Source organism: Polynucleobacter sp. AM-25C3 (assembly GCF_018882335.1).
Classification (GTDB): domain Bacteria; phylum Pseudomonadota; class Gammaproteobacteria; order Burkholderiales; family Burkholderiaceae; genus Polynucleobacter.
Genome location: NZ_JACVOS010000005.1, coordinates 57,672 through 115,342, shown reverse-complemented (window position 1 = coordinate 115,342; position 57,671 = coordinate 57,672). Strand labels below are relative to the sequence as shown.

Genomic DNA, 57,671 nt, shown 5'->3' with positions numbered 1-57,671 from the left:
GATAGGTGCGCTCATTTAATTCGCAAGCCCAATCGATTTGCTCTGGGAGATGCACATTCAGACCCACTTTAGCGCGAGCATAAATATAGCGATCCCGCTCTCGATTAAATTGAAAGTGCTGTACCTGCTTCCAGCCAGGCCCGTCAAGAAATCCAGAGTACTGACGTGCGATATTTTTTAAATAAGCAATATGCTCTCGCTTGCGCGAAGCCATCAAGACGTAGTTCAAATCGCGCTCAAATCCCGCAACTGGAAAATAGTGCAATGTATTGGCACCAAATGGAATAAAAATAATCTGAAATCCCGCATCGAAAAAGGGTTGGTACTCTTTCCGATTCTTGACGTAATCTTCGTCTCTGTAGCTATAGTAAAAATCTATTTGGTGTTGTTTAGCCCAGGTGAGGCGTGGCAATAATGGTGTGCTCTCATACTCCTCTAGAGCAGCGCTTAGCCCCACCCGCAAGCGTTCGCTTGCCTTGTATCGAGCAATAAGGTCCCAATCAATACGACGGAGATATTCATGGTTGTCACTGGAAAGCAAAACAGTAGGCTTAAATTCATCTAGCGCCTTTTGTGTATCCTCTTCCCAACCCAGCGCTCTTGCAGGAATGCCAATGTAATTTAAGCTCTCCATTAAATTGGAGAAAAGCGAATACCCTGCTGGCGAAAATCGTGCATCTGGTATTTGTATCAAAATACGTTCTTCACTAACGCCTACCATGCAGTCCTTAAAGGATGCATCTAACTTGAGTTTTAATCTCGTACCCTGCTGCACCAAGAGATCAGGGGAATTTAAGCAAGCCTCAATATTTTCATGGGTAGCTCGATTGGCTAACGCCTGCTCCGCCTCGGCCAAAATCGCATCATGCTGATGTACCGTAGCAGCATTAAAGAGCCAATTAAATTGATGTTTCTCAAATGAGCGTTGTAGTTTGACTTTGCGTTTCTTAGCAAGCTGCAATAAATGGTTAAGAGTCATATTCAGCTTGAAATACAAAGAATGTAGTTTTAGGCGACAAGACTCCCCGCTGAGCTCATCTGATGGTCTAATTATAGAATTATGAACATCATCGCACAGCTCCAAGGCGGCCTAGGCAATCAACTATTTCAGTACGCTACTGCCAGAGCCCTAGCGCATCAGCACCAAACTGCCCTACTGCTTGATCAAAGCTGGTTTGCCAAGGCCTATGATGATGTTACCCCAAGAGAATTGCTACTCTCCTCATTAAATACTAAAGGGGCTTTAATCACGCTAGATTTGCCACCGAAGAGACCTAAGCGCATTCGCCGCATCCTTCAGAGACTATGGCCTATTAACCCCTGCGTTTATTCAGAGCAAACTCCTTATCGTTTCGATCCCCACCTATTAAAAACTCCCACCTTCAAAACTCAAAACCTGTATCTCATGGGATATTGGCAGTCTTATCGTTATTTTGAGTCGATCAAAAAAATACTGCAGTCCGAAGTCAGTCCAAAAGCTCCATTAGACGCGCATTACCAAAACTACCTAAACCAAATTCAAGCAGGCAACTCTGCCATGGTCCATGTGCGTCGTGGTGACTACGTACATCTAGCGAGTGCGGCAAAGGTACATGGTTTTCTTGGGCTTGATTACTACCAGCAAGGAATGGCAATGCTTCTGGACAGGAATCCAGAGATCCATTTTTTTGTGTTTTCAGATGACTTAGATTGGGTGAAAGCAAATCTACCTCATCAAGACAAGATCACTTTTGTTCAATCTCTTACGGATAGTGATGCAGTCATTCAAGAGTTAGAGCTAATGACACATTGCCAACATCACTTGATCGCAAATAGTTCTTTGAGTTGGTGGGCGGCCTGGCTAGCAAAGGATCTCAATAACACGGTGATTTGCCCGAGCCGCTGGACCAATGATCTTGCCATGAACTGGGATGATTTATTACCAGCACATTGGCAGCGCATCTAAAAACTAAGACCACCCCTAATAGATGCAAGCATCGATACCAAGAGTCGCTCCAACCGGGTGAACGGGGTAAATATACCGTTGCCACGAAATTGGAAACGCGCATAAATTTCATAGTTAGCCGCCACAGAAATACCCCGAATCCTCTGATTCAACTGCAACATAAATGGGATTGCCGTCTGCAATCTTTTCACTAGTGAGATTGAGCTGGGAAAAAACTCACCAGCCATTCCAAGACCCGCTAAGTAAGCACCTCTACTGTCATTAAAAATTCGATTTGTCTCCGAATTCTGAACCTGGCTGGTTTGCTTAGCGTGTATACGGTAGGTAATTAACTTTTCATGCAAATTTGCAAAGCGGTATCCAGCTAAAGCCAGCTCCGCCCAAAGCGAGTAATCTTCGGCATAGTCTTTTCCGGGTCGGTAAGGATGCTTCTTGAACGCATCCGCTCTACCCATGACAGCAGGGTTACATAAGGGGCTGCAAACCGTAATCAGGGCACGGATATCCGGATCTGAATACCGCTGTTTTGATGACTTAATCCTTCCGCTACTCTCGTAGAGCGAATCATGAGCACCGCCGCAAATATCTGCTTTACGAGATTCTAAAAAAGAAATTTGCAACTGCAGACGGCAGGGAAAGGCAATATCATCGGCGTCTAAAAAGGCAATGTAGTCACCCTTAGCTGCAGCCACCAATTGATTGCGAGCGTTTACTAGACCTTGATTCTGGGTTAGATGCACTTTTACAATCCGCTCATCATCAAATTGATCCAAGATCTGCTGAGTCCGATCTGTGGAGCCATCATTGAGAATGAGTAATTCAAAATGGGGGTAGGTTTGCTGCAAAATACTTTCAATCGCTTGTGCAATATGTTGCTCAGCATTAAATGCAGGCATGAGGACGCTAACTAATGGAGTGGTAGACATGACTATTATTAGATGTAACTCTGCAGATAGCGCCCAAATCGCTTAAGGCGACGCAAAAGACGTGATGGCAATGACTTATTCGAAAGGCCAATCTGATTATCGCTGTCCCAAGCAGATTGATAGATGACGCCCAAATAATGTCGCGCCATTTTTTCTTCCGTCTCACCGAGACGTTTCATTAGAAAATATTGCCAGTCATAGTGATACGCTCTGAATAAAGGCTCAATTGCAATCACCGGAATTGCACGATACTTCAATAAAGCTTCACAGTAGATTAACGACTCCGGAAATTCTGGGGTAATTAAGTTCCAGATAGTCATACCTTGTGGCTGCAAATACTCCTGATCCAAGGATTTCCAGACTCTCGCTGACCAATTAAAAGGTGATGGTGCGCCATAAAAATTCGGGCCTGACCGCCCAAACAAGGCCTTTACTCGCTCTGCCTCCACTCGTAAATCTCGCTCAACTTTTATATGGCCACGGTTATCGGCCATTTGAAATAACTCCTTATTCTGATGCAAAACGGTATAAGGCACCTTGTCATTAGTCACAAAATCAGATTGCCTGAAGTCGCGAATAAATTTGCTGTCAGAATCCAAGCAAAGATAGTTCTCAGCTAAACCGAGACGCCAAAACTCAGCTTTGACGATTTGCTGAGAAAGTCCTCCGGGCATTGCTAAATACTGATCTAAGCTGGCCTTGGGATTGGCGGCGATAATATCTTCATCGGCGATCCAGACGTAATTCTGCTTACCCAAAACCTCCTCGAGAAACCCTCTCTCAGAGCTTGGAGTCGAAATGTAAAACGGGATTTGATCAATGTTATGCCGCTTGATGGACTCTAAGAGATTTTTGAGACGCAGAAAATCCCCCGAGTAGGATTTGCAATAAAGGACGAAGTCTTTCAAATGAATTTCCGTTCTTTATTTTGATCTATTTTGGACTTGGGTCAGAATGGTATTGACTGCCTGGTCTACACCAATCGGCCTCCAAGTCGGTTGAATTAACTGCTGACTGTTCCAGTCTAACCAAATTTTTTCCAAGGCAACTGCGATCTCTGTTGCATCGTTCTGCGGACTCAGATAAGCGCCTCTATCTAAGAGCATTTGATCTAGCTGTGGATTGCGGTGTGTAATCCCCCAGATCGGGCGCCCCGTCCATAGATAATCATAAAACTTGGATGGGATGTATTCTGCGCACCACTCATCATTTCCATGCAACAAGATCAACACATCAGCGGCTTGCATTTTTTCGGCCACCTGTTGACGACCTGATTTGCCAGTAGCTGAATCCCTCTCCAAGCGGCCGTGCGCTAGCAAAACATCCTCAAAACCCAATTGCTTGATAGCGTCTATCGAGAGTGAATCTAGAGGCGCGCCATAAGCATGCACTCGAATCCGATCTCGAGCCTCTGGATATTTTTTTAGTAGAGGAACAAGCGCCTTCAGAATTGTTGAGAGTGAACGATCATTTGCAAGGGAACCAAAATGACATAAGTTGAGACGGTCTGTGTATTGATGCGATTGATTCGCATCTAGACTTCCAGGAGGCTCGGCGCCTGGGGTCACTACAAACCCATGCGCATTATTGGTGGTATTGAGATTGGGATTGCGCACCTTAGCGTAATGTAAAGCACCATCGGTAAACCACCACACTTTGTCAGAAAACCGAGTAAGTTGATTTTCTAAATAGTGGCGAAAACGAGCGTCACGATTTTTGGATTTTTCAAAGCCCTGATCATCTGGGCTCTTACGAATGACTAAAGGATCATGTACCTCTGAAATTAGCTCAATGCCAGTTGCCTTTTTTAGCCAAACCCCAGTTAAGTGTGCAGACCATGCGCTGCCCACTGAAAAGACAACATCGACTTTGCCCGCACGAATCAAACGCCACCCATGAAAAAACGCAGGCAATGTCCAAGACCACTGACTTGAGTAACCCAGCAATAACTTCTCAATTGCAATCAATGGTGAAAGCAATAATGAAACTGTTCTTGTCGTTAATTTATAAATAAATCCCCGACCATACTTATTCGCCACCCAGTGTCGCAAATCAAATCGAAATCCTGAAGGACCCCAAGCGATGAACTGGTAATGGGGAAAGCGCTGATCTTTGATCCCAGTAATTGCGCTAAATACGATGGGTTCTACACCAGCCTCCAGCAGATAGGGAATCTTATCGGTAACGGTCAAACTCGCAGCACGACCATCCATATTGAATGCATGACTCAAAATGAGCCAACGCTTCTTGTCAGTAACGGAGGGTAACTGAATGGTTCCTTGAGTGCTCACTGAGCTATATCCGATCTAACTAGTTGCCAGCAATAATCGACATGACCGCCATGCGCACCGCAATACCAAAAGTAACCTGATTCAGAATGACTGACTGGGGGCCATCGGCCACGGCCGAATCGATTTCCACGCCGCGATTCATGGGGCCTGGATGCATGACGATTGCATCAGGTTTTGCCAAAGCCAAACGTGTCGGAGTTAAACCATACTGCTTAAAGAAGGCATCACCCTCTGGTACTTGCCCCGCCTCCATGCGCTCCTTCTGAATACGCAAGGTCATGACGACATCAACGCCCTTCAAGCCCTCCTCCATGCTGTGAAAGACCTTGACACCCAACATATCCAAATCATTTGGCAAGAGGCTCTCTGACCCAATCGCCCGAATATCAGTACAACCTAAAGTTCGCAAAGCGCAAATATTGGATTTAGCAACGCGGCTATGAACAATATCGCCAACGATAGCTACTTTCAAGCCACTAAAGTCTTTCTTAAAATGACGCATCGTATACATGTCCAACAAACCCTGGGTTGGATGCTGATGGCTGCCATCACCTGCGTTGACTACGTGTACATGCGCAGGGACATGTTGCGCAATTTCAATAGGCGCCCTTGAAACACCATGTCGCACAACAAAGATATCGGCCTGCATTGCGACCAAGTTATCAATCGTATCTAAAAGACTTTCGCCTTTAGCGGTTGAAGAGGTAGAGATATCCAAGTTAATAACGTCTGCCGACAAGCGCTTAGCCGCAATCTCAAATGTAGTGCGTGTACGCGTGGAGTTTTCAAAGAAGAGGTTAAATACGCTCTTGCCGCGAAGCAATGGAACTTTCTTTACTTCTCTTGTGGGATCCGTCACGCTGACAAACTGTTGCGCAGTATCTAGGATGTGGATGATTTGCTCTTTTGGCAAACCCTCTAAGGTCAATAAATGGGTTAACTCACCGGCGGCATTAAATTGATTTACTGGGTTATTAATCCCGCTCATTCTGCACGCCCCTCCAATTGAAAGCTGAACTTACCAGCGCCATCTTTTTCTAACACTAAAATTTGATTGTCCGGAATACTCACCTGCTCTCCCACAAAGTCAGCTGAGATCGGCAACTCACGATTCTCACGATCTGCTAAGACCATGAACTCTACTTGCGCAGGTCTACCAAAATCAAATAACTCATTGAGGGCTGCACGGACAGTTCGCCCTGTGAGCAATACATCGTCAATCAAAATGATGTTTGTGCCGTTCACTTCGAAAGGAAGATGGGTGGGCATGGTGCTGGCGGTACGAAGCGCTGTTATCCCCTTCTCGGCATAGTCATCTCGATGAAACGCCACATTAATGACGCCGTACTGAGCCAATTGCAAGTCCGATGCTAAGCGTTCAGCAATCCAAGCGCCACCCATTGCAAGACCAGCCAATTCAAATGCATCTCCAGCATCTTTACGCTTGCGTAATACCTCTAGCAATTTTAGATAGGACTTTTCTGCATTCATCTCAATTAATCCAATTCTTCTCTAAAAAATACTGCTCCAAAATTAAGGCCGCAGACTCGGCATCCAAATTGTCTCGCATGTCTGGATTTCCCTCTAAAACCGCTGAGGTGTAGCGCTCATCCACCCATTCGACTGGCAAATGAAAGCGGCCATGCAGTTGATTACCAAAGCGATGGGCCTTTGCACTCATTTCATGCTCAGTGCCATCAGGATGGCAGGGCAATCCAACTACCAGGCGGTTTGGTTGCCACTCCTTCAGCAAGTCCTCAATCGCCTTAAAAGAAGCATCGCTAGATGACTCAGCAATGGATTTCAGGGGCTGCCCTAGCTTTGTTACCGTATTTCCGACTGCAACACCAATACGCCGTGTTCCATAGTCAAAAGCCATGATGGTGAAGTCCTTATCCACCTTGGTGCCCTTAGGCATGCCCTGCCTCGCCCGATAAATGCGAAGGATCAAATCCGAGGTGGCCCATGGTCCGCTCATAGCGCTGACTAGAGGGGGTATCAAAAATGATGTCAATCATTTGTTCTTGCGACAAAGGAACGTTAATCCAACCATTGAGGGTGATTTCTTCTTCAAGCTGACCCGCACTCCACCCCGCATAACCCAAGGTCATCAGGAATTTACTGGGCCCATTGCCTGCCGCCACTGCCTCTAGGACATCTTTAGAGGTGGTCATGGTTAAGCCCCCAGGAACAGCCAAGGAGGAGCTATATAGCACTTCCGCAGTAGGTTCATGCAATACAAAGCCTCGCTCTATTTGGACCGGGCCACCAAAATACACTGGTTGATCCGATACTGGCTCAGCCTCCAGTTTGATCTCAATCTTTTCAAATAAAGCCCCCATATCGAGCTCGGTAGGTCGGTTAACCACCAAACCCATAGCGCCTCGTTCGGTATGCTCAAAAAGATAAATAACAGAACCTGCAAAATTGGGATCCACCATACCAGGCATAGCAATGAGGAATTGATTGGCAAGATGGTCCGCAGAAAATGAAATGGACTGCCCCATCTCAGAGGTCTGAGTGGGTGCTGGAGGTTGACCCACAGGGGCTTTTTTAGCCATGTTCATGTGGGTTTATTTTACCGAATTATTATCAGATCTTGCCGGTAATCCAGTAAGCCAGAAGCCCAATGAGCTCGTGCATCGACTTATTCCAGTTTTGGACCCCATCCTCCAGATCAAATCGTCCCCAACGCAAGCGGTGCCCAGTTTGGTAATCCACGGGAATCGGAATGACCTCAATTCCTTGTTTTTGGAAAATCTTCAATGAGCGATACATATGCGATGCTGAAGTTATCAGCAGCCACGGTTTTGGGGATTGATCGGCTTGAGCAACACCTTGAGCCCCTAGCTCCAAAATCATCGGCTTCATGTACAGCACATTCTCATAAGTATTGCGGGATTGATTTTCATAATGGGCGTTTGTCTCTGGCAAACCCTGCTCTAAAACTAGTTGCTTGAAGGCATCGGCCTCTGACATTCCGATGGGAGATAGGCGCCCAGAGAAGCCACTAAAGATAAAGGGTAAATCGGGATATTTTCGAATGAGTTCAAACGCCTTGGTGACACGCTCAGCCGAGGAATAAATTGATACCTCACCCCGATCCCAAGCAATTTCTCCGCCCTCAATTGCGCCACCCAAAATAATGATTCCACCAAAGTCTTTTTCTGACATTTGCGCAAGATTGACTTTAGGGGCTGCGTCCTCAAGAGCCCTTAAAAAGACCTCAGAAGTTGGCAACCAAGCAACGATGAATAAATCTGCCAAAGCCAGCAATAGAAATCGTCTACATAGATGAGGTTTTCTGAGGCCCATAAATAACAGGCTTAGCAACACAAACACAATCACCCAATTTAGCGGTTCAATACAAAACTGCACAATCTTTGAGAAAACAAAAAATAAGGTGTCCATAAATTAGCGATCTATTAATAAGTAGGATATTACTCGGATGCCGAGCAAGTGAGTTCAATAAGCCCTAATATAGGGGCTATGCAAAAAGCTCTGGTTTGGCTCCGTCGTGATTTACGCCTGTATGACAATGCCGCACTTCATCACGCTCTTAAAAATAATACCCAGGTTTGGCTAGCATTCATTTTTGATACCGACATTCTGGATCCGTTGAAAGCTAAAGATTTAGATGCAGGTGGCCTCAAGCATGATCGGCGCGTAGACTTTATATGGCAAGGCCTGAAGCAGATTGATGAAGAATTGCGTAAGCAAGGTGGCGGACTCATTGTTCAATTTGGAAAACCCACCATCTGCATTCCAAAAATAGCCGAGATCTTGGGCGTTAATTCCGTCTATACCAATCAGGACTATGAGCCCTCAGCAATCGCACGTGATGCTCAAGTTGAAGTCTCTCTAGAAAAGCTAGATATTCAATTCCAGACCTTTAAAGATCAAGTCATCTTTGAAAAGAAAGAAATTCTTACGAATTCCAATACGGTGTTCTCGATCTTTACGCCTTATAAAAACAATTGGCTTAAAACCTTGCAAGAAAAAGATATTGCTGCTTACGAATGCACCCCCGATAAGGGTCAGTTCGCTGCCATTCCAAAAGCATTACAAGCACCCTTCCCGTCCCTAGAGACTATGGGCTTTTGCCCTACCGGAATTGAAGCCTACCTTCCGCCAGGATCCGAAGGTGGACAAAGTTTCTTAGAAGACTTCCTCCACCGCATCGATCAATATCAGATTGGTAGAGATTTCCCAGCCATTAAAGGCGTGAGCTATCTGTCCACCCACCTACGCTTTGGCATGCTCTCTATTCGAGGTTTAGTTCGTGAAGCACATCGCCGCATGCTTGCTGGCAGCATGGGTGCAACGATTTGGTTAAGCGAGCTCATCTGGCGTGATTTTTATTTCATGATTCTTGCCAATCACCCCCGCTTGGCCCATGGAGTAGCGTTCAAACCCGACTATGACAATATCCAATGGGAAAGCGGAGCTCACGCCCAGAAATTATTTAGAGCTTGGTGTGATGGCAAAACTGGCTATCCATTAGTAGATGCGGCCATGTGCCAGCTTAACCAAAGTGGCTATATGCATAACCGCCTACGTATGGTAGTTGCCAGCTTTCTGACTAAAGATTTAGGCATTGATTGGCGCTGGGGTGAAATGTATTTCGCAAAACACCTGAATGACTTTGAGCTTTCATCCAATAATGGTGGATGGCAATGGGCCTCTTCTTCAGGATGCGATGCGCAACCTTACTTCCGAATCTTCAACCCGATTACGCAATCGCAAAAATTTGATCCTGAAGGGAAATTCATTCGTCGCTATTTGCCACAGCTCGAAAAACTCTCCAAGAGGTCAATCCATGCGCCATGGGAAGCCGGTCATATCGAATTAGAATCAGCCGGAATCCTCTTAGGGCGAGACTATCCCCTGCCGATCGTTGATCATGATGAGGCGCGTAAGAAGACTTTAGTGCGTTATAGCGTAGTCAAGAAAATGACATCTGAAGCTCCTGGCCTGTGAAGTATTTAAACCCAGCTCTCAATCCGATTTAATATAGGGCATGAGCAAGATCTATGCAGTTGGCGATATTCAGGGATGTGCACCTTCCTTAAAGAATCTCGTCAAAAAACTCCCCACCAAGTCAAAAATGATTTTTTTGGGCGATCTCGTGAATCGCGGCCCCGATTCCTTGGGAACATTGCGCTACCTCAAGCAACTACAAGAAAAAGGACGCATTGAATGCATCCTTGGGAATCATGACCTGCATTTACTAGCGGTAGATGCAGGTCTACGCAAGACTAAAGGCTTAGACACTGTTCAACCTATCCTAAAAGCACCCGATAGGGCTGAGCTCATATACTGGTTGCGGCACAGACCCATGGCGCTGAGTAAGGGGAAAGTACTTACCGTGCATGCAGGCGTCTTACCCCAGTGGGATCTTCAGCAAACACTAGAATGTGCCCACGAAGTAGAAATAGCACTTCGCAAAAAATCCTATAAAGATTTTTTAGCCAATATGTATGGCAATACCCCAAGGAAATGGAGTGACTCCCTCAAGGGCTACGAGCGCCTCCGCGTCATTACCAACGCGCTCACTCGCGTTCGCTTTTGTACCCCTGCGGGTACGATGGAGTTTGACAGCAAAGAAGGCTTTGAGAATGGGCCCAAAGGATATGTTCCTTGGTTTAAAACGCCCAAAAGAAAAACTCAAGATACCCTCATTTACTTTGGGCACTGGTCAACATTGGGCCTGCTTCGATATCAGAATGTCATCGGCCTAGACACTGGATGCGTCTGGGGAGGTAAGCTTACTGCGATGGAAATTCCTGACTCTGGAAAAGCCAGCAAAAAGCTAGAAATGATTCAAGTGGCTGGCTATGACCACCCACTCAGGATGTAAATCCTTTTTAGACTGCCTTAATTTACAGCTTCTTAAATGAAGTTCGTGCCGCTGCAATAATCTCTTCCAAGATGGTATTGTCATGGGCGATAGAAGTAAATCCAGCCTCATATGCGGATGGCGCAAGGTATACACCTTCATCTAACATCAAGTGAAAGAATTTCTTAAACGCTTCAATATCGCTTTTCGTCACAGCCTCAAAAGAAGTAGGAACCTGATTGGCAAAATACAAGCCAAACATGCCGCCAACACTATCTACTGCAAAAGGCACACCCGCTTCATCTGCTGCCTGCTTAATACCTGCCATCAGTTTTTCTGTTTGGCCCGTCAAGCATTCATAGAAACCTTCTCGAGAAACAATCTCCAGCGTCTTTAACCCTGCAGCAACCGCAACAGGATTACCCGACAAAGTGCCCGCTTGATACACATTGCCCAGCGGTGCCAACTTAGACATGATTTCTTTTTTACCGCCAAAAGCGGCCATCGGCATACCACCACCCATGACCTTGCCAAGACAAGTGAGGTCAGGAGTAATACCTTGTAAAGATTGAGCGCCGCCTAAGGCAACCCTAAAGCCTGTCATCACTTCATCGTAAATTAGTACGCTGCCATGCTGACTTGTAAGTTGACGTAGTGTTGCGAGAAATTCTGTTGAAGGTTTAATCAGATTCATATTGCCAGCAATCGACTCAATGATGACTGCCGCAATCTGATCGCCCTGCTTCTGAAATACTTCTTCAAGGGCCGCAACATCGTTGTATGGCAACACCAAAGTATGTTTAACCAAATCTTGCGGCACACCGCCAGAAGATGGCGCATTCTGAGTGGAGTCAGCAAATGTGAGCAAACCAGACCCGGCTTTTACTAAAAGACTGTCAGCGTGTCCGTGATAGCAGCCCTCGAATTTAATAATAAGATCGCGACCGGTATAACCTCGGGCAAGGCGCAATGCGCTCATCGTAGCCTCGGTACCGCTTGATACCATGCGCACTTGTTCAATACTGGGCACCAACTCACAAATGCGCTCTGCTAATTCAATTTCACCTTCAGTTGGCGCGCCATAACTAAAGCTAGTTTCCGCAGCCTGCTTTACCGCCTCAACTACTTCAGGGTGCGCGTGACCCGCAATCATGGGACCCCAAGACATAATTAAATCAATATAGCGTTTGCCTTCAGCATCCCAAAAATAAGGGCCTTTGGCCTTGGTAACAAAACGGGGTGTACCACCAACCTGACGAAAAGCGCGTACGGGCGAGTTCACACCCCCAGGAATCGTCTTTTGCGCGCGCTCAAATAAGATGTCATTTTGTCCCAAGATGCTTTTCCTGACTTTGCTAATTAATTTAAATATTGTTTACGTGGCTCGATCTATTAGATCGCCATCATTTCAAAATCTTCTTTGCGTGCACCGCACTCTGGACACGTCCAGTTCATCGGCACATCCTTCCAAAGCGTTCCCGGTTCAATACCTTCTTCAGGCTGACCAGTTGCTTCGTCATAAACCCAACCGCAAATTAAGCACATATATGTTTTAAATTCCATCTTCGTCTCTTTCTTTAATGCTTTTATCTCTATTTATTTTAAATCTGCTGTGGCATCGCGTTTTTGATGCATCTCAAATTTAAAGAGCCTACATTCGAGCGGGCCATTAAACAATGGGGTGCGCTTTGACTCCTTAATACGCAACTGCCCTGGTAATGCCATATCTGCCGTCAGAACAAATACATTCCAGCCGCCAAAGGCATCTTTCAAATGTTGGCCAAACTGTCTCAGGAATTCTACAAACTTGGGATCTTGCTCTTCTTGAGCCTGCAACTGCTTTAGGGACTCGCGACTAGAGCGTTTAGCGCTTTGACGACCCGTTTCCAGGTTATACGCAAAGCGATCTTCTGGCTCTTCAGCCTGATCGTAAGAATCATGATCAGCGCCACTGCCGGTTTCACGATCTTGACCTCGCCCTCCTTTAATCACCAAACGCTCACCATAGGGAGGGTTGAGCAACATCACACCATCTTTAGCATGCACTGGTGGCTTGCTAGCCAAAGCATCAACCTGGCGAGTCACTGGCAAACCAGGTAACTGAGCGCGCTGCCAATTACCTTTAAACATAGCTACTAAACGCTCATTAATATCACCACCGCTAATGCCTAAAGACTCAGAGTCCGGGAACTGTTTGCGCCTTTCCATCATCTCAGCCTGTGCAGCATCTTTCAAAGTCCCCCAGCGCTTTTGCTCGGCAGCCTCATTAAAAGGCTTTAGCCTCTGGAAACCAAAGCCATGAGCAGAGGTGACTAATGGACGATAGGCCAAGCGACTCGGCTTAGCATCATCACCATACATCCCCGCCCGAATGGCTCCTGGCGGAATGGCCAAAGCAATTTGTGCAGCCTCGATCAAAAAGGTTCCGCTACCGCACATGGGATCAAATAAGCTTTGCGTCGGCTTCCAGCCAGTAATTGACAGGATACCTGCGGCTAAATTTTCTTTCAGAGGTGCATCACCCTTTTCATCGCGCCAACCTCGCTTAAATAAAGCTTCGCCTGAGGTATCCAAATAGATAGTGGCATGCGTTGCTGTGAGATGAGCCTGAACACGCACATCTGGAAAAGCCGTATCAATACTCGGGCGATCGCCAGTGACATCGCGCAAGCGATCAACAATCGCATCCTTAATTTTCAGGGTAGCGAAATTCAAGCTCTTTAATGGGGAGCGGTGTGCGGTGACATCAACACGCAGGGTTTGTTTAGAAGAAAACCACTCCTCCCAAGCTAAGCCACTAGCTAACTTATATAAATCCTCTTCCTGGCGGTATGACGATTCCGCCATCTGCATGAGGACGCGACTTGCAATTCGTGAATGTAGGTTCAGAGCCATCGCAGCAGAAATCGGAGCGGCCAAGCCTACTCCGCCCGTTGGGCTAGTAGGCGTGGGATCAATCACCCAAGCACCCAGAGCTTTACAGTCAGGGCGCTGTGCAATATTTGCTAGCTCTTGTGCAAGAGGCACCTCCAGTCCACTTGGACAAACAACAAAAAATCTCATGAGGCTAGCAATCTAAAAAGGGGTGAAGTAAAAAAATAAATAGTTAGGAGTCAGCATCAAGGCTTAATCACTACCAAAGCGGTCACAATCAATAGCAGGATCACTGGAACTTCGTTAAACCAGCGATACCAAACTCCTGAGCGGGTATTAGCACCGTTGCGGAACTTTTTGAGCAAGCTCCAACAAGCATGGTGGTAACCAATCACCAAAATGACAAAGAACACTTTGGCATGCATCCAGACCTCACCAGTACCAATCTTGAAATGTAACCAGAGAGTTAAACCCAGTAATACCGCAGGCACCGCCAAGATGGTCATGAACCTAAACAGGCGATCAGCCATCCCAAGAAGACGTGCGTAGGCCTCAGGATTTTTTTCATCAACTAAGTTCACAAAAATGCGCGGGAGATAAAACAAACCCGCAAACCAAGAGGCAATCAAGACAATGTGAAGTGTCTTGGTCCATAAATATGCATTGCCCATGATGAATAATTTCCGTTCTATATTTTTTCTGTGGTTTTTTAATGAGACTTAATTAAGTACGAATCTCGCCATGACCCATGACGATGTATTTAAGGGAAGTGAGGCCATCTAAACCCACGGGACCACGGGCATGTAATTTGTCATTGGAGATGCCAATTTCTGCGCCTAGGCCATATTCAAAGCCATCCGCAAAACGGGTACTGGCGTTGACCATCACGCTTGCACTATCTACCTCACGCAAGAAGCGCTTGGCTTGTGCCTGATTATTGGTAATGATGGCATCAGTATGCTTACTGCCATATTGCTCAATATGGCCCATCGCCTCATCGATATCCGCTACAGTTTTGATCGACAAAATCGGTGCCAAATATTCTGTTTGCCAATCCTCTTCAGTCGCATCGACTAAATTCTGAAATCCTGCGGCTTCCAATGATTTACGTGTGAGTGCATCAACACGCAACTCGACGCCCTTATCTTGGTAGATTTTGCATAGGGCTGGCAGCACTTGTGGGGCTATAGCTTTATTTACTAATAAAGTCTCCATCGCATTACAAGGTGCATAGCGCTGGGTCTTGGCGTTATCGCACACCTTAATGGCCATAGCAACATCTGCATCTGCATCTATATAGGTATGGCAAATACCATCCAAGTGTTTAATCATGGGTACGCGAGCTTCAGCCATTAAGCGGGCAATTAAACTCTTGCCGCCACGAGGAACAATCACATCAATGTATTCCGTCATGGTGATCATTTCACCAACTGCGGCGCGATCTGTTGTAGTCACCACCTGAACAGCATCCATCGGCAAATTAGCGGCATCCAATCCCTCTTGAATTAACTGGGCCAACAAGGCATTTGAATCAATCGCCTCTGAACCGCCGCGCAAAATGACGGCATTACCGGATTTAAGACACAGTGCTGCGGCATCAATGGTCACATTAGGGCGAGACTCATAAATGATGCCAATGACTCCGAGTGGAACACGCATCTGACCAAGCTCAATACCAGAAGCTTGCTTTTGCAATGGGGTGATCTTCCCAATCGGATCATCTAGAGAAACAATTTGCTCCAAACCCAGAGCCATAGATTCAATCGTCTTTGGAGTCATGGTGAGACGGTCAATAAATGCGGCATCTTGACCATTGGTTTTTGCACGAGCAACATCCAATGCATTCACCCGCTGAATTTCCTCAGTGCGCTGACGCACTAAATTCGCGATATGTAATAGCGCCTGGTTTTTCTGCTCGCTTGATGCCCGGGCCATAGCACGCGATGCCTGACGAGCACGTTGGCCAATATCTTGCATCATCTGCTGAATGGTGTTTGTTGAATTGCTCATATCTTTACTGTGTGTAATGAAAATGGTTAACTAATATCTATTTCAAATATCTGAATGCATTTACCGCAAAAGATTGCCTACCAAACGCAATCCATCCCAAGGATCTGCCGGTAACTCCGCCGCATGCAAGCCCTTAGCCTGACGGTCCAAACCTGCGGCCACCTGCATTGCTCTGCGCAATTTCAAGGGCTGCACTCGTTTTAAGGCCATAGGATATAAACGTTCCTTATTACCCCAAATTCGGTTAGCGCGCATTAAATTCTGTACTGATTCACCGGCATCACTCGCTGCCTTTAGTTTCGATAGTATCCGAAGCTCTTCGGTTACGCTCCACAGAATCAGCACTAAAGGCTCACCCTCGCCTTTGAGACCATCTAACATCCGATTCAGCCGAGAAAGATCTCCAGCTAACATGGCCTCAGTTAACTCAAAAACGTTATAACGCGCAACTTTCAAAATAGCAGACCGAATTTGCTCTTCAGTAAGCACTCCCGTGGGATGCAATAAACCCAGCTTCTGAATTTCTTGATGGGCAGCAATAAGATTGCCCTCCACCTGTTCGGCAATAAAACTCAAAGCACGCTGCCCCTCTGGCCCTGGCTGCACTTCTTGGCCCTGCTTCTTTAAGCGCCCTGCAATCCACTGCGGTAGCTGTGAGCGGTCCAAAGAATCTAACTGAATCGCCATACCCGCTTCATCTAGCGCACTAAACCATGCTGAAGTTTTGGTTTTGCCATCTAATTTAGGCAGAATGATGCAAAAAATGGTGTCTGGGCCATCAGGCCCCACTGCTTGAGACTCGATTTGCGAGGAGAACTGCTTGAGCGCCTCCGCACCATCACGTCCAGGCTTCCCCGTTGGGATACGTAACTCCACCCAGCGCTTGTCTCCGAACAAAGACATAGTTTGCCCAGCACTTAAGAGTGCACTCCAATCAAAACCACGCTCCTGCAGGAGAACTTCGCGATCGGTGTAGCCCATTTTTTTGGCGATAGCACGCAACTGATCCATTGCCTCCATCATCAGAAGAGGCTCATCACCACTAAATATATAAAGGGGTTTTAATGATGCCGCTGAATTGAGCGACTTCAAATGAATCTGCAGGGCATCGCTCTTAACCATGCGATTTGACCGTCATTCTTTAAAAGCTTTTAGCTTGTGGTGCTCGAGCAGAAGCAGCAACACGTCGCAAAATCTGTACCGCAAGATCTCGACGCATCAAAGACAGAAATTGCTGTGTTTGAACATCGGTCGCCAAAACTGTAGATACCGAGAAGTCCATATCGCGAGTCATATAGATTTCAGCTTCGGGCACTACGTCTGCTCCAGCATTGTCATATGCCCTAAACCCAACGCGAATGTTAAGGCGATATGCAGATACTTGACCATTGGAGTTATAGGCCAAGATCTCACGTCCATTGAGATCACTGGTGATTTCTAAAATCAGGTCAGCATCTTTAGGATTAATTGCTACCTTCGCATCCGTACCAGTCAAAATTGCAGTTTGTAAATCAGCACGCAAAGGTGGTGATGGGCTACCAGTAATCGCGATAACCTTGAATGGCAAATCAACCATGCCACGCAAACGATAGCCACAAGCGATCAAACCGCTGACCGGTGCTAAAGCAAGAAACCCAAGCATAGTACGTCGAAAGTGATTTACGCTCATGTGTTCAGTCTCTACTCAAAGTCATGCGTTAGCAATCTAAGCAACAATATTAATTAAGCGACCTGGCACCACAATCACTTTTTTTGGAGCTGCGCCATTTAAGGCCTTTACTGCAGACTCACTTTGCAATGCTAAAGCCTCTATTTGCTCTTTAGTGGCATCCGCAGGTACCCGAATATCCCCACGCAATTTGCCATTAATTTGCAGCATGATGGTCAGCTCAGTTTGAATCAGCGCCGCTTCATCTACTGCCGGCCATGGTGCATCCAATAGAGTGCCGAAAGATATATTGCAGCCAATTTCATTCCAGAGGGCATGCGTCAGGTGAGGCACTACCGGGTAAAGCACCCGAATCAAAATACTTAAACACTCACGCAACACAGCAGGTCGCACTGCAGTCTTATCACCCAATTTCACAGGCTCTAAGACGTTCAGCATCTTCATTGCGGCAGAAACTACCGTGTTGTACTGGCGACGCTGATAGTCAAAATTCGCCTGCTTCAGAATAGCGTGTACTTCACGACGCAATTCTTTTTCAGCATCATTCAAATCGCTTGGCAATACTTCACCAGCAGCTCGAATTGCATCGGCCTGGCTGCTGGAATACATCCATACACGCCGCAAGAAACGGGAGGCACCTTCTACGCCTGCGCTAGACCATTCAAGCTGCTGCTCTGGTGGTGCCGCAAACATCACAAATAGGCGTGCAGTATCAGCACCATACTGATCAATTAAGGCCTGAGGATCAACGCCATTATTTTTACTCTTAGCCATCTTCTCAACGCCACCAATAATCACTGGTGTGCCAGAAGTATCGCCTTTCAATTTAGCGCTTTGAGGACGACCCTTGTCATCTAACTCGAGCTCAACATCCAAAGGATTCAACCAAGTTTTTTTACCGGATGCTTCTTCAGAGTAATAAGTCTCGTTCAGAACCATACCTTGCGTCAGCAAGTTTTGGAACGGCTCATCAAAGGTAATGAGATCGAGATCGCGCATCACCTTAGTCCAGAAGCGCGCATAGAGTAAATGCAAAATCGCATGCTCAATACCGCCAATATATTGATCCATTGGCATCCAGCATTCGTTGCGTCCATCAACCATCGTCTTCGCATCTGGGCCGGTATAGCGCATGAAATACCATGAAGAATCTACGAAGGTATCCATGGTGTCAGTCTCACGACGGGCAGGCTTGCCACATGTTGGACACTTCACATTCAGGAAGTCGGCACGTTTATTGAGTGGATTGCCGCTGCCATCTGGCACACAGTCTTCAGGCAACACTACTGGCAGATCTGCTTCTGGTACGGGAACTGCACCGCAACCAGGATTACTCTCATCACCACAATGAATAATCGGAATCGGTGTTCCCCAATAGCGCTGACGAGAAATACCCCAATCACGCAAACGATATGTGGTCTTAATTTCTCCAATACCCATTTGCTCTAAATCTTTGGCTACCGCATCGACTGCCGCTTCATGTGAAAGGCCATCGTACTTACCGCTGTTCAGACAAACAACATCATCTTTCTGGGCATACCAATCTTGCCAGTGGCTAGTATTGAACATCTCCGAAGGGGTACGCAAAGCAATCACTTGCTTAATCGGTAAGTCATATTTAAGAGCAAACGCAAAGTCACGCTCATCGTGTGCAGGCACACCCATGACGGCACCATCGCCATAGGACATCAATACATAGTTGCCCACCCAAACTGGAACGGGCTCTTTGGTGAGCGGATGCGTCACATAAAGACCTGTGAATATCCCTTCTTTTTCTTGAGTGGCCAGATCTGCCTCAATCACGCTACCCGTTTTGCATTTCTCAATAAAGGCAGCAAGCTCGGGATTGTTATTGGCGGCCAGTGTTGCTAATGGATGCTCGGCCGCAACGGCGCAGAAAGTAACACCCATAATGGTGTCGGCACGCGTCGTAAATACATACAGCTGACCATCTTGAACAAAATTGCCATGCGCATCAGCAATCTCATGCTTGAATGCAAAACGCACACCACGGCTCTTGCCAATCCAATTCTGCTGCATGGTCTTAACACGCTCGGGCCATCCCAAGCCATCCAAACCAGAAAGCAGTTGTTCTGCATAAGCGGTAATATTGAAGTAGTAACCTGGGATTTCGCGCTTCTCAACCAAAGCACCAGAGCGCCAGCCGCGCCCATCAATTACCTGCTCATTAGCCAATACCGTTTGATCAATTGGATCCCAATTCACGACTTGGGTCTTGCGATAAGCAATCCCCTTTTCGAGCATCTTCAAAAAGAGCCATTGATTCCAGCGATAGTAATCAGGGCTACAAGTAGCAACTTCGCGCGACCAATCAATTGCTAAACCCATCGCCGACATTTGCTTTTTCATATAAGCAATGTTGTCGTAGGTCCATTTGGCTGGCGGCACCTTATTCTGAATGGCGGCATTTTCAGCGGGCATACCAAATGCATCCCAGCCCATCGGCATTAAGACGTTATAGCCTTGCATGCGTAACTGTCTTGCCATCACATCATTGATGGTGTAGTTACGAACGTGGCCCATATGCAACTTACCGGATGGGTAAGGCAACATGGAGCAGGCATAGTATTTTGGTCTTGGCTTACCGGAAGCGTCTACTGCGTTCTCAGCAACCTTGTAGGCTTGCGCACTTTCCCAGTCAGCGCGTGCTGCCGCCTCAATACTGCGGTGGTCGTAATCCTTACTCATTCAATACAACTCTTTTCTTCTATTCTGATTTACTGAGCTAAGCTCGTCAATTTACTTGCGCAAGCCAAGCACATCTTGCATGTCATATAAGCCCGAGCTCTGACCTTGCAAGAAGCGTGCTGCGCGCAAAGAACCTTGTGCATAGGATTGACGGCTTGAAGACTTATGACTAATCTCGATGCGCTCACCCTCACCTGCAAATAGGACGGTGTGATCGCCAACAATATCTCCACCACGAATGGTTGCAAAACCAATGGAGCCTGCTTTACGTTCACCGGTATGGCCTTCACGAGCATACACAGCAACGTCATCTAATTTCTCACCTAGCGCATCCGCAATCACTTCACCCATTTTGAGTGCGGTACCTGACGGAGCATCTACTTTGTGGCGATGGTGGGCTTCAATAATCTCAATGTCGTAACCTTCGCTCAACATCTTCGCAGCAATCTCTAACAACTTAAATGTCGCATTGACACCTACGCTCATGTTTGGCGCAAATACGATGGCTAAATTTGCAGAGGCTGTTTTAAGACTAGCAATTTGCTCTGAACTTAATCCAGTGGTGCCAATAATCATTTTGCTACCGGTCTTTTGCGCCACAGCCAAATGCGCCATAGTGCCTTCTGGACGTGTGAAGTCAATCAAAAAATCAGCGCTGCTCAAAGCCTTCGCAATATCCGATGCAATTGCTACGCCAGTTTTCTTACCCAAGAACGCACCTGCATCTTCACCCAGTAGCGGGCAAGACTCATGCTCCAGCGCACCAACTAACTCAGCATCTGAGCAATTGAGCACAGCCTCGATCAACATTTTTCCCATGCGGCCGGTAGCACCAGCAATTGCGATTTTCATCATTTATATCTTCGCTTCTTATTAAAGGTTGCCGAAAGAAATCACTCAGCATCAACACAACAGTAATCTTTATTTAGCTTCACTAGCCTGCGGAACGTTGAGAGCGCCAGGGCCTAAGGGTTGAGGCTCAGGCTGTGCATCTGGCGATTTTTTTGAAAAACTAAAAAAGTCCCAAAAAGAACTACTAGCGGGCGCTGCAGGCACAGGCGCCCCAGCTGGTAAATTATTTGTCGGACTGGGAACCAGCAACTCCGGCTGTTGTAAAGGTGGAGTTACTGGAGGCTTGTTCGATCCAGTCATGACATCCCAGAATGAGCGCTTGGTTTTTGCATAGCCATCAATCTCGGCAACCAATTCAATTTCAGTCGGCAAGGCATCGCCTTGGAACTTGACTAACTTATCGCCTTCGAAAAATACGGTAACGCGACGCTCTTTGCTCATTTGCTGTCCTGAGCGCTTGAACTCAAAAACATAATCCCAGCGATTCGCATGGAAATAACTAGCAAGTAGGGGCGTTCCGAGAATCTGGCGAACCTGCTCGCGACTCTGACCAACCTGCAGCTTGGCGTATTGCTCGCTCGAAATAAAGTTGCCCTGCACTACGTCAGGAACATAAGGCCTAAAGACTTTATTCATCCAGGCGCGTTGAGTGTCATCAACGGCGCTCGTGCAACCGGAAATAATCAGTACCCCGCCTACTGAGGCAACTACCAACCCAAAACGAGCATGGCGTAAAACCCCAGAAATGGAATGGAAAAAACTAGTAAAAAGTTGAAGGCAATTTTGCATGGCAGGCCGTATCATTAAGACATTGATTTTAGCTCCCAAACCAATGAATATGAACCAAAACCCCACTCCAGCAGATTTACGCGATATTGGCCTTAAGGCGACCGGTCCACGCATGAAAATCTTGGACTTTTTTCATCAAAATGGTGGGACCCACTTTAGCGCTGAAGATGTCTTTATGGCATTGGCTAAAGATGACAAAGAAATCGGTTTGGCAACGGTTTACCGGGTTCTCACCCAGTTTGAGCAAGCAGGGCTATTGCTCCGCAGCCATTTTGAGTCTAGCAAGGGTGACAGTAGAGCTATTTATGAGCTCAATGAGGGTCAGCATCACGACCACTTGGTCTGCCTAGATTGCGGACATGTGGAAGAGTTTGTCGATGAGGCTATTGAAAAAAGGCAGCGCGATATCGCCAAAAACCTGGGTTTTAAGCTCCAGGAGCACTCATTAGCCTTGTATGGCCACTGCCAAAAGAAGAATTGCCGTAGCAAACCAAAGTCCTAAATAAGGGGCCAAACAAGCCATATCTTATAAAAGATATCGACAGATAATGAAAAAAGACCTCAATTGAGGTCTTTTTTGCATACAAAATAAGGTTTTAAGTGATTTTAGCCTTTAAACACCAGTCAACTACTTACTTAACAGCCATCAATGCCTCAGCAGCATTGAGCATTTGAACTGAATAGCCCCATTCGTTGTCATACCAAGCCAAGACCTTGACCAACTTACCATCAGCGGAAACACGAGTCTGGGATGCATCGTAAATACTTGGGCGTGGGTCGTGATTGAAGTCAATGGAAACCAAAGGCAAGGTATTGAAGCCCAAAATACCCTTCAACTCGCCTTCACTTGCAGTTTTGAGGATAGAGTTCACTTCATCCACGCTAGTGGCGCGGCTAGCAGCAAAAGTTAAGTCCACAACAGAAACGTTAATCACCGGCACGCGCATCGCAAAACCATCAAAGCGCCCTGCTAAAGCTGGCAATACCAATCCAACTGCTTTTGCAGCACCTGTCTTGGTGGGAATCATGCTGGTCACAGCAGAACGGGCACGGCGCATATCCTTGTGATACACGTCAGTCAGAACCTGATCATTAGTAAAGGCATGAATCGTGGTCATCAAGCCAGACTCGATACCAATCTTTTCTAGCAATGGCTTAACCAATGGGGCTAAACAGTTGGTTGTGCAACTGGCGTTAGAAACCACTACGTCACTTGGCTTCAACACTTGCTGATTCACACCATAAACAATCGTGGCATCTACATCTTTTTCACCTGGAGCGGAGATCAATACCTTCTTCGCGCCCTGAGAAATATGCACCATGGCTTTTTCTTTTGAAGTGAATTTGCCAGAACATTCAAGCACCAAATCCACACCCAATTCACCCCAAGGGGTTTCTAAAGGATTGCGGGTAGAGAACATCTTGATGCGATCACCATTCACCACCATGCAATCGCCATCCACTTTTACTTCTGCAGGAAAACGACCGTGGGCAGAATCATATTGTGTGAGGTGGGCATTGATATCGATATCACCCATCGCGTTAATTGCGACGATTTGGATATCACGTCTAGGCTTGCCATTGACTTGATCTTCATACAAAGCACGTAAGACCATGCGACCGATACGACCATAACCGTTAATTGCGACACGAATTGTCATTCCATTCCCCTTACTAATATTAAATTCTTAAATAACTGCTTTGCTTCTTATCTCTTCTGTTTCTTTGCAATGCATTGCTTTACTGTTTTAGTGATCTGATCAACCGTTAAACCAAAATATTCATAGAGAACAGGTGCTGGAGCCGATTCACCAAAGGTATCAACGCCATGGACGGCAGCACAACCATACTTCCACCAGAAATCACTCACACCGGCTTCAACAGCAATGCGCGGAATATCCGAAGGTAATACTTTTGCTTTATAAGCAGCATCTTGCTGATCGAATACCGTGGTTGAAGGAATCGATACTACGCGAATACCAATCTTTCCTGCGCTATCTTTTTCTAAACGCTCAGCAGCTTGCAATGCCAAGGCAATCTCAGATCCCGTAGCAATAATCACAGCATTGATTTTTGATTTCTTGGGATCACGCAATACATATCCACCACGTGCAATATCTTTTACTTGCTGACCGTTACGCGGAACAAATGGGCAATTTTGACGACTGAAGATCAGAGCACTTGGGCCGTTCTTACGCTGAATCGCAGAGCCCCAAGCCACCGCACTCTCAGTGGTATCACATGGACGCCAAACCATCAGATTAGGTATCAAGCGCAAGCTGGCAATATGCTCAACGGATTGATGTGTAGGGCCATCTTCACCCAAACCAATAGAGTCATGTGTAAAGACAAAGATGCTACGCAACTTCATTAACGCAGCCATGCGCAAGGCATTACGACTGTAATCAGAGAAAGTTAAGAAGGTGCCGCCGAATGGAATATAGCCGCCATGCAAAGCGATGCCGTTCATGATAGCGCTCATACCAAATTCACGTACACCGTAATTGATGTGGTTACCCCATTGATCACCACGTACAGCTTTGCATGAAGACCAATTCGTTAAATTAGAACCCGTTAAGTCCGCAGAGCCACCCATGAATTCTGGTAAAGCAGGCGCCAAGGCCTCGATCGCATTTTGACTGGCTTTGCGAGTAGCAATGGTTTCTGCTTTGGTTTCACAAGTTTTTAAGTAAGCATCTAAAGTTTTAGAAAAATCTTTAGATAAGTCACCTTGCATGCGGCGCTGTAATTCAGAGGCGAGTTCTGGGTATTTATTTTTGTATGCTTGGAACTCTTTATTCCACTCATGCTCAGCAGCTTGGCCACGTTTCTTAAAATCCCAAGCGTCATAAACATCTTTTGGAATTTCAAATGGTGCATAAGGCCAGTTCAATGCAACGCGGGTTGCAGCAATTTCAGTAGCGCCCAAGGGGGAGCCGTGAACCTTATCGCTACCCGCCATATTAGGAGAGCCTTGACCGATTGCCGTCTTGCAACAAATCAATGTCGGTTTGTCACTCTTCTTCGCTTTAGCAATGGCGCTAGAGACAGCCTCTGCATCATGACCATCTACATCGCGCAGAACATTCCAACCGTAAGCCTCAAAACGCTTTGGCGTATCTTCGTTAAACCAAGAAACCACTTTGCCATCAATCGAGATGCCGTTGTCATCCCATAGCGCAATGAGTTTATTTAACTTGAGTGTGCCAGCCAATGAACACACTTCATGACTGATGCCTTCCATCAAACAACCATCACCTAAAAATACATAGGTGTAGTGATCAACAATGTCATGGCCTGGACGATTAAATTCTTCTGCTAATAATTTTTCTGCAAGCGCCATACCAACCGCATTAGAAATACCCTGACCCAAAGGACCAGTAGTGGTTTCTACTCCGGGAGTAATTCCATATTCAGGATGTCCAGGAGTTTTGCTATGCAACTGACGGAAATTTTTCAACTCCCCAATCGGCAAGTCGTAACCGGTGAGATGCAGTAAGGAATACAACAACATCGAGCCGTGACCATTTGATAAAACAAAACGATCACGATTCATCCAATACGGATCTGTTGGATTGTGTTGCAAATGCTCATTCCATAGACCAACTGCAATATCAGCCATACCCATTGGCATTCCTGGGTGACCAGAATTGGCTTGTTGAACTGCATCCATGGATAAAGCACGAATGGCGTTTGCCATGCGAATTTGAAGGTTTGACATCGTGAATTGGGTCTCGGGAAAATTAATTAGCTATATTTCAGTAATGCCTCAATTTTATCTTCCCGGGCCATGGGAAAACCAAAAGCCAAACACCCTCACTCCTGAGCTTGCTCATCACTTGCGCGTCCGCCGCATCCAGGTTGGTGAATTCTTCCCTATCTTTGACGGAAAAGGACAAGTTGCCCAAGCGAAACTGCTTTCTCTGGGTAATAAGGCTGGCGAAGCGGAACTCAGCGAAATTCGCCTTGATACCCATCGTGAGAGCCCCTATGCAATCACCTTGGCCCAAGGCCTTGCTGGTGGCGACAAGATGGACTGGATCGTTGAAAAGGCTATAGAGACAGGCGCCCAAGTCATCGCTCCACTGCAGTGTGAGCGTTCAGTCATCAAATTAACGCGTTCTAGTGATGCTGAGCGGGCTCAAAAACGGCTTTTACATTGGGAGGGCATTGTGCAGGCGGCCTGCGAACAATGTGATCGTACGGTCTTAGCAACTGTAGAAGCCGTACAAAGTTTTGCAAGTTATCTACAGAAGCCACAAAAAGCCACACTTAAACTACTTTTAAGTCCTGATACTGACAAAAGCTTGTATTCCGTATTAATTGAAAGCCCACCGCAGGATGTGATTTTGATGATTGGGCCCGAGGGTGGGCATTCTCCAGAGGAAGAGGCTCAAGCTCAAGCTGCTGGATATCAGATTGTTTCTCTAGGAGATCGGATATTGCGAACCGAAACTGCTGGAATTGTGGCCATTACCGCTGTTCACAGCATTTGGGACCCAGAAATGCAAAATCGCCTCGAATAGAGGCGATTTTTTGCTGTTTTACTACTTACCCAGTTAATTAGGCAAAAGAGTAGAACACTCGGTAAGGAGTGCGACGCTCAGACCAGAAGTCCACAGCATCACGAAACACATCCAAAAGGGTCTCGCGAGCTTCTTTGTCAAACTTCTGAGTGCAAGGCAAACCTTCGAGCACGACTACGAAACCTGGCTGTGGGCCAGACTTATCGACAGTAGTCGTTAGAGCATCTAACAAAGGATCGAAATTCTTCGCCTGTTGCTTAGTAAATGTGTAGGCAATCGCAATGACTTCCAGAACTTCGCCTTTAGTCATTGCATTCGCACAATTAGCGTAAATGAAATGCTGGCCAAGCTCAGTAGCCGCTTCCTGTAAGTCAGGAGTGCGGAAAGCACGGATAGATTGCACGATGTTAGGGCGCACACTGCGCAACATTGCCGGCGGTCCGGCATCGCGAACGGCCAAAGCGGCACGCCAAGAAGCTGTCACTTTTTTCCCCGAAACTTGATTTGCTGCATAGGTTTGTAAACGAGATAAACCGCCCTCGGCGTAGATGTTGGCAGCGGATGACTCAGTTTCAAGTCGATCGTTACTATCCCAACTTTCAGCCCGACTATGTTCGTCGAAGCCTACTGTAGTGCCGTTTTCAGAGCGATTATTCATGATGGGTGCTAGGTTACCCTTAACACGCCATCAAATCAAGCCCAATTACAGTGCATTTTATATAAACCATTGATTTATATAATAATTATTTATGTTAGTTATCGCTAACTAACATAAATAAGATCCTTCAATCAAGCCTTAAGCAACACCTCTGGCATTACTAGCCGCCTCAACTACTGCCAAAGCAGTCACATTCACAATACGACGCACAGTAGCTGATGGCGTCAGAATATGAATCGGCTTAGCAGCACCCAAGAGCAATGGCCCAATTGCAATACCATTACCGGCGGCGGTCTTTAATAAGTTGTAAGAAATGTTCGCAGCATCAATATTAGGCAGCACTAGCAAGTTGGCATCGCCTTTTAAAGGGGATGAAGTCACTGCGCTAGCACGAATGGTTTCATCTAAAGCGCTATCACCATGCATTTCACCGTCCACCTCAAGTGCTGGATCTGCTTTCTGAATCAAAGCGAGTACTTCACGCATTTTGATTGCGGATGGCGCATTACTTGAGCCAAAGTTGGAATGTGAAAGTAATGCCACTTTCGGTACAAGACCTAACTTACGCATTTCGCTTGCAGCCATGAGTGTTAATTCAGCCAACTGCTCAGCAGTAGGATCAATATTCACATGGGTATCTACCAGAAAGACTTGGCGACCAGGCAAAATCAACCCAGACATCGCGCCATAAACATTAGCGCCAGGTTCGTGACCTACTACCTCATCAACGTACTTCAAATGGGTTGCAGAATTTCCAACTGTTCCGCAAATCATGCCGTCAGCCATTCCTTTGCTGATCATGATGGAACCAATCAAGCTGTTGCGACGACGCATTTCTAGCTTGGCAAATGATTCGGTAACACCCTTGCGCTCCGTCAACGATAAATAGGTTTGCCAGAAATCGCGGAAGCGAGAATCATTTTCTGGATTCACAATCTCAAAATCATCACCAGCTTTAATGCGCAAACCAAACTTACCAATGCGATGCTCAATCACTGCAGGGCGACCGATTAGGATTGGGGTAGCCAAATGCTCATCGATAATGATTTGAACCGCACGCAATACGCGCTCATCTTCACCTTCGGCAAATACGATCCGTTTTTGTGCAGCAGGGACACGTTTAGCAATACTAAACAGTGGTTTCATCAAAGTACCAGAGTGGTACACAAATTGTTGGAGTTGATTGCGATAAGCATCAAAGTCTTTAATCGGACGTTGAGCAACGCCATCATCCATTGCTGCTTTAGCAACAGCAGGTGCAATTACCGTAATCAAACGTGGATCAAATGGTTTTGGAATCAAATACTCTGGACCAAAGGAGAGATTCTCAATGCCATAAACAGAGGTAACTATCTCGCTTTGCTCGGCTTGCGCTAACTCCGCTACAGCCTTTACTGCTGCGACTTCCATGCCGCGCGTGATGGTGGTGGCACCAACGTCGAGCGCACCGCGGAAGATAAATGGGAAACACAATACGTTATTCACTTGATTTGGATAATCAGTACGGCCGGTAGCCATCACGGCATCAGGACGAACTTCTTTAACTTCTTCAGGAAGAATCTCTGGGGTTGGATTTGCCAAGGCATAGACCAATGGATTAGGCGCCATCTTCTTGACCATATCCTGCTTCAGAACACCGCCAGCAGACAGGCCTAAGAAAATATCAGCACCTTCAATAGCTTGATCGAGCGTACGCAATTCTGTCTCTTGGCAGAACGGTTCCTTCTCAGGATCCATCAATTCTTTACGGCCTTTATAGGCAACGCCAGCTAAGTCGGTCACCCAAATATTTTTACGGGGAATTCCAAGGTCAACCAATAAATCTAAACAAGCTAAGGCAGCTGCGCCAGCACCCGAGGTAACTAACTTCACATTACCCACATCTTTACCAACCACTTTTAAGCCGTTCAAGATCGCAGCGGCAACCACAATCGCAGTTCCGTGTTGATCATCATGAAAGACGGGGATCTTCATGCGAGCCTGTAACTTACGCTCGACTACAAAACAATCTGGCGCTTTGATATCTTCTAAATTAATACCACCAAAAGTTGGCTCAAGCGCCGCAATGATTTCAACTAATTTGTCTGGATCATTTTCATTGACTTCAATGTCAAATACGTCGATACCAGCGAATTTCTTAAAGAGGACTGCTTTACCTTCCATTACTGGCTTACTAGCCAATGGTCCGATATTTCCTAAACCCAAAACTGCAGTACCGTTGGTAATCACCCCAACCAAATTTCCACGTGCTGTGTACTTGAAGGCGTTTGCAGGATCTTTAACGATCTCTTCGCAGGGAGCAGCTACACCAGGTGTATAGGCAAGAGCTAGGTCTCGCTGGTTAGTCAGTTGCTTTGTCGGGGCAATCTCAATTTTTCCCGGGATCGGAAACTCATGATAGTGAAGAGCAGCCGCTCTTAAATCTGCTATCTGTTGTTCTTTGCTGCTATTGCTTGGTTTGCTCATCAGTTCACTCATCAATCAGACGTATTTAAGCTTCTAATTCTATCCCTCTCGGATGACAGACTCCCAAGAGCCATAAAATGGGGCATGCAATCGCAATCTTCCTCACTTGGTGAATTTGACCTGATTCAGCGTTTCTTTAAAACGCAGTCAGAGCTTATGCTTGCCGCGAATCCCGGATCGGTGAGACTTGGAATTGGTGATGACTGCGCCCTATTCAAAACCGAGCCCCATGAAGAAATGGCGATCACCAGCGATATGCTGGTCTGCGGACGGCACTTTTTTGCGGACGCCAATCCAGAGTGGTTGGGCTGGAAAGCCTTAGCTGTCAACCTCTCAGACCTGGCCGCCATGGGCGCCAAGCCTCTAGGCTTTACTCTGGCGCTAGCATTGCCGGAAGCGAATCCAGTCTGGTTAGAGGCCTTTAGTAAGGGTTTATTTGCAATTGCCAATCAATACGCTTGCCCGCTGATTGGTGGCGACACCACTGCTGGTCCACTCAATATTTGCATCACTGCTTTTGGAAGCATTCCGAAAGATAAAGCCATTAGAAGATCAGGGGCGTTGGAAGGTGATGACATTTGGGTTTCCGGAACAGTTGGCGATGCCGGGCTTGCTCTTGCTGCACTGCAGCAAGAAATTGATTTGCCAAAGACGGATCTTGAGATCATTCAAGCCCGCATGCATCAACCCAACCCAAGGATCAAGCTGGGAATCGCCTTGAGAGAAATTGCTAACTCTGCTTTAGATATCTCCGATGGCCTCCTGGGAGACCTAAAGCACATTCTGAAGCAATCGAATAAAGATGCAGAAGTCTTTTTAGATCAACTCCCGAAATCCGCCACACTACGCAAACTGTCGGCAGATATTCAGAGTCAATACGCAGCTAGTGGTGGAGATGATTACGAACTGTGTTTTACCGCTTCAAGCAGTAAACGGGATGTCATTGCCAAAATAAGTGCAGACCTGAATCTTTCGCTCACTCAAATTGGTAGCATCAAATCCATGCAACACTCGGCACCTGAGATACACATTGTTGGTAACGATGGGAAAGAATTAAATACTCAGGAAGCGGATTTACTGCTTAAATCTTTTGATCACTTCGTATGAATACCCAAGCCAATCCCACCTCCACTCCGATTCCTAGTTTTAAGTGGGTATTCAGGAAGCCTAGCCGCGCCCTCGCATTTGGCTTGGGTAGTGGCTTAGCGCCATTTGCCCCTGGCACCGCAGGAACACTATGGGCTTGGGCTGCATTTTTATTGGGCGAATATTTTCTGTCCACCGAAGAATGGCTGTGGATCATTGGTGGCGGAATTCTCCTGGGCTGCTGGATCTGCGGACAGGTCAGCGAAGAATTGGGGAAAAAGGATTTTGGCGGAATTGTCTGGGATGAGGTCGTTGCGTTCTGGCTAGTTCTGGTTTTCATCATGCCTGCCAATATTGGGATACAGATTTTGGCATTTGCACTATTCCGATTTTTTGATGCCTTAAAACCTGGCCCCATCGGAATGATTGATCGCCACTTCAAACATGTAGAAGGTGGTAATGACTCTTCGCCATCTAGCCCGACACAAATTGTGTGGCGCGGTTTTGGAATCATTGCAGATGATCTAGCAGCCGCATTCTTTACGCTTCTCACAATCGCACTAGTGCAAATTGGATTGGGTTACTTCTCATGAAAAATAATATTGATCCCCAACATGAAATTGCGAGGGCAGTGGCACTAGCTCTCAGTAATCGTGGTTGGAAAATGGCCTTGGCCGAATCCTGTACTGGTGGTCTTGTCTGCGCCACTCTGACGGACTTAGCGGGCTCTAGCGATTGGTTTGAGCGAGGCTATATCACTTATAGCAACGCCGCAAAATCGGAGTGCTTAAATGTTCCAGCGGAAACGCTTGAGTCCTTTGGTGCTGTGAGTGAACCGGTAGCTATTGCCATGGCTGAGGGTGCACTACGCAATGCCAATGTCAACGCCGCCATCTCCATTACCGGCATCGCTGGACCAACAGGTGGTTCACCTGAAAAACCGGTTGGTACCGTCTGCTTTGGCTGGGCAATTAAAGAGAGCATTGGAAATGATGTAATCAATACCGTCACAATGACAAAACATTTCAACGGTGATCGCCAAATAGTGCGGGAACAAGCGCGTGACTACGCGCTATCCAAACTTCTAGAGCTACTGCAAAGCTAAGAAGCCTAAAAAGTAAAGATACTTAGCGCGAGCTAAGCCAGCCTTTGTGGCGGAAGTACCATAAAGGAATCATCGCAGAAATCACCATCGACAGAATGGCAACTGGATAACCCCAAGTTTGCTCTAGCTCTGGCATGTAGCGGAAGTTCATGCCCCATACGCTGGCTAGCAAAGTTGGTGGCATTAAGGCGACAGATACCACCGAGAAGATCTTGATGATCTTACTTTGGTTCAAGTTAATAAAACCGACTGTCGCATCCATCAAGAAGTTAATCTTATCGAACAAGAACGCGGTATGGTTTTCTAGTGAATCAATATCTCGCAAAATCTGACGCGCTTCTTCTTGCTGCTCATCAGACAATAATTTACTACGCATTAAAAAAGACAATGCACGCCGAGTATCCATCACATTGCGACGAATACGTCCGTTCGTATCCTCTTCCTTAGCAATCGTTTCGAGCACTTCTTCGGCATCGTTATCAGTGATGTCATCTTGTAGAACGCGCTTACCGGCTTGCTCCAGATTTTCATAAACCTCTTCCAAGGCGTCGGCAGAATACTCAGCATCGGTAGAGTACAGATCCAGCAATACGTCTTTTGCATTGCTCACTGAACCTGGGCGCAAACGCGCACGCAAACGCACTAAACGGAATACCGGCAAATCTTCATCATGAATGGAAAATAAAACTTGCTTAGTCATCACGAAAGCGACTCGCACGTTGCGAGAAGTTTCTTCCTCATCCAATAAGAAATCAGTACGAATGTGGAGGTGGCCGTCATCAGCCTCGAAATAACGCGCAGAAGCCTCTAAGTCACCCAAATCATCCAATTCAGGCAAAAGAACGCCAAAAGCCTCTTTAATCCATAGGAGCTCTTCCTCTTCAGGGTCAACAACGTCGATCCAGATAGGGTTGGCGTATTGCAACAATTCATTGCGATCTTCCACTTGCTCTTGGGAGAGGCGGCCATTTTGCAGGACGAACAAGTTGATCATGGTGAACTCCTAAGGAATGGTCGCTAGTTTATCCTATCGAACATGACAGTTTGACTAAAATAAGCTTAATCCCAATGAACTCCAGCCCAAATACCTTTACCCAACAACTCCAGTCTGCGTGGGCTTCCCAAGGCAGCATGTTGTGCGTGGGCTTTGATCCAGATCCTAAGCGCTTGCCTGCATCATTCCAAGATAAGCCTGAGGGAATTTATGAGTTCTGCCGGGAAATCGCCGATGCCACTGCGGATACGGTCTGCTCATTTAAACCCCAATTCGCGTATTTTGCATCCCAGAGGGCCGAAGCCCAACTCGAAAAACTGGTTCGCTACCTTAAAGATAAATACCCTCATATTCCCGTCATCCTAGACTCGAAACGTGGTGACATTGGTAGCACTGCTGACCACTACGCCCTAGAGGCTTTTGAGCGCTATGGAGCTGATGCAGTAACCGTGAACCCCTATATGGGCTTTGACACTATCGAGCCTTACCTCAAGCACGCTGGCAAAGGTGTGATTGTTTTGTGTCGAACCTCCAACCCAGGAGGCTCTGACCTTCAGTTCTTGAATGTGGCTCCCAACGGCGAACCGCTTTATCTGCGTGTCGCCAAGCTGGCCGCACAAGAATGGAATACCTCTGGACAGATTAGCCTGGTAGTTGGAGCAACCTTTCCCGAAGAAATTGCTAAGGTACGAGCGATTGTGGGCGAAATGCCTTTACTCATTCCAGGCATTGGCGCTCAAGGTGGCGATATCGATGCCACTGTTAATGCTGGCAGGATTCCCAATAAGCCCGGGACTGGCATGATGATTAATTCCTCAAGAGCAATCTTGTATGCCAGCTCAGGAAATGATTTTGCCGAGGCAGCTAGACAGGTGGCTATCACCACGAGAGACGCCCTAAGAGCTGTAGCCAGTAAATAAAAGAGGCTACAGAATTAGCGGGCTTTTGGTTTCGGGGTGGGTGCTAAAGCCACCCGATCCATGTTTTCTAAAATAAATTCTTGCCGCGTGGGGAAGTGAATATTAGCCTTGCGACAGTATTGCGCCTTGTCGAAACACTTTGGTGCGGGCAATGCAGAAGCTAATGCTGCAGATTGCTCTCGATTGAGTAAGGCAGGGCTAATGCCATAGTAATGCTGAGCGGCAACACCGATACCAAATATTCCCTCACCCCACTCAACTGAGTTCAGATAGATCTCAAACAAACGTTGCTTAGATAGCATTACCTCAAGCAAGCCCGTAATGATTAACTCCTGGGCTTTACGAAAATAATTTTGCTCAGAAGACAAAAACAGGTTTTTTGCTAACTGCTGCGTAATCGTTGAGCCGCCACGCAAAGCAGTTTTAGATTTACCGCCACTTTGTTGATTCAGTTGTGAGTTTTTAGTCCAAGCTTTTTTCATATCCTCAACACGCACACCCATATGCTGGAAAAAAATATCGTCTTCACTGACCAACACAGCACGCTTGAGATTGGCAGAGATTTTGTCGTAAGGAACCCAAGATGACTGCACCGGGCAAGACCAAGACAGGCCACACAGTCGCCAGCGTTCAGTCCTCTGAAATGCAGTACCGCTAGGATCAAGCGCTGCCCATAACCCAATCTGAATGACAAGGTAAATTTGCATGGCAACAAAACCACCCAGCAAACATTTCAAAAGGTAAGAAAGCCAGCGCATCGAAGCTTAGCTAGAAACTAGGAAGTACGAAGTTCCGCCAATACAGCGCGAGAATCAATCGCATCAGCAAGCTTAGCGCCACGCCAGATTAAGAAGGCATCTGCAGCCTGCTCTACCAGCATACCCAAACCATCGCTCACTCGTGCCCCGCGATGCAAGGCTTGCTGCATGAACGTGGTCACCTTTCCGTAGACCATGTCATAGGCAAAGGATTGCGGGACAAAAATATTACTTGCTACCGTATCGCTAATGGGCGACTCGTTAGATAAACCTGCCGCGGTTGCATTAATCACCAGATCAAAAAATATGCCTGCCTTAGCGGCATCTTCTAGAGCACTCAAAGTCATTGCCCGCAAAGAAACATTTAACGACTTGGCCAAGCCACCAAACAATTGAACCAATTCATCGGCCTTAGCATTGGATCGATTGGCGATGATCAGCTCTTGCGGTGATTGCTCTAGAAGGGGGCCAAGCACTCCGCGAGAAGCACCACCCGCCCCCAACAATAAAATTCGGGAGCCTTGAATTTGAATACCTTGGGCCAATAGATCTCTGACTAAGCCAGCGCCATCCGTGTTGTCACCAAAGATTTTTCCATCTTCCATGCGCAGAGTATTTACAGCACCAGCGAGTTGAGCCCGTAGCGTCAATGCATCTGCCATAGCCTGAGCATCTAATTTAAATGGGACAGTGACATTCATACCCTTGCCGCCAGCAGCAAAGAAAGAGGTTGCTGCGGCTTTGAATTCACCAATCTCAGGCTGTAAACGTCCGTAATGCATTTTCTGTTTGGACTGCTCAGCAAATCTTGCGTGAATAGCGGGTGACTTACTATGTGAGATCGGATTACCAGCGACTGCGTAGACATCCACCCCAGGAAATTGGGTGGGGTCAGTATGCAACTCAGCGGAAGTGGATTGGCTCATATTGGTTACAGGATAAGCGAAATTTCTGAATAAATGCCCTAATTGAGAGTGCTAGGGACGTAGCTCCAAACGATCAGCGCTATCTCGCGTGAACTCAAATGTTGAAATCCAATCTAAGATATCTATCTGATTGCGCATCTCCAGCGGAAAAGGTCCGAAAGGGGCAGATGCACGCACGATAGCTAAAGCCTGTCGATCCAACTCAGGATTGCCGGAGCTTCGTCCAATACTTAAACCATCTTTACCCTGGGCATTATTAGCAATGCGCCCTTGGGCATCAACACTTACGACAATCACCAAACTGCCGTACAAAGGCCGACCATTCGCTCGTGGGAAAAATGCGCTTCCATAAGCCTCTATCTTTTGGCGCATAGCATCGTAATACTGCGCAAATACAACCGCTTTCGTGCTTGCACCAGTTAAGACTTTGCGACGGGGCTCGCGCCCATTCACTTGCAAACGCTTCGCTAACTCAGCTTCTAAGGAGTTAAGTTGTGTTGTGGCTTTTTTCTCATCACCACTTTTACGACCACCTGCTAGCGCCCGGTCTGCTTCGAGTTTCGCCAGCATTTGCTTTTGTTGTTTTTCTAAAACCTCGAGGCGAGCATCCGCTCCAAGTCTTGCTCGATGTAGCGCGCTTGCATCTTGATTGGGGGTGTTACCACCCCCATGCAAATCCGCCTGAGCCAATTTATTAGCCTGCTTGGGAGCCACTTGATTACTGGCATTAACCAAAACAACGCTCAGTGGCGTATTTAAGCGACGACTCTCAATCTCCCCAATGCCCCAGCGGAACGATAGGAAGATGAGGTGAGCCAAAATGGAGAGGCCCAGCGCATAGCTAAATGGGTAGCGGCGCCAACTACCATCCAAGCGCTCTACTAACTGCTTTAGCTTAGGTGGGACTTGCATCACTCTCAGGAACTTCTGGTGTTTCTATATGGAGAACGCGGACTCCCGCAGTAAGTTGCAAGAGATCTACATCGGCAATACTCACCTCAGCACGAGTCATGCGAGGATGGGTAGCCAACTCTGGAACCGGCAAATGCAAAGGCACTGGCTCTACTCGGGACATACCTTCTTTGAGATGTCTCACAAAGACCTGTTTAGGAACCCCATCCTGAGCAACCCATCGCAAGCACCAATATTTCTCGAGTCGATCTTGGTATTCAGCATATGCGGAATAACAGGCTTCAAAGTCAGCGGCAATGCCCATCAAGGTCGCATCTCGTGGTGGAAACGGCGCCACCATCTTTGCCGTAATACCATGTTTAGCCAAAGCAATGAGTTGCCACTGATTCACTAAATCAGAATAGCGACGTAGTGGTGAGGTACACCAAGCGTAATAGTCCAAGCCCAAACCTTCATGAGGTCCAGGGGTTGTCTGCATCCGAGTACGCAAGGGACCCCAACCTTTTTGCGTGCGAAACAAGCCAGGCAATCCGTTGTCCGCTAGCAAGCGACCCGAAGCACTATTGCAATAAATCATCCACTCGGCAACGATCGTGTCTAAGATGGAGCCGCGCTGGCGGGGAGCGATCTCAACGCGCTGGACTCCATCAAGCTCTTTAATGTGAAAATGAAAGTCTCGAGCTAAAGCATTTGGGTCCACAACCCCCAACTGCTCAGCGCGCAATCCATTGGCCACTCGCTGCTCTTGGCGCCCTGCATGCAATAACTTCGCCGCTGCCCACAAAATGCTTAATTCTTGACGATAAGCATAGTTGGCGGATTCATCAGCCAAACTTTCTTCGCTGACTAGGTGCTCCAAATTCTCGAGGCGAAGATTAGATCCCATCGGAACCATCTCGGCGCGCAACTGCAAAGAGTCTTTATCTATCACTCCAGTGGAATCAATATCAACATAGATTGATAAAGCTGGGCGAGCGGCGCCCTCATCCAATGAGAACTGCGCAATAACAGAGTCCGGCAACATCGTAATCTTGTCGCCAGGGAAATACACCGTAGACATGCGGGTACGGGCGACTTGATCTAATGCATCATCTTTAGTAATCACCAATCCTGGCGCCGCAATATGAATACCAATACGATGCCCGCCCTCAGCGAGTTCAGTTACCGATAAAGCATCGTCAATTTCCGTGGTACCGGAATCATCAATTGAGAATGCAGTGACCTCAGCTAGCGGCAACTCTGAAATAGCGGCATCCAACACAGCTTGCTCAACCGTCAGGTTTTCATCATGGGAAGAACCACGCGGGAAGTGTGCTTTTAAAAACATGCCCTGGTGGTATTCCAAGGGGGAGTTGATCGCGCCGCACCGGATCATGAGTTGCGCCGGAGACTCACCCGACTGATCACAAGCAGCAATCAAGGCCTTGTAGGCCAAATTATTTTTATCAGGAGCAAACAGCAATTGGTTTGCTTGAGATTTCATCATCTCTGGAAACACGCCAGAGATTAATTCTTCCTGCCATACAGCCTGCTGCTCTAATTCTCTCTGCTTTCGCTCAAGCGCAGCCAAACCAGCCTGCAGTTGCTCTAGCGGTGCTCTTTGAAAACGCCCGCGCCCTTTACGGCGAAAAAATACTGGCGCGCCCTGCAATGCAATCGCTAATGCAGTCTGTTGCGATATAGAGGCTTGTGCCCCGAAGTACTCTTGCGCAACATCCACTAAACCAAACTCTTCATCGGGAGCGCAATCCCAAAGAAATTGCAGATCAATCTCTTTGGATAAGACATTTGCCTCATCCATCAGGGCTTGCGGCTCTGGCTTTTCAAAACGCAACCAAACTTCTTTAGCCTTTAGCTTAATTTTCTTCCCAGATAGGCTAGTCGCCTGCCAAGACTCAGTATCTCCAGCGCCAGAGGCAGACTGAACTGTGGCGACCTTAATGTCGCCACCTTCTTCATATAAAAGATGCATGCTTAGAGAGAGATCCCGCCGCTGGCCTCAAGTGCCACGCCATTCACATAACTTGCTTCATCACTCGCCAAAAATAAATACACGTTTGCCATTTCTTCAGGAGTACCTAAGCGACCGAGCCAACTCCGTCTTTCAATATCTTGCAAAATATTTTCTGGCATCGCCTTTACCATCTCAGTAGCAATAAAGCCTGGGCAAACCGCATTTACCCGAATACCTTTGGGGCCTAGTTCACGGGCCCAGGTTTTAGTAAATCCAATGACACCGAATTTCGTAGCAGAGTAATTTGTCTGGCCAAAGTTTCCATAGATGCCGACAACACTCGAAGCATTTACAACGGCACCTTTGCCTGCCTCCAACATATGCGGCACTACCAACTGTGTGCAATTGAATACACCCTTGAGATTGACATCAATCACCGCATCAAATTGCGCTTCCGTCATTTTGACTAGGCGCGCATCCTGAGTGATACCAGCATTATTAATTAAGATATCAATACGGCCATGGCGTTGCATGATTTGATCGACCGCAGCTTCGATACTCGCACGATCTGTCACGTTCACGACATAAGCTTCGGAGCCAGGAATCAGATCCACTGCAGCCTTGACTGCATCCGGATTGACATCGGCAATCATGACCTTAGCACCCTCTTGGGCAAAGCGTTTAGCCGTGGCAAAACCAATCCCTTTAGCTGCGCCGGTCACGATGGCTACTTTATCTTTCAATCTCATGCTGATCACTCTGCTTTCTTTTGTATTGCAGTCAATATTTTTTGATGTACACCACCGAAACCACCATTACTCATCACCAGAATGTGATCGCCGAGCCTTGCTTCATGAGCAACAGCCTTAACCAATGCAGCTAGGTCATCAAAAGCTAAAGCACGATCGTTTTCTTTGGCGTTGAGTGGTGATAGGACTTCATTCAAATCCCAACCCAATGACTCTTTACCAGAACTAGCACCATAGGCGAAAACTTTATCGGCCGCTTCCAAGCTATTAGGCAACTGCGCTTTCATGACACCAAGCTTCATCGTATTAGACCGCGGCTCTAAGACTGCCAAAATGCGTGCCCGCCCAACACGTCTACGCAAGCCATCTACCGTTGTCGTAATCGCTGTCGGGTGATGTGCAAAATCATCATACACAGTGACCTCATTTGCAATGCCAATCGTCTCTAAACGTCGCTTTACATTTTTAAACTCAGTCAAAGCGCGTGCCGCATCAGCTGGAGAAATGCCAATGTGATTTGCGGAGGCGATTGCTGCAAGCGCATTGAGTTGATTGTGGCGCCCCATGACTCCAGAATCTGGCGCCCATTGAACATTCGCAACCTCTTTACCCTCATGAAAAACAATGAAGCCATCAGCCGCTTGAGAAATCAAAGACCAAGCGTTGTGTTTATCTTGACCAAACTTTTCAACAGGGGCCCAAGCGCCTCGTGCAATCACTCTTTCTAAAGCTGGCTCTTCACCATTGACCACTACCAAACCATTGCTTGGCACCGTGCGGACTAAATGATGAAACTGCGTTTCGATTGCAGCAAGATCAGCAAAAATATCGGCGTGATCAAACTCAAGGTTATTTAATAAAGCGGTGCGCGGACGATAGTGAACAAACTTACTGCGCTTATCAAAAAACGCCGTGTCGTATTCATCGGCTTCGATAACAAAGTATTTGCTCTCACCTAGACGGGCAGATACCGTGAAATTCAAGGGCACTCCACCAATTAAGTAACCTGGCTTGTAGCCATTGAATTCCAAAATCCAAGCGAGCATTGCAGAGGTCGTGGTTTTACCGTGCGTTCCAGCAACAGCCAAGACATGCCTATCAAACAGCACCTGCTCACCCAACCATTGCGGTCCAGATGTGTAAGGCAGACCTTGATTGAGAATGGCCTCCATCAGTGGATTGCCGCGGGAAACGACGTTACCGATTACAAATAAATCCGGCATCGTCTCAAACTGTAATAATTGATCTGGCGAGAATCCCTCGATGAGCTCAATGCCCTGCGCCTCAAGTTGAGTACTCATTGGTGGATACACGTTGGCATCACAGCCAGTAACGCGATGTCCGGCCTGCCGAGCGATTGCGGCAATGCCGCCCATGAAAGTACCGCAAATGCCCAAGATATGAATATGCATTGGGGAATTTTAGCTAAGGAGTAGCAATGAACCGAAGACAGTGGATTAGCATCATCGGAATTAGTCTGTTGGCACTCCTTGCAGGAGTAGTTACTTCGCAATGGATTTACAAAACCGGGCTCGCAAGCGATCCTGCAATCAAGGCCTTTTTTGCCAACTCCTGGCAAACACCCGATGGGAAATCGGTCGACACTGATAAATGGCGCGGAAAAGTGCTGGTTGTGAACTTTTGGGCCTCTTGGTGCCCCCCTTGCGTTGAAGAAATGCCAACTTTGGATAAGTTACAACAAGAGTTCAAAGCTCAAAATGTATTATTTGTCGGTATTGGCATCGATTCACCCTCTAATATTCGTGAATTTCTTGCAAAAACGCCTGTTTCTTACCCGATTGTCATCGGCGGCATGGAGGGCAGCAATTTGTCCAAGCAAATGGGAAACAGCCAAGGAGCACTCCCGTACACCATCATCATTAATTCTCAAGGCAAAGCCACTAGCAGCAAATTAGGGAAGATAAGCGAAGAAGATCTCAGAAAAGAAATTAAAGCAGCCATTTAAGATATTTTTTTGAATTTTGTCGACTATTAGAAACTTGAATAACGCGCATTCCAGGCCATAATTTAGCAATATCTGCTCTTAAAATCGCAAAAAATAGCTAATTTATCGGTCATTTTTTGGGCTTGCCAAGAGATTCTAGGGGTATACTTTCCCCGTGCTTGGTGAAGAGAGATCTTCATGAAGTAAGCAGTTTTAGAGAAAAGCTTTATTTACTTAATTAAACCTAACTGCCTCTAAAAATATCGATCTATGTCGAAAAATACTTCAATTCTCGTAATTCAAGGTCCTAACCTTAACCTACTGGGCACCCGTGAGCCCGAGGTTTATGGCAAAACGACCCTTGAAGATATTCATACAAAGCTTGGCACGATTGCCAAGTCCAATTCAGTCGAGCTTTCTACCTTCCAAAGCAATCATGAGGGTGAACTCATTGACCGAATTCAGAAGGCTAAGCAAGATGGGGTGGATTTCATCATCATCAATCCAGGTGCTTTTACCCATACCAGTGTTGCCTTACGCGATGCGCTGGCTGGAGTGGCCATCCCATTTACTGAAGTGCATCTATCCAATATTCACCAACGCGAAGAGTTCCGCAAGCACTCCTATCTATCAGACATTGCTACTGGCGTGATCTGTGGTCTAGGGGCCATTGGCTATGAATTAGCACTACAAGCAGCAATTGCACGTTTACAGAAATAAAGATTAACTAAGAATTACAAGAGAGGAAGCCTTTCCATGGACCTGAGAAAACTAAAAACCCTAATCGACCTCGTTTCTGAATCAGGAATCTCTGAATTAGAAGTGAACGAAGGCGAAGATCGTGTTCGCATCGTGAATGCCGGATCTCCAGCTCCTGCCGGTCAAGTGGTCTACGCTAATCCAGCACCTGCTCACGCGATGCATGCTGCACCTGCTGCAGCTCCAGCTGCCGCAGCACCCGTAGCTGAAGAAGCGCCTGCCGAAACTGGTTTTGTAGCTCGCTCACCGATGGTGGGTACTTTCTACCGCGCACCAAATCCAGAATCTCCAGATTTCGTCAAGGTGGGCGACACAGTCAAGGTTGGTCAAACCCTTTGCATTATTGAAGCGATGAAGCTCCTTAATGAGATCGAATCTGAGCAAGCTGGTGTCATTAAGCAAATTCTGTGTGAAAACGGTCAAGGTGTTGAATTTGACCAGCCGCTGTTCATCATCGCTTAACTGATCCTTAATCGATCACTACTAGATTCATTCCAATCCACCGTTACTTAACTCAGAGCCGACATGTTCGATAAGATTCTGATTGCCAATCGCGGAGAAATTGCTCTCCGTATCCAACGCGCATGTCGCGAGTTGGGAATTAAAACTGTGGTGGTGTTTTCTACCGCGGATAAAGAAGCGAAATATGTGAAACTTGCAGACGAGGCTGTTTGTATCGGGCCTGCACCATCACCACTAAGCTATCTCAATATGCCAGCTATTATTTCGGCGGCGGAAGTCACGGATGCTGAAGCGATTCACCCGGGCTATGGCTTCCTCTCTGAGAACGCCGATTTTGCTGAACGTGTAGAGAAATCTGGCTTTGCATTTATTGGGCCTACTGCTGCATCGATTCGTCTAATGGGCGATAAGGTTTCAGCCAAGCGTGCGATGATTAAAGCGGGTGTTCCTTGCGTTCCTGGTTCTGAAGGCGCCTTGCCAGACAATCCAAAAGAAATTATTGCTACAGCAAAAAAAGTAGGGTATCCGGTCATCATCAAAGCTGCTGGCGGTGGCGGTGGTCGCGGTATGCGAGTGGTTCATACTGAAGCTGCACTCCTAAATGCGGTCAACATGACCAAAGAAGAAGCTGGTCGTGCTTTTGGTAATCCAGAAGTCTATATGGAGAAGTTTCTAGAGAAGCCACGCCACGTAGAGATTCAGATTCTGGCCGACACCCATGGGAATGCGATTTGGCTGGGTGAGCGCGATTGCTCCATGCAACGTCGCCATCAAAAAGTAATTGAGGAGGCACCGGCCCCCGGCATTGATCGTCGCTTGATCGCCAAAATTGGTGAGCGTTGCGCTGAAGCTTGTAGAAAAATTGGCTACCGTGGCGCCGGCACCTTTGAATTTTTGTACGAAGATAATGAATTCTTCTTTATTGAGATGAATACCCGCGTTCAAGTAGAGCATCCAGTCACTGAAATGATTACTGGGGTTGATATCGTCCAAGAGCAAATTCGCATCGCTGCAGGTTTAAAGCTTAGCTATCGCCAAAAAGACATTGTTTTCCGTGGTCACGCCATTGAATGTCGCCTAAATGCGGAAGATCCGTTTAAGTTCACACCAAGCCCAGGAAAAATTGGTTCATTCCATATGCCAGGCGGCCCTGGAATTCGCGTCGACTCACATGCCTACAGTGGCTATGTAGTGCCATCGAATTACGATTCCATGATTGGCAAGCTGATTTCATACGGCAATACTCGCGAACAAGCGATTCGTCGTATGCAGATCGCACTTTCGGAGATAGTGATCGATGGCATTACAACAAATATTCCACTACATCGTGAACTCATGCTCGACCCGAACTTCATGGAAGGTGGAACCAGCATTCATTATCTGGAGCATCGTCTCGAAGAGCAAGCCGCTAGTCGCGGCAACCCGAAGTCTTAGGTCAATTGATGTTGATTTGGAGTAAGCATGTCCTATCGTGAACTGGTTTTCACGGTACCAGCAGAAATTGCAGAGCCTTTAGGGGATGCATTGCTGGAAGTGGGTGCACTGTCAGTCACCGTTGAAGACGATGCTGCGGGTGGCTATGATGAAAATCCACTTTATGGCGAGCCAGGACTCTCACCAGAAGTCCAGGCTTGGGACCGCTCTTCAGTAACTGCACTGTTTAATCCCGAGATTGATGATTCTGATGCCGTGAATTTCATCCCTGAGCTGCTCGCATCTCTCAAGGAAGCAGGATTCAATCTTCCAGCACCAGAACAAAAAATTGTTGAGGAGCAGGATTGGGTTCGTTTAACCCAAAGCCAATTTGCTCCGATTCAAATTGGTGAGCGTATTTGGGTAGTTCCTTCTTGGCATCAAGCGCCAACCGACCCCAATGCAATTTGCTTGGCAGTAGATCCAGGTCTGGCGTTTGGCACTGGTAGCCATCCAACAACACACCTTTGCTTGCTTTGGCTTGAACAAAATACACAACTAGAGAATCAAAGTCTTTTGGATTACGGTTGCGGATCTGGAATTCTGGCAATTGCCGCTGCCAAACTAGGATGCAATCCGGTTGTGGGTACTGATATTGATCCACAAGCGATGGTTGCGGCACGCAGTAATGCAGAAATCAATCACACTGTCATTCGCTTTGTTCTGCCCAATGAAAATGCACCAGAGCTTGCGGCAGAAACCAAATACGACATCGTGATGGCCAATATTTTGGCCAATCCGCTACAAGTTTTGGCACCAGCATTGGTAAACAAGATGCGGCCAGGCGGAAAGATTGTTCTCTCAGGTGTTCTAGCTCGCCAAGCAGAGGAAGTGATTGCTACCTATAGCCAATGGCTAAGCCTGTCTGTTTGGAAAGAAAGTGATGGTTGGGTCTGTTTGCACGGCACGCTACCTGTGCAGGGCGATAAAGCCAGTTTGACCGCTAAAAACACAGACACTTCAGAGCCGGCTCAAAAAAAAAGTCTTAAATTAATTCTTCTCAGTCTTTTTTTCCTCTTGCTGATCATTTTTGGCGAGCATCTATCTAGAAATTCTCTTCTGCCAACATTGGCAACGCGCGTTGACGGAAGCTCTCCAGCAATTGCAACGAGTGCTTTTTCTATTTTGCAGAAGTTCGATGAACAATTGTGTCGTGCACTAGGGTGTGTAAATCGCTCTGTAAGCGATTTTGCTGCCTGGAAAATAACTTCAGTCACACTTTCGCCTGAAAACGCGCGAGAAGGCCTTAAAAACGCTTCAAATCAATCTGTGTTGCAAGTTGAAATACAAAATCGTCTTGCGATCCCGGTTTTATTCCCTAATTTAGAAATTTTGCTCACTGATGCAGAAGAAGCAGAGATCAAAACAATTCAACTTTCAGTGCAAGAGTGGTTGCCAAAGACTTGGCAAGAATCGCATCCTGATTTTTTACGTCAAGGTGCGCTTTCTGGTGAGAAGTTTCATTCTGAATTGTCGATTTCCCTTCCACAAAATGCCGCAGGGTATCGCGTCAGAATTTTTTACCCCGAATAATAGACTGCAAACCCCAATTCACACTCATCACACCCATCACACTCATTCCAATTGATTTTTATTAGAAAGTAATTTTTTATGGCCAGCTTGATCTGCGGTTCTATCGCTTACGACACCATCATGAACTTTGAAGGCAAATTTGCCGATCAAATCCTGCCAGAGCAGATTCATATCCTGAATGTGGCCTTCCTAGTTCCCACAATGCGCCGGGAGTTTGGTGGCTGCGCAGGCAATATTGCGTACAACCTTAGCCTTCTTGGTGGCGACCCCATCATCATGGCAACGGTCGGTGGTGATGCAGCGCCATACCTGAATCGCCTTCAGCAACTCCAGATTGATGCGACGCATATTCGCCAGATTGAGCATGCATTTACCGCTCAAGCAATGATTACTACCGATCAAGCCAACAATCAAATTACCGCTTTTCATCCAGGCGCCATGGGTGAATCACACCTAAACCAAGTTGCTGCAGTGGTTGCCGAGCGCAGCAAGAATGCCAAAGGCGTAGCCAAATTCGGAATTGTTGCACCTGATGGCCGTCAAGGAATGTGGGAGCACTGCCATCAGCTAGCTGAAGCAGGCATCCCATTTGTATTTGATCCGGGCCAAGGTTTGCCGATGTTTAACGGACCAGAACTGCTAGAGCTTGTAGATATTGCAAGCTATCTCGCCGTAAATGACTATGAAGGCGAAATGCTTTCCCAAAGAACTGGCTTAAGCCTGGCTAAAGTTGCCCAAAGAGTTAAAGCTTTGATCGTGACTAAAGGTGCTGAGGGTGCAGATATCTACTTTGAAGGTAAATGTATTGCGATTCCACCAGTGCCAGCAGCAAAAGTGGTTGATCCGACTGGTTGCGGCGATGCATTCCGTGGAGGATTGCTATTTGGATTAGAAAACAGCATGGATTGGGAAACCACTGGTCGATTAGCCAGTTTGATGGGTTCAATCAAAATTACTCATCAGGGACCACAAAATCACCAAATAAGCAAAGATGAGATCGCCACTCAATTCAAATCTGCGTTTGGATTTGCGCTCTAAAGCCAATAAATTCCAGAAGTAGCAATAAAAAAGGGATCTCGTGAGAGATCCCTTTGAACTTCACCCGTCTACAAGCAGAGCTTATGGACGTGTGCCAGTTGGGAAGGGCCAAGCAGCAGCAGGATTCAACGTTGTTGAAGCAACAGCTTTTTTAGCCACGGGCTTTTTTACAGCTTTGCCCGCTTTCTTCGCAGCAGGCTTACTTACTTTTTTTTTGCTACTTTGCGAGCTACTTTTTTAGCAGCAGGCTTCTTAGCAGCTACTTTGCGAGCTACTTTTTTAGCAGCAGGCTTCTTTGCAGCAGCTTTTTTAGCAGCAGGACGCTTTTTAGCAGCTACTTTTTTAGCAGCAGGCTTCTTTGCAGCAGCTTTTTTAGCAGCAGGACGCTTTTTAGCAGCTACTTTTTTAGCAGCAGGCTTCTTAGCAGCAGCTTTTTTAGCAGCAGGACGCTTTTTAGCAGCTACTTTTTTAGCAGCAGGCTTTTTAGCAGCAGGCTTCTTTGCAGCTACTTTTTTAGCAGCAGGCTTCTTTGCAGCAACTTTTTTCTTGGCGATTGCCATAGTAATGCTCCTTCACGTGAGGATTAGTACAAACTACCGATTAAGAAGACCCGACCATTCATTTCCGCCTGGTTTTGCAACCGATTGGAGCCGACGAGCGAGCCATTCATCGGCGCGCGGCTTGATGCTAAGTGCTGCACGCTAATGAATCTTGGAAAAAAAGCCGTGGCCCCAAAGGACAACGGCTTCTTAAATTTGCTGGAAAAAATAGAGAGAATAGTCCGGACACCCTTGGATAAGGGTTTTCGGATTTGAGTCTGGTTTTGCTGACTTTTAAAACTATCCAACCGTCTAATCTCCTATTTAGCCGGCTATGCGCTTTTTAATTAACTACTTATTCCCAACTTAGCGCACCGCCAGTTTGATACTCAATAACGCGTGTCTCAAAAAAGTTTCTCTCTTTTTTTAGATCAATCATTTCTGACATCCATGGGAATGGATTCTCTTCATTTGGGAACATCGCGTCAAGTCCTATTTGCAAACATCTACGATTACAGATGTATCTTAGGTAACCTTTGAACATCGGCGCGTTCAATCCGAGCACTCCACGAGGCATCGTATCCTCTGCATAACGGTACTCTAATTCCACTGCTTTTTCGAAGATCGCTTTGATCTCATCTTTGAACGCAGAAGTCCATAACTGCGGGTTCTCCAGCTTAATTTGATTAATTAAATCAATACCAAAATTGCAGTGCATAGACTCGTCGCGAAGGATGTATTGATACTGCTCAGCAGCACCCGTCATTTTGTTTTGACGACCCATTGCAAGTATTTGCGTAAAACCAACATAAAAGAATAATCCTTCCATCACGCAAGCAAAAACGATGAGTGATCGCAGCAATGTTTGGTCAGTTTCTAATGTCCCAGTTTTAAAAGTTGGGTTAGTTAGTACGTCGATATAAGGAATTAAGAACTCATCTTTAGCGCGAATGGAGTCAATCTCGTGATACGCGTTGAAGATTTCGCCTTGGTCTAAACCCAAAGATTCCACAATATATTGGTAAGCGTGAGTATGAATCGCCTCTTCGAAAGCCTGGCGCAATAGGTATTGGCGGCATTCTGGAGCAGTAATGTGGCGATAAGTACCCAAAACAATGTTGTTTGCCGCTAAAGAATCCGCTGTCGTGAAAAAACCGAGATTGCGTTTAATAATGCGGCGCTCATCTTCGGTTAAACCATTAGGATCTTTCCAAAGCGCGATATCGCGGTTCATATTGATCTCTTGTGGCATCCAATGATTTGCGCAACCAGCCAGATATTTCTCCCACGCCCACTTATATTTAAATGGAACCAACTGATTTACGTCAGTCTTGGCATTAATCACGCGCTTATCTGCTGCATTGACTCGATGCGCTACACCGCCAGCCAATGAAGCAGCTTGCACAGGTGCAGGTGCAGCATCTTGAGGTGCTGCAATAGCAACTTCATCTGGCTGCACACGTTGTGGCTCAGCTACCGCTGGTTGCGGTGAAAAGCCAGCCTTCGCTAGCGCGGGAGCAACTTCCTCTTCCCAATTCAACATAACTCTCTCCTAATTCTTATTTTTCTCAATCAGCAAGCAAATAGCTTACTGACATGCTTCACATTCTTCAAAGCCAGCATCACCTGGGCGCATTGTGCAAACTGGACCATCCGCTTCTTGTGCAGCTGCAGCATCTGTACCATTTACACCACCACCGCTAGATACTGAATTCAACTGACCACTAGTCACGGTCGATTTCTCAACGTGGGTTGCGGCCATTGTGCGGAGGTAATACGTAGTCTTCAGACCGCGCAACCATGCCAACTTATAGGTGTCATCCAATTTCTTGCCAGATGCGCCACCCATGTAGATGTTAAGTGACTGCGCTTGGTCAATCCACTTCTGGCGACGTGAAGCAGCTTCAACCAACCAACTTGGCTCGACTTCAAATGCAGTAGCGTACAAATCACGCAAGTCTTGTGGAACGCGATCAATCTTGGATAAAGTACCGTCAAAATACTTCAAATCCGCAATCATGACCTCATCCCAGAGGCCGCGATCTTTCAAATCACGCACCAAGTACTCATTTACTACCGTGAATTCACCTGAGAGGTTGGATTTCACGAACAAGTTCTGGAATGTAGGCTCGATACAAGCTGAAACGCCAATGATGTTAGAAATCGTTGCGGTAGGCGCAATCGCTACGCAATTGGAGTTGCGCATGCCGTGTTGCTTGATGCTGGCACGTAAACCATCCCAATTCATAGTGGAAGAGCTATCTACCTCAAGGTAACCACCACGCTCTGCCGCCAACAAGGCTACAGAGTCTTGCGGAAGAATGCCGCGATCCCACAATGAGCCTTTGTATGTGCTGTAAACACCACGCTCTTCAGCCAATTCATTGGATGCTTGGTAAGCGTAGTAGCACACTGCCTCCATAGAGGAGTCAGCAAACTGGATTGCCTCATCGCTTGCGTAAGGAATGCGTTGCATATGCAAGCAATCCTGGAAGCCCATGATGCCCATACCGACTGGACGATGCTTCAAGTTGGAGTTACGTGCTTTAGCAACAGCGTAGTAATTGATATCAATTACGTTGTCCAACATGCGCATAGCAGTGCGAACTGTTTTTTGGAGCTTCTCATGATCCAAAATCATCTTGCCAGAGGCATCTGTCGTCATGTGTGCAGTCAGATTCACGGAACCTAAGTTACATACTGCAATTTCGCTCTCGTTGGTGTTGAGGGTGATCTCAGTACACAAGTTGGAAGAGTGAACAACGCCGATATGCTGTTGTGGGCTACGGATGTTGCAAGGATCTTTAAATGTGATCCATGGGTGACCAGTTTCAAACAACATACCCAACATCTTGCGCCATAATTGTTGCGCAGGAATGCGACGGAATGGCTTCAACTCACCTCTGTCAGCTTTTTGCTCGTAAGCAACATAAGCCTCTTCAAATGCCTTGCCGTATTTGTCATGCAAGTCAGGGGTATTTGAAGGTGAGAACAATGTCCACTCACCACCCTCCATGACCCGCTTCATGAACAAATCTGGAATCCAATTCGAAGTATTCATGTCATGCGTACGGCGACGATCATCACCGGTGTTCTTGCGCAACTCGAGGAACTCTTCAATGTCTAAGTGCCATGTTTCTAGGTAGGCACAAACTGCACCCTTGCGCTTACCACCTTGATTCACGGCAACTGCTGTGTCGTTCACTACTTTAAGGAATGGCACAACACCCTGTGACTTACCGTTAGTGCCTTTGATATGACTTCCCAAAGCGCGAACGTTTGTCCAGTCGTTACCTAAACCACCGGCAAACTTAGACAAGAGTGCATTCTCTTTCAATGCTTCGTAGATGCCATCAAGATCATCATCCACCGTTGTTAAGTAGCAGCTAGACAACTGAGGGCGTGTTGTCGCAGAGTTAAACAAGGTTGGCGTACTGGACATGAAATCAAATGTAGAAAGGATTTCATAGAATTCGATTGCACGACGCTCACGATCCAACTCATTTAAAGACAAGCCCATCGCAACGCGCATGAAGAAGGCTTGCGGCATTTCAATACGACGATCTTCAATATGCAAGAAGTAGCGGTCATACAAAGTTTGCAGACCAAGGTAATTGAACTGCAAGTCACGGCTGGCATTCAACGCTGCAGCCAATCTTGGAAGATCGAACTCACGCATGCGTGGATCTAACAACTCAGCAGAAATACCTTCATTGATGTACTTGGCGAAGTAAGTGCTGTACTCAGCTTGCATATCGCCTTGCAATACTTCGCGACCCAAAATTTCTTTACGGATCACATGCATCAAAATGCGTGCTGTCACTTGGCTATAAGCTGGATCTTTTTCAATCAAAGTGCGTGAAGCCAAAATCGCTGAGTCATACACTTGAGCCATTGGCACACCATCGTATAAATTCTTGATGGTTTCAGTAATGATTGGACTGGCATCAATGTTATTTCCAAGACCTTCACATGCTGCCTCAATAATCGTGCGCAAAGCAGCCATATCTAGCCACATCTCAACACCGTTATCAGTCACCTTTAAACCGGATGCGGCCGCTTCAGTAGATGCTTCAGTTTCCTGTGTAGTGCCCTGCTGAGCTGCACGCTCTTGATTACGCTTTTCGCGATACAGAACATAAGCACGAGCAACGTTGTGCTCACCGCTACGCATCAAGGCCAACTCGACCTGATCTTGGATATCTTCAATGTGGAAAGTGCCGCCATTTGGACGGCTACGCAATAATGCGCGCACTACCGCATGGGTCAATTGCTCAACTTGCTCACGCACACGTGCGGAAGCTGCGCCTTGACCTCCATTAACTGCCAAAAATGCCTTCGTTACAGCAATCGCGATTTTGGATGGCTCAAACGCTACTACCGAACCATTGCGACGAATAATTTTGTAATCGGACAATTGAGTCGCTTGACCACCACCAACGCCACCTGCGACAAAGCCAGCAGATGGGGCTTGATTCATGGATTCAGAGGGATTCATTCCTGGGTTATTTGTGCCGGCAGTCTGTCCTGCTGTCTGGGGATTGGCATATGTCATATTTTTCCTGCTTATATATAGTTATTTGGACAAAAATCGTTAAAAAACAATAGGGTATTGCTGTATTCAAACACTACATCTAGTGTCTCGAAGTGCATTTACCACTAAGTATAGGGAAATATTCGGAATTTGGTAAGACATTTCTGATGAATATTTATTAGTGTTTTTCCCTATATTTTTAAGAAATTAGGGCTCATTTTGGTGCGTATTTTATAGCCCTTTTTAGCCAAAGGGGTAGAAAGTGAGCGTGTGCTCACATACTAATTATTGATCCTAGCGGGACTGCAATCCGAAGGGTAATTTTTCGACAGGAATATCAGTTTTTGTGCGGAACTGTTGCCAATCAAATTGCACGCCTGGGTCAGTTTTTCTTCCTGGGGCGATATCGCTGTGCCCAGCAAATTGTAAATTGGGATAGACAGCCCCAAGTTGAGTACTTAATTTAGCCAGCGATTCATATTGAATTGCTTCAAAGGGATGCTCAGAATCACCTTCCAACTCAACGCCAATCGAAAAATCATTACACTTTTCCCGACCCAAAAAGGATGAGGGGCCGGCATGCCAAGCTTTGTTTTGGGTAGATACAAACTGGAATACCTCACCACGACGGGAAATCAAGAAATGACTAGAGACCTTCTGATCAGCAATCTCTTCAAAATAGGGATGCAAAGAGGAACCCAGTTTATTTTGGAAAAAATCCACAATAAATTGGGTGGAATTGCGATCCACGAAATCGCTAGGCGGAAGACTAATGTGATGAATGACGACCAAATCCGGCGTGAGGCCCTCTGGTCGTATATCTTGATTCGGGGAGATTCTCCAAGCGGCAGAGCCCAACCAACCCTGAGCATCCAAACTATTAAGGTGCTCTTTTGAGCAATAGAACCGGTCTTCTTGCGCAATCGCCTCTGACTTTGGAAGATGCAGAGAACAAGACTGGCACTGGACAATAGTCTCTGGCTCAACAATTTTGGCACGCTGGGCTTTTACCTTAGCGGCCTCATCCGTATTGAGCTTTGACTGCTTTTTTCCTTTAAGCCAAAGGTATAAAAAGCCTAGGCCAGCAATTAAAAGAAGCCATTTAATCAAAACTTCATGCCCTTTGCAGAATGACTTCCAGGACAAAGCGGCTGCCAACATAAGCTAGGAGCAAGGCGGTATATGCGCTTAAGACCCAGCGGATGGCGGCGCGCCCGCGCAAGCCAACACGCCAGCGAGTAACAATCAGCCCGGCAAACAGGAACCAAGAAATCAGTGCAAAGATAGTCTTGTGATCAAAAACGAGTGGCTTGCCAAATAAGGCTTGAGAAAAGAGTAAGCCAGAAAACACCGTCAAACTCAGTAATGCAAAACCAACGTAGAGCAAATTGAATAAGAGACTTTCCATTGTCATCAATGGCGGTAAGTCCTCAAGCCAATGAGCTATACGACTGTTGGGGATGACGGCCAACTGACGATGTAGTGCTCGGTCTTGAACGCTCATTAACATGGCGTGCATTGCCGCAAGACTCAAGAGCCCAACCGAAATGGTGGCGACAATAAAGTGCCCCTTAAACCAAGGGTCAGAAACCGCTTTTGGAGAAATCAAGGTGCCTGAGAAAATGGCGGGCAATGCTGAGCAGATCAAAGCAAAAATCAACACCAGCCAGCGCAAGCTCGAGATAGGCAAAAACCAAGACTGAAACCAGTAAAAAGCGAGGCCTACCCAAGCAATCAAAGAGAGATCTTGAGCAAAACCAAAGACAAAGCCCTCGGGTGTGAATACTGAATCATGCAGTTGAATTCCATGGATGAGCAGAATCAAGAAAATCACCGCCTGAATCAGCCCATTAAAAGCAGGAGACTCAATCTTTCCCTTGGGTCTCGAGCTCAAAAAGGCCAAAAGAAGCAAATAAAGTGCAGATGGGAGCCATCCCGAGCCTGAGTAACCTAAAATATCCATCTGGAAAGTCTAATCGATAAATGCTAGAGAATCTCACCGACCGTCTATCCCGTGTTGTTAAAACAATGCGCGGGCAAGCTCGCCTCACCGAAGCGAACACTGCAGAAATGCTGCGGGAGATCCGCCTGGCCTTATTGGAGGCTGACGTTGCGCTTCCAGTCGTTAAATCTTTACTAGAACAAATCAAATTTAAAGCCCTTGGCGAAGAAGTGGTTGGCAGCCTCAGCCCAGGTCAGGCGCTAGTAGGGGTTGTTCAACGCGAACTGGCTCAAGTCATGCGTGGGGACACCACCCAAAGCGGGGAACTGAATTTAGCAACTCAACCACCTGCAGTGATTCTGATGGCGGGCCTTCAAGGTGCCGGTAAAACTACTTCAGTAGGTAAGCTGGCCAAGTTTCTCCAGGAAAAGAAGAAAAAGAAAGTATTAACGGTTTCTTGTGACATCTATCGTCCTGCCGCTATCGAGCAGTTAGAAACCGTCACCAAACAAGTTGGCGCTGAATTCTTCCCCAGCAACATCAATCAAAAGCCTAGTGAGATTGCGGCAGCTGCACTGGATTGGGCACGCCGTCACTACTTTGACGTGCTGTTGGTGGATACAGCTGGTCGCTTAGGTATTGACGAAGCACTCATGCAAGAAATTAAAACCTTGCACGCCAATCTCAATCCGATTGAGACATTGTTCGTTGTCGATGCCATGCTGGGACAGGATGCCGTCAATACTGCCAAGGCATTCCACGACGCACTTCCACTGACTGGCGTAATTCTGACTAAGTTGGATGGTGACTCTCGAGGCGGTGCAGCGCTTTCCGTACGTCAAGTTACCGGTGTACCACTCAAATTCATTGGTGTTGCCGAAAAGATGGATGGCCTCGAGGCATTCGATGCCGACCGAATGGCTAACCGCATTTTGGGCATGGGCGATATTCTTGCCTTGGTTGAACAAGCCCAGCAAAACGTCGATGTTGCCAAAGCAGAAAAGTTAGCAAGTAAGATTTCTAAAGGTGGGTTTGATCTTGGTGACTTCCGTGATCAGTTGGCACAGATGCAACAGATGGGCGGCATGGCCAGCTTGATGGATAAGCTGCCAAGTCATATGGCACAAGCAGCATCTAAAACCAATTTAAGTGCTGCGGATAAACAAACCAAACGCATGCGCGGCATCATCGACAGCATGACGCCAAAAGAACGCGCGAAACCTGAATTACTAAAGGCTACTCGCAAACGCCGCATCGCTGCTGGTGCGGGCGTCGAAGTTCAGGAAGTCAATCGTTTGCTTGCACAGTTTGAGCAAATGCAAACGATGATGAAGCAGTTCAAAGGTGGCAAGATGGCACGCACCATGGCGACTATGGCTGCAAAAGGAGCCGCCAAAGGTATTGGCGGGCTCTTTAAAAAATAATCCTTACAAAGTGTTTGGGTTTAAGAAATTAATTTCTTGGCCGCATCAACCGCAGAAATCACTTTCACTTTAATTTCTGCCAGCGGAATATTTTGTGACTCGGCATCAGTACGCCCTTTGAATTCTACCTGAGCATCCACCAAACCGCGATCTCCAATCACGACACGGAACGGCACGCCGATCAACTCCCAGTCTGCAAACATCGCGCCCGGTCTCTCACCACGATCATCGAGAACCACATCGATCCCAGCAGCAGTCAACTCATCGTGCAATTGGTCGGCAGCCACTTTTACTGCTTCAGATTTGTCGTAACCCATTGGGCAAATCACCACCTCAAATGGCGCCATCGAAATTGGCCAAACAATGCCGCGCTCGTCATTGCCCTGCTCAATTGCAGCACCCAAAAGACGGGTAACGCCAATTCCATAACAACCCATCACCATTGGCTGCGCTTTACCTTGCTGATCTAAATAGGTACAGCCCATTGCTTCGGAGTAATTGGTACCCAGTTGAAACACATGTCCCACTTCGATCCCACGACAAATATCCACAACACCTTTGCCATCAGGAGAAGGGTCTCCCACTACAGCATTGCGCAAATCCAGGACCAAGGTCTCGGGCAAATCACGTCCCCAGTTCACACCAGTTAAGTGGTACCCAGCCCCATTGGCACCGCACACGAAGTCGGACATATTAGCAACAGTACGATCGGCAACTACGATTACATCAGAGCTAACGCCGACAGGCCCTAGGTAACCGGCAGGCGCATTACATGCCTGCTGAATCTCGGCCTCACTTGCAAAACGTGACTCTGCCATACCAGGGATTTTGCTGGCTTTGATTTCATTGAGCTCATGATCGCCACGAACCAGCAGCATAAATAATTTAGCCGGCCCTTCTTCTTGATCGGCAGCAAACAGTAATGACTTCACCGTCTGCTCGAGTGGTAACTTTAAAAACTGGGCAACGTCAGCGCAATTGGTTTGATCTGGCGTTGCAACCTTAGTCATTGTCTGGGTTGCAGCAACACGTGCCGCAATTAATGAAAGTGATTCAGCAGCCTCCAGATTGGCCGCGTAATCAGATGTTGGACAATAAACAATGGCATCTTCGCCAGTATCTGCAATCACGTGGAATTCTTGACTACCGGATCCGCCAATCGCGCCGTTATCTGCTGTTACCGCACGGAACTTCAAACCCATACGCTTGAAGATACGAGTGTAAGCATCGAACATGATTTGATAAGACTTCTTCAAACCCTCAGCATCGCGATCAAAGGAGTAAGCATCTTTCATGCTGAACTCACGACCACGCATGATGCCAAAGCGAGGACGGCGCTCATCACGGAACTTTGTCTGAATTTGATAAAAATTTACGGGGAGCTGTTTGTAGCTCTTAATCTCGTTGCGCGCTAAATCTGTTACCACCTCTTCAGAGGTTGGTTGAATTAAAAAGTCGCGATCATGTCGATCTTTAATGCGGAGCAACTCGGGTCCCATTTTTTCCCAACGACCCGTCTCTTGCCATAACTCCGCAGGCTGAATCATCGGCATGAGCAACTCAATTGCGCCCGCACGATTCATTTCTTCGCGAATAATGTTTTCCACTTTGCGAATGGACTTCAAACCCAAAGGCAAATAGTTATAAATACCCGCACTAAGTTTGCGAATTAAACCGGCACGCACCATCAATTTGTGCGAGACCACCTCAGCGTCGGAAGGGGCTTCTTTGAGCGTGGCTAGAAATGACTGTGAAGCTTTCATTGAATTTCCTGTGTTACTTCACCCTTCGGGGTGAAAAAATAAAAAGGGGGTACGCGCAACGCTAAAGTGGTTATTTTACATTACCGATACTGTTAATATATACAGTATGTTGTTGGTTTATAGGTACCGCGTTAAATCCCTTAACGGCTTGTTAAATAGACAAAGTCGTGCAGTGAACCTTGTCTGGAATTTCTGTAATGATACGCAAAAACATGCGCTTCAATGGCGAAAAAAGTGGCCTTCTGGTTTTAATTTGAATGTACTTACTGCTGGAAGCAGTAAAGAACTTGGCTTACATTCTGGCACCATTAACGCAATTTGTGAGCAGTACGCAAAGTCAAGGGCACAACTCAAACGCCCCTACCTTCGTTATCGCAGCAATAAATCACTGGGATGGGTGCCAATTAAAGGTCGAGAACTTAAACGCGAGGGAAATGCTTTTCGATTTGCTGGTAACACATTTCGCATTTTCCACTCTCGGGCACTACCAGATGGAAAAATTAAAGATGGCACTAACTTTAGCCGTGATGCTCGCGGAAACTGGTTTCTTAATATTGTTATTGAAATTTCCGAAGCTCCACGGCGTAAATTATGTAACGGCGTAGGGATCGATCTGGGATTGAAGGAGTTTGCCGCACTCTCTACTGGTGAGGTTATATCAAGCCAACACGACTACAAAAAATTAGAGCCATCATTAGTAATCGCGCAACGTGCCAATAAAAGACGATTAGTTGCGAAGATACATTCGAAAATCGCCAATCGACGAGCTGACCAACTTCATAAAATCTCTAGCCGAATAACACAAGAATTTGATTACATAGCAGTGGGCAACATTAAACCTGCCGCGCTTGCTAAAACCAAGATGGCGAAGTCTGTTTTAGATGCTTCTTGGTCAACGTTTCGCAATCAACTAGCGTACAAGGCTATTAAGCATGGCGCATGGTATGAGGAAGTTAATGAAAGCTTCACCTCCCAAATTTGCTCGAATTGTGGCGCTCTACCCAATTCAAGGCCGAAAGGTATCGCAGATCTTGGAATAAGGCAGTGGATATGTTCTGAGTGCGGCGTTAGTCATCATCGTGATGTCAATGCCGCCTTAAATATTCTTGCCCGACATGGACATGTGTCGCCAGCTGTGGGAATCTCCCTGATTTAACAAGGAGGGGATGTCAAGTATGGATATAATCAAATCATTGATTTTAAAGGATTTGAGGCACGATCTCATGCTTGACCGTGAAGGGTATCGACCCAATGTCGGCATAGTCCTCCTCAATAGCCATAACGAGGTTTTCTGGGGAAAA

General features: G+C 46.7%; 54 protein-coding genes and 1 pseudogene (2 of these 55 cut by a window edge). 19 read left to right on the top strand and 36 right to left on the bottom strand.

Annotated features, from left to right (window positions below; all coding sequences use genetic code 11):
* A protein-coding gene (locus tag ICN12_RS04880; protein WP_216271086.1) for a glycosyltransferase family protein crosses the window boundary here: on the bottom strand, positions 1–979 show its 5' portion. Its footprint begins 245 nt before the window's first position; only the first 979 of its 1,224 coding nucleotides appear in the window; it begins with the start codon at positions 977–979; the stop codon falls past the left edge of the window.
* 81 nt (positions 980–1,060) lie between these two features.
* Here ICN12_RS04880 and ICN12_RS04875 point away from each other — a divergent pair, with 81 nt between their 5' ends.
* Positions 1,061–1,945 carry an alpha-1,2-fucosyltransferase gene (locus ICN12_RS04875; RefSeq protein WP_216271084.1) on the top strand — a complete coding sequence of 295 codons (885 nt, stop codon included), beginning with the start codon at positions 1,061–1,063 and terminating at the stop codon, positions 1,943–1,945.
* Here the strand turns inward: ICN12_RS04875 and ICN12_RS04870 are convergent.
* The 8 genes from ICN12_RS04870 to ICN12_RS04835 all read right to left on the bottom strand — a co-directional run bounded on the left by ICN12_RS04870 (position 1,942) and on the right by ICN12_RS04835 (position 8,573).
* A complete protein-coding gene (locus ICN12_RS04870; protein WP_216271082.1) occupies positions 1,942–2,871 on the bottom strand; it encodes a glycosyltransferase family 2 protein in 930 nt (309 codons plus the stop codon). The genes ICN12_RS04875 and ICN12_RS04870 overlap by 4 nt on opposite strands.
* An 8-nt stretch (positions 2,872–2,879) precedes the next feature.
* Entirely contained in the window at positions 2,880–3,779 is a 900-nt protein-coding gene (locus tag ICN12_RS04865; RefSeq protein ID WP_216862143.1) for a DUF6492 family protein, read from the bottom strand.
* Between the two features lie 15 nt (positions 3,780–3,794).
* Positions 3,795–5,162 carry a glycosyltransferase family protein gene (locus tag ICN12_RS04860; RefSeq protein WP_370624939.1) on the bottom strand — a complete coding sequence of 456 codons (1,368 nt, stop codon included), beginning with the start codon at positions 5,160–5,162 and terminating at the stop codon, positions 3,795–3,797.
* 19 nt (positions 5,163–5,181) lie between these two features.
* Positions 5,182–6,150, bottom strand: coding sequence for an aspartate carbamoyltransferase catalytic subunit (locus ICN12_RS04855; protein WP_216271080.1), 969 nt, complete (start codon positions 6,148–6,150; stop codon positions 5,182–5,184).
* Positions 6,147–6,653, bottom strand: coding sequence for a bifunctional pyr operon transcriptional regulator/uracil phosphoribosyltransferase PyrR (gene pyrR / locus ICN12_RS04850; protein WP_216271078.1), 507 nt, complete (start codon positions 6,651–6,653; stop codon positions 6,147–6,149). Before pyrR ends, ICN12_RS04855 begins: the two co-directional genes overlap by 4 nt.
* 1 nt (position 6,654) lies before the next feature.
* Positions 6,655–7,080, bottom strand: a complete 426-nt coding sequence (gene ruvX, locus ICN12_RS04845; RefSeq protein ID WP_216271076.1) for a Holliday junction resolvase RuvX — start codon at positions 7,078–7,080, stop codon at positions 6,655–6,657.
* The gene (locus tag ICN12_RS04840; RefSeq protein WP_216271281.1) at positions 7,073–7,657 is read right to left on the bottom strand and encodes a YqgE/AlgH family protein; all 585 of its coding nucleotides are present in this window, start codon (positions 7,655–7,657) and stop codon (positions 7,073–7,075) included. The genes ruvX and ICN12_RS04840 overlap by 8 nt, the downstream gene beginning before the upstream one ends.
* A gap of 97 nt (positions 7,658–7,754) precedes the next feature.
* Positions 7,755–8,573, bottom strand: a complete 819-nt coding sequence (locus ICN12_RS04835; protein ID WP_216271074.1) for a YdcF family protein — start codon at positions 8,571–8,573, stop codon at positions 7,755–7,757.
* Between the two features lie 78 nt (positions 8,574–8,651).
* Between ICN12_RS04835 and ICN12_RS04830 the strand changes: the two genes are divergently transcribed.
* Together ICN12_RS04830 and ICN12_RS04825 are read left to right on the top strand one after the other, a co-directional pair.
* Complete coding sequence (locus tag ICN12_RS04830; protein ID WP_216271072.1) at positions 8,652–10,142, top strand: cryptochrome/photolyase family protein; 1,491 nt, start codon at positions 8,652–8,654, stop codon at positions 10,140–10,142.
* 40 nt (positions 10,143–10,182) lie between these two features.
* A complete protein-coding gene (locus ICN12_RS04825; protein WP_216271070.1) occupies positions 10,183–11,022 on the top strand; it encodes a symmetrical bis(5'-nucleosyl)-tetraphosphatase in 840 nt (279 codons plus the stop codon).
* Between the two features lie 22 nt (positions 11,023–11,044).
* Here ICN12_RS04825 and hemL read toward each other — a convergent pair whose 3' ends face one another.
* The 10 genes from hemL to ICN12_RS04775 form a co-directional block, all read right to left on the bottom strand.
* Positions 11,045–12,337, bottom strand: coding sequence for a glutamate-1-semialdehyde 2,1-aminomutase (gene hemL / locus ICN12_RS04820; protein ID WP_216271068.1), 1,293 nt, complete (start codon positions 12,335–12,337; stop codon positions 11,045–11,047).
* Between the two features lie 56 nt (positions 12,338–12,393).
* Positions 12,394–12,564: a rubredoxin gene (locus ICN12_RS04815; protein ID WP_216271066.1), complete on the bottom strand. Its 171-nt coding sequence runs from the start codon at positions 12,562–12,564 to the stop codon at positions 12,394–12,396.
* Between the two features lie 33 nt (positions 12,565–12,597).
* Complete coding sequence (locus tag ICN12_RS04810) at positions 12,598–14,064, bottom strand: THUMP domain-containing class I SAM-dependent RNA methyltransferase (protein WP_216271064.1); 1,467 nt, start codon at positions 14,062–14,064, stop codon at positions 12,598–12,600.
* Positions 14,065–14,120: 56 nt separating this feature from the next.
* Positions 14,121–14,546 carry a CopD family protein gene (locus ICN12_RS04805; RefSeq protein WP_216271062.1) on the bottom strand — a complete coding sequence of 142 codons (426 nt, stop codon included), beginning with the start codon at positions 14,544–14,546 and terminating at the stop codon, positions 14,121–14,123.
* Between the two features lie 52 nt (positions 14,547–14,598).
* The gene (locus tag ICN12_RS04800) at positions 14,599–15,885 is read right to left on the bottom strand and encodes a glutamate-5-semialdehyde dehydrogenase (RefSeq protein ID WP_255537700.1); all 1,287 of its coding nucleotides are present in this window, start codon (positions 15,883–15,885) and stop codon (positions 14,599–14,601) included.
* A 60-nt stretch (positions 15,886–15,945) separates the two neighbouring features.
* Entirely contained in the window at positions 15,946–17,007 is a 1,062-nt protein-coding gene (gene holA / locus ICN12_RS04795) for a DNA polymerase III subunit delta (RefSeq protein WP_216271060.1), read from the bottom strand.
* A gap of 19 nt (positions 17,008–17,026) precedes the next feature.
* Positions 17,027–17,554 carry an LPS-assembly lipoprotein LptE gene (locus ICN12_RS04790; RefSeq protein ID WP_216271058.1) on the bottom strand — a complete coding sequence of 176 codons (528 nt, stop codon included), beginning with the start codon at positions 17,552–17,554 and terminating at the stop codon, positions 17,027–17,029.
* A gap of 36 nt (positions 17,555–17,590) precedes the next feature.
* Positions 17,591–20,263 carry a leucine--tRNA ligase gene (gene leuS, locus ICN12_RS04785; RefSeq protein WP_216271057.1) on the bottom strand — a complete coding sequence of 891 codons (2,673 nt, stop codon included), beginning with the start codon at positions 20,261–20,263 and terminating at the stop codon, positions 17,591–17,593.
* 51 nt (positions 20,264–20,314) lie between these two features.
* Positions 20,315–21,115: a 4-hydroxy-tetrahydrodipicolinate reductase gene (gene dapB / locus ICN12_RS04780; protein ID WP_216271276.1), complete on the bottom strand. Its 801-nt coding sequence runs from the start codon at positions 21,113–21,115 to the stop codon at positions 20,315–20,317.
* Between the two features lie 69 nt (positions 21,116–21,184).
* The gene (locus tag ICN12_RS04775; RefSeq protein ID WP_216271055.1) at positions 21,185–21,904 is read right to left on the bottom strand and encodes an outer membrane protein assembly factor BamE; all 720 of its coding nucleotides are present in this window, start codon (positions 21,902–21,904) and stop codon (positions 21,185–21,187) included.
* A gap of 43 nt (positions 21,905–21,947) precedes the next feature.
* On the opposite strand from ICN12_RS04775, the gene fur reads away from it, so the two are divergent.
* Complete coding sequence (fur, locus tag ICN12_RS04770) at positions 21,948–22,406, top strand: ferric iron uptake transcriptional regulator (RefSeq protein ID WP_216271274.1); 459 nt, start codon at positions 21,948–21,950, stop codon at positions 22,404–22,406.
* Positions 22,407–22,536: 130 nt separating this feature from the next.
* On the opposite strand, the gene gap is transcribed toward fur, so the two are convergent.
* Together gap and tkt are read right to left on the bottom strand one after the other, a co-directional pair.
* Positions 22,537–23,565: a type I glyceraldehyde-3-phosphate dehydrogenase gene (gene gap, locus ICN12_RS04765; RefSeq protein WP_216271053.1), complete on the bottom strand. Its 1,029-nt coding sequence runs from the start codon at positions 23,563–23,565 to the stop codon at positions 22,537–22,539.
* A 47-nt stretch (positions 23,566–23,612) separates the two neighbouring features.
* Entirely contained in the window at positions 23,613–25,625 is a 2,013-nt protein-coding gene (gene tkt, locus ICN12_RS04760; RefSeq protein WP_216271051.1) for a transketolase, read from the bottom strand.
* A gap of 43 nt (positions 25,626–25,668) precedes the next feature.
* Here tkt and ICN12_RS04755 point away from each other — a divergent pair, with 43 nt between their 5' ends.
* A complete protein-coding gene (locus tag ICN12_RS04755) occupies positions 25,669–26,430 on the top strand; it encodes a 16S rRNA (uracil(1498)-N(3))-methyltransferase (RefSeq protein WP_216271048.1) in 762 nt (253 codons plus the stop codon).
* Between the two features lie 37 nt (positions 26,431–26,467).
* Here ICN12_RS04755 and ICN12_RS04750 read toward each other — a convergent pair whose 3' ends face one another.
* Together ICN12_RS04750 and ICN12_RS04745 are read right to left on the bottom strand one after the other, a co-directional pair.
* A complete protein-coding gene (locus ICN12_RS04750) occupies positions 26,468–27,088 on the bottom strand; it encodes a barstar family protein (RefSeq protein ID WP_216271047.1) in 621 nt (206 codons plus the stop codon).
* 138 nt (positions 27,089–27,226) lie between these two features.
* Entirely contained in the window at positions 27,227–29,566 is a 2,340-nt protein-coding gene (locus ICN12_RS04745; protein ID WP_216271045.1) for an NADP-dependent malic enzyme, read from the bottom strand.
* A gap of 72 nt (positions 29,567–29,638) precedes the next feature.
* Between ICN12_RS04745 and thiL the strand changes: the two genes are divergently transcribed.
* From thiL to ICN12_RS04730, 3 genes are read left to right on the top strand one after another with little or no spacing between them, the layout of a single operon-like run.
* Positions 29,639–30,661, top strand: coding sequence for a thiamine-phosphate kinase (gene thiL / locus ICN12_RS04740; protein ID WP_216271043.1), 1,023 nt, complete (start codon positions 29,639–29,641; stop codon positions 30,659–30,661).
* A complete protein-coding gene (locus ICN12_RS04735) occupies positions 30,658–31,233 on the top strand; it encodes a phosphatidylglycerophosphatase A family protein (RefSeq protein WP_216271040.1) in 576 nt (191 codons plus the stop codon). The genes thiL and ICN12_RS04735 overlap by 4 nt, the downstream gene beginning before the upstream one ends.
* Positions 31,230–31,745 (top strand): CinA family protein, encoded by a 516-nt coding sequence (locus tag ICN12_RS04730; RefSeq protein WP_216271038.1) that lies wholly within the window; start codon positions 31,230–31,232, stop codon positions 31,743–31,745. Before ICN12_RS04735 ends, ICN12_RS04730 begins: the two co-directional genes overlap by 4 nt.
* A gap of 22 nt (positions 31,746–31,767) precedes the next feature.
* Here ICN12_RS04730 and corA read toward each other — a convergent pair whose 3' ends face one another.
* The gene (corA, locus tag ICN12_RS04725; protein WP_216271036.1) at positions 31,768–32,739 is read right to left on the bottom strand and encodes a magnesium/cobalt transporter CorA; all 972 of its coding nucleotides are present in this window, start codon (positions 32,737–32,739) and stop codon (positions 31,768–31,770) included.
* Positions 32,740–32,813: 74 nt separating this feature from the next.
* On the opposite strand from corA, the gene pyrF reads away from it, so the two are divergent.
* Complete coding sequence (gene pyrF / locus ICN12_RS04720; RefSeq protein WP_216271035.1) at positions 32,814–33,659, top strand: orotidine-5'-phosphate decarboxylase; 846 nt, start codon at positions 32,814–32,816, stop codon at positions 33,657–33,659.
* 14 nt (positions 33,660–33,673) lie between these two features.
* On the opposite strand, the gene mtgA is transcribed toward pyrF, so the two are convergent.
* From mtgA to mpl, 6 genes are read right to left on the bottom strand one after another with little or no spacing between them, the layout of a single operon-like run.
* Positions 33,674–34,417 carry a monofunctional biosynthetic peptidoglycan transglycosylase gene (gene mtgA, locus ICN12_RS04715; RefSeq protein WP_216271032.1) on the bottom strand — a complete coding sequence of 248 codons (744 nt, stop codon included), beginning with the start codon at positions 34,415–34,417 and terminating at the stop codon, positions 33,674–33,676.
* Between the two features lie 17 nt (positions 34,418–34,434).
* Positions 34,435–35,343 carry a shikimate dehydrogenase gene (gene aroE, locus ICN12_RS04710; RefSeq protein ID WP_216271030.1) on the bottom strand — a complete coding sequence of 303 codons (909 nt, stop codon included), beginning with the start codon at positions 35,341–35,343 and terminating at the stop codon, positions 34,435–34,437.
* 51 nt (positions 35,344–35,394) lie between these two features.
* Positions 35,395–36,255, bottom strand: coding sequence for an energy transducer TonB family protein (locus tag ICN12_RS04705; RefSeq protein ID WP_216271272.1), 861 nt, complete (start codon positions 36,253–36,255; stop codon positions 35,395–35,397).
* Positions 36,239–38,227: a ribonuclease catalytic domain-containing protein gene (locus tag ICN12_RS04700; protein ID WP_216271028.1), complete on the bottom strand. Its 1,989-nt coding sequence runs from the start codon at positions 38,225–38,227 to the stop codon at positions 36,239–36,241. The genes ICN12_RS04705 and ICN12_RS04700 overlap by 17 nt, the downstream gene beginning before the upstream one ends.
* A gap of 2 nt (positions 38,228–38,229) precedes the next feature.
* Complete coding sequence (gene fabG, locus ICN12_RS04695) at positions 38,230–38,958, bottom strand: 3-oxoacyl-ACP reductase FabG (protein ID WP_216271026.1); 729 nt, start codon at positions 38,956–38,958, stop codon at positions 38,230–38,232.
* Positions 38,959–38,963: 5 nt separating this feature from the next.
* Positions 38,964–40,370 (bottom strand): UDP-N-acetylmuramate:L-alanyl-gamma-D-glutamyl-meso-diaminopimelate ligase, encoded by a 1,407-nt coding sequence (mpl, locus tag ICN12_RS04690; RefSeq protein WP_216271024.1) that lies wholly within the window; start codon positions 40,368–40,370, stop codon positions 38,964–38,966.
* 26 nt (positions 40,371–40,396) lie between these two features.
* Between mpl and ICN12_RS04685 the strand changes: the two genes are divergently transcribed.
* From ICN12_RS04685 to ICN12_RS04660, 7 genes and pseudogenes are all read left to right on the top strand, one after another.
* Positions 40,397–40,924, top strand: coding sequence for a TlpA family protein disulfide reductase (locus ICN12_RS04685; protein ID WP_216271022.1), 528 nt, complete (start codon positions 40,397–40,399; stop codon positions 40,922–40,924).
* 249 nt (positions 40,925–41,173) lie between these two features.
* The gene (aroQ, locus tag ICN12_RS04680; protein ID WP_216271020.1) at positions 41,174–41,623 is read left to right on the top strand and encodes a type II 3-dehydroquinate dehydratase; all 450 of its coding nucleotides are present in this window, start codon (positions 41,174–41,176) and stop codon (positions 41,621–41,623) included.
* A gap of 36 nt (positions 41,624–41,659) precedes the next feature.
* Complete coding sequence (gene accB, locus ICN12_RS04675) at positions 41,660–42,124, top strand: acetyl-CoA carboxylase biotin carboxyl carrier protein (protein WP_216271019.1); 465 nt, start codon at positions 41,660–41,662, stop codon at positions 42,122–42,124.
* A 63-nt stretch (positions 42,125–42,187) separates the two neighbouring features.
* Positions 42,188–43,558 (top strand): acetyl-CoA carboxylase biotin carboxylase subunit, encoded by a 1,371-nt coding sequence (gene accC / locus ICN12_RS04670; protein ID WP_216271018.1) that lies wholly within the window; start codon positions 42,188–42,190, stop codon positions 43,556–43,558.
* Between the two features lie 27 nt (positions 43,559–43,585).
* Positions 43,586–44,506 (top strand): annotated as a pseudogene (prmA, locus tag ICN12_RS10880) (50S ribosomal protein L11 methyltransferase); the annotation flags it as partial.
* 6 nt (positions 44,507–44,512) lie between these two features.
* Positions 44,513–45,130: a DUF3426 domain-containing protein gene (locus ICN12_RS10875; RefSeq protein WP_370624941.1), complete on the top strand. Its 618-nt coding sequence runs from the start codon at positions 44,513–44,515 to the stop codon at positions 45,128–45,130.
* A 78-nt stretch (positions 45,131–45,208) separates the two neighbouring features.
* Entirely contained in the window at positions 45,209–46,168 is a 960-nt protein-coding gene (locus ICN12_RS04660; protein WP_216271015.1) for a carbohydrate kinase family protein, read from the top strand.
* Between the two features lie 203 nt (positions 46,169–46,371).
* Here the strand turns inward: ICN12_RS04660 and ICN12_RS04655 are convergent, their stop codons facing one another.
* The 5 genes from ICN12_RS04655 to ICN12_RS04635 all read right to left on the bottom strand — a co-directional run bounded on the left by ICN12_RS04655 (position 46,372) and on the right by ICN12_RS04635 (position 53,204).
* The gene (locus ICN12_RS04655) at positions 46,372–46,728 is read right to left on the bottom strand and encodes a histone H1-like repetitive region-containing protein (RefSeq protein WP_370624938.1); all 357 of its coding nucleotides are present in this window, start codon (positions 46,726–46,728) and stop codon (positions 46,372–46,374) included.
* A gap of 334 nt (positions 46,729–47,062) precedes the next feature.
* Entirely contained in the window at positions 47,063–48,250 is a 1,188-nt protein-coding gene (locus ICN12_RS04650; RefSeq protein ID WP_216271013.1) for a ribonucleotide-diphosphate reductase subunit beta, read from the bottom strand.
* A 45-nt stretch (positions 48,251–48,295) separates the two neighbouring features.
* Positions 48,296–51,262 carry a ribonucleoside-diphosphate reductase subunit alpha gene (locus ICN12_RS04645; protein ID WP_216271011.1) on the bottom strand — a complete coding sequence of 989 codons (2,967 nt, stop codon included), beginning with the start codon at positions 51,260–51,262 and terminating at the stop codon, positions 48,296–48,298.
* Between the two features lie 273 nt (positions 51,263–51,535).
* Positions 51,536–52,387: a 1,6-anhydro-N-acetylmuramyl-L-alanine amidase AmpD gene (gene ampD / locus ICN12_RS04640; protein ID WP_370624937.1), complete on the bottom strand. Its 852-nt coding sequence runs from the start codon at positions 52,385–52,387 to the stop codon at positions 51,536–51,538.
* Positions 52,356–53,204, bottom strand: a complete 849-nt coding sequence (locus ICN12_RS04635; RefSeq protein ID WP_216271007.1) for a cytochrome C assembly family protein — start codon at positions 53,202–53,204, stop codon at positions 52,356–52,358. The genes ampD and ICN12_RS04635 overlap by 32 nt, the downstream gene beginning before the upstream one ends.
* Before the next feature lie 20 nt (positions 53,205–53,224).
* Between ICN12_RS04635 and ffh the strand changes: the two genes are divergently transcribed.
* Positions 53,225–54,607, top strand: a complete 1,383-nt coding sequence (gene ffh, locus ICN12_RS04630; RefSeq protein ID WP_216271005.1) for a signal recognition particle protein — start codon at positions 53,225–53,227, stop codon at positions 54,605–54,607.
* 20 nt (positions 54,608–54,627) lie between these two features.
* Here ffh and ICN12_RS04625 read toward each other — a convergent pair whose 3' ends face one another.
* Positions 54,628–56,370, bottom strand: coding sequence for a proline--tRNA ligase (locus tag ICN12_RS04625; RefSeq protein WP_216271003.1), 1,743 nt, complete (start codon positions 56,368–56,370; stop codon positions 54,628–54,630).
* Between the two features lie 106 nt (positions 56,371–56,476).
* Between ICN12_RS04625 and ICN12_RS04620 the strand changes: the two genes are divergently transcribed.
* Positions 56,477–57,526, top strand: a complete 1,050-nt coding sequence (locus ICN12_RS04620) for an RNA-guided endonuclease InsQ/TnpB family protein (RefSeq protein WP_216271001.1) — start codon at positions 56,477–56,479, stop codon at positions 57,524–57,526.
* A gap of 67 nt (positions 57,527–57,593) precedes the next feature.
* A protein-coding gene (locus ICN12_RS04615; protein ID WP_216271270.1) for an RNA pyrophosphohydrolase crosses the window boundary here: on the top strand, positions 57,594–57,671 show its start. 519 nt of this gene lie beyond the right edge of the window; only the first 78 of its 597 coding nucleotides appear in the window; the start codon lies at positions 57,594–57,596; its stop codon lies beyond the right edge, outside the window.

Excerpts from the sequence above, each read along its gene's own strand:
- thiL (WP_216271043.1), top strand. The coding sequence starts at position 29,639 with ATGCAATCGCAATCTTCCTCACTTGGTGAATTTGACCTGATTCAGCGT.
- ICN12_RS04825 (WP_216271070.1), top strand. The coding sequence starts at position 10,183 with ATGAGCAAGATCTATGCAGTTGGCGATATTCAGGGATGTGCACCTTCC.
- ICN12_RS04870 (WP_216271082.1), bottom strand. The coding sequence starts at position 2,871 with ATGTCTACCACTCCATTAGTTAGCGTCCTCATGCCTGCATTTAATGCT.
- fur (WP_216271274.1), top strand. The coding sequence starts at position 21,948 with ATGAATATGAACCAAAACCCCACTCCAGCAGATTTACGCGATATTGGC.
- ICN12_RS04735 (WP_216271040.1), top strand. The coding sequence starts at position 30,658 with ATGAATACCCAAGCCAATCCCACCTCCACTCCGATTCCTAGTTTTAAG.
- mtgA (WP_216271032.1), bottom strand. The coding sequence starts at position 34,417 with ATGCGCTGGCTTTCTTACCTTTTGAAATGTTTGCTGGGTGGTTTTGTT.
- corA (WP_216271036.1), bottom strand. The coding sequence starts at position 32,739 with ATGATCAACTTGTTCGTCCTGCAAAATGGCCGCCTCTCCCAAGAGCAA.
- ICN12_RS04835 (WP_216271074.1), bottom strand. The coding sequence starts at position 8,573 with ATGGACACCTTATTTTTTGTTTTCTCAAAGATTGTGCAGTTTTGTATT.
- ICN12_RS04805 (WP_216271062.1), bottom strand. The coding sequence starts at position 14,546 with ATGGGCAATGCATATTTATGGACCAAGACACTTCACATTGTCTTGATT.
- ICN12_RS04875 (WP_216271084.1), top strand. The coding sequence starts at position 1,061 with ATGAACATCATCGCACAGCTCCAAGGCGGCCTAGGCAATCAACTATTT.
- ICN12_RS04645 (WP_216271011.1), bottom strand. The coding sequence starts at position 51,262 with ATGACATATGCCAATCCCCAGACAGCAGGACAGACTGCCGGCACAAAT.
- tkt (WP_216271051.1), bottom strand. The coding sequence starts at position 25,625 with ATGTCAAACCTTCAAATTCGCATGGCAAACGCCATTCGTGCTTTATCC.
- ICN12_RS04745 (WP_216271045.1), bottom strand. The coding sequence starts at position 29,566 with ATGAGTGAACTGATGAGCAAACCAAGCAATAGCAGCAAAGAACAACAG.
- ffh (WP_216271005.1), top strand. The coding sequence starts at position 53,225 with ATGCTAGAGAATCTCACCGACCGTCTATCCCGTGTTGTTAAAACAATG.
- ICN12_RS04685 (WP_216271022.1), top strand. The coding sequence starts at position 40,397 with ATGAACCGAAGACAGTGGATTAGCATCATCGGAATTAGTCTGTTGGCA.
- ICN12_RS04755 (WP_216271048.1), top strand. The coding sequence starts at position 25,669 with ATGCCTCAATTTTATCTTCCCGGGCCATGGGAAAACCAAAAGCCAAAC.
- ICN12_RS04830 (WP_216271072.1), top strand. The coding sequence starts at position 8,652 with ATGCAAAAAGCTCTGGTTTGGCTCCGTCGTGATTTACGCCTGTATGAC.
- ICN12_RS04790 (WP_216271058.1), bottom strand. The coding sequence starts at position 17,554 with ATGAGCGTAAATCACTTTCGACGTACTATGCTTGGGTTTCTTGCTTTA.
- fabG (WP_216271026.1), bottom strand. The coding sequence starts at position 38,958 with ATGAGATTGAAAGATAAAGTAGCCATCGTGACCGGCGCAGCTAAAGGG.
- ICN12_RS04620 (WP_216271001.1), top strand. The coding sequence starts at position 56,477 with ATGTTGTTGGTTTATAGGTACCGCGTTAAATCCCTTAACGGCTTGTTA.
- ICN12_RS04815 (WP_216271066.1), bottom strand. The coding sequence starts at position 12,564 with ATGGAATTTAAAACATATATGTGCTTAATTTGCGGTTGGGTTTATGAC.
- ICN12_RS04625 (WP_216271003.1), bottom strand. The coding sequence starts at position 56,370 with ATGAAAGCTTCACAGTCATTTCTAGCCACGCTCAAAGAAGCCCCTTCC.
- ICN12_RS04855 (WP_216271080.1), bottom strand. The coding sequence starts at position 6,150 with ATGAGCGGGATTAATAACCCAGTAAATCAATTTAATGCCGCCGGTGAG.
- mpl (WP_216271024.1), bottom strand. The coding sequence starts at position 40,370 with ATGCATATTCATATCTTGGGCATTTGCGGTACTTTCATGGGCGGCATT.
- ICN12_RS04800 (WP_255537700.1), bottom strand. The coding sequence starts at position 15,885 with ATGAGCAATTCAACAAACACCATTCAGCAGATGATGCAAGATATTGGC.
- ICN12_RS04730 (WP_216271038.1), top strand. The coding sequence starts at position 31,230 with ATGAAAAATAATATTGATCCCCAACATGAAATTGCGAGGGCAGTGGCA.
- pyrR (WP_216271078.1), bottom strand. The coding sequence starts at position 6,653 with ATGAATGCAGAAAAGTCCTATCTAAAATTGCTAGAGGTATTACGCAAG.
- ICN12_RS04700 (WP_216271028.1), bottom strand. The coding sequence starts at position 38,227 with ATGCATCTTTTATATGAAGAAGGTGGCGACATTAAGGTCGCCACAGTT.
- ICN12_RS04655 (WP_370624938.1), bottom strand. The coding sequence starts at position 46,728 with ATGGCAATCGCCAAGAAAAAAGTTGCTGCAAAGAAGCCTGCTGCTAAA.
- ICN12_RS04660 (WP_216271015.1), top strand. The coding sequence starts at position 45,209 with ATGGCCAGCTTGATCTGCGGTTCTATCGCTTACGACACCATCATGAAC.
- ICN12_RS04750 (WP_216271047.1), bottom strand. The coding sequence starts at position 27,088 with ATGAATAATCGCTCTGAAAACGGCACTACAGTAGGCTTCGACGAACAT.
- accC (WP_216271018.1), top strand. The coding sequence starts at position 42,188 with ATGTTCGATAAGATTCTGATTGCCAATCGCGGAGAAATTGCTCTCCGT.
- holA (WP_216271060.1), bottom strand. The coding sequence starts at position 17,007 with ATGGTTAAGAGCGATGCCCTGCAGATTCATTTGAAGTCGCTCAATTCA.
- ICN12_RS04635 (WP_216271007.1), bottom strand. The coding sequence starts at position 53,204 with ATGGATATTTTAGGTTACTCAGGCTCGGGATGGCTCCCATCTGCACTT.
- ICN12_RS04705 (WP_216271272.1), bottom strand. The coding sequence starts at position 36,255 with ATGCAAGTCCCACCTAAGCTAAAGCAGTTAGTAGAGCGCTTGGATGGT.
- pyrF (WP_216271035.1), top strand. The coding sequence starts at position 32,814 with ATGAACTCCAGCCCAAATACCTTTACCCAACAACTCCAGTCTGCGTGG.
- ruvX (WP_216271076.1), bottom strand. The coding sequence starts at position 7,080 with ATGCCTAAGGGCACCAAGGTGGATAAGGACTTCACCATCATGGCTTTT.
- ICN12_RS04650 (WP_216271013.1), bottom strand. The coding sequence starts at position 48,250 with ATGTTGAATTGGGAAGAGGAAGTTGCTCCCGCGCTAGCGAAGGCTGGC.
- dapB (WP_216271276.1), bottom strand. The coding sequence starts at position 21,115 with ATGAAAATCGCAATTGCTGGTGCTACCGGCCGCATGGGAAAAATGTTG.
- leuS (WP_216271057.1), bottom strand. The coding sequence starts at position 20,263 with ATGAGTAAGGATTACGACCACCGCAGTATTGAGGCGGCAGCACGCGCT.
- accB (WP_216271019.1), top strand. The coding sequence starts at position 41,660 with ATGGACCTGAGAAAACTAAAAACCCTAATCGACCTCGTTTCTGAATCA.
- ICN12_RS04775 (WP_216271055.1), bottom strand. The coding sequence starts at position 21,904 with ATGCAAAATTGCCTTCAACTTTTTACTAGTTTTTTCCATTCCATTTCT.
- aroQ (WP_216271020.1), top strand. The coding sequence starts at position 41,174 with ATGTCGAAAAATACTTCAATTCTCGTAATTCAAGGTCCTAACCTTAAC.
- gap (WP_216271053.1), bottom strand. The coding sequence starts at position 23,565 with ATGACAATTCGTGTCGCAATTAACGGTTATGGTCGTATCGGTCGCATG.
- ICN12_RS04810 (WP_216271064.1), bottom strand. The coding sequence starts at position 14,064 with ATGAGATTTTTTGTTGTTTGTCCAAGTGGACTGGAGGTGCCTCTTGCA.
- aroE (WP_216271030.1), bottom strand. The coding sequence starts at position 35,343 with ATGAGCCAATCCACTTCCGCTGAGTTGCATACTGACCCCACCCAATTT.